The 55,133-nt window shown below is 61.0% G+C and carries 57 protein-coding genes (1 of these 57 running past the window's edge); 32 read left to right on the forward strand and 25 right to left on the reverse strand.

Annotated elements, in window-relative coordinates; all coding sequences use genetic code 11:
- Window positions 1-138 precede the first annotated feature (138 nt).
- Complete coding sequence (locus tag ACYPYQ_RS12080; RefSeq protein WP_459724102.1) at window positions 139-336, forward strand: hypothetical protein; 198 nt, start codon at window positions 139-141, stop codon at window positions 334-336.
- Here ACYPYQ_RS12080 and ACYPYQ_RS12085 read toward each other — a convergent pair whose 3' ends face one another.
- Window positions 337-1,746, reverse strand: a complete 1,410-nt coding sequence (locus ACYPYQ_RS12085; RefSeq protein WP_459724103.1) for a M48 family metalloprotease — start codon at window positions 1,744-1,746, stop codon at window positions 337-339. It lies immediately after the preceding gene.
- A gap of 105 nt (window positions 1,747-1,851) precedes the next feature.
- Between ACYPYQ_RS12085 and ACYPYQ_RS12090 the strand changes: the two genes are divergently transcribed.
- Genes ACYPYQ_RS12090 through ACYPYQ_RS12100 form a run of 3 tightly spaced genes read left to right on the forward strand, consistent with a single transcriptional unit; the run spans window position 1,852 to window position 3,717 of the window.
- Window positions 1,852-3,144, forward strand: coding sequence for a protein kinase domain-containing protein (locus ACYPYQ_RS12090; protein WP_459724104.1), 1,293 nt, complete (start codon window positions 1,852-1,854; stop codon window positions 3,142-3,144).
- Window positions 3,145-3,175: 31 nt separating this feature from the next.
- On the forward strand, window positions 3,176-3,481 hold the full coding sequence (locus ACYPYQ_RS12095) for a rhodanese-like domain-containing protein (protein ID WP_459724105.1): 306 nt from the start codon (window positions 3,176-3,178) through the stop codon (window positions 3,479-3,481).
- Window positions 3,478-3,717: a sulfurtransferase TusA family protein gene (locus ACYPYQ_RS12100; protein WP_459724106.1), complete on the forward strand. Its 240-nt coding sequence runs from the start codon at window positions 3,478-3,480 to the stop codon at window positions 3,715-3,717. The genes ACYPYQ_RS12095 and ACYPYQ_RS12100 overlap by 4 nt, the downstream gene beginning before the upstream one ends.
- Before the next feature lie 4 nt (window positions 3,718-3,721).
- On the opposite strand, the gene ACYPYQ_RS12105 is transcribed toward ACYPYQ_RS12100, so the two are convergent.
- The 5 genes from ACYPYQ_RS12105 to ACYPYQ_RS12125 all read right to left on the reverse strand — a co-directional run bounded on the left by ACYPYQ_RS12105 (window position 3,722) and on the right by ACYPYQ_RS12125 (window position 9,226).
- Window positions 3,722-4,069, reverse strand: coding sequence for a DUF1622 domain-containing protein (locus ACYPYQ_RS12105; RefSeq protein WP_459724107.1), 348 nt, complete (start codon window positions 4,067-4,069; stop codon window positions 3,722-3,724).
- 10 nt (window positions 4,070-4,079) lie between these two features.
- A complete protein-coding gene (locus ACYPYQ_RS12110) occupies window positions 4,080-6,881 on the reverse strand; it encodes a valine--tRNA ligase (RefSeq protein WP_459724109.1) in 2,802 nt (933 codons plus the stop codon).
- 91 nt (window positions 6,882-6,972) lie between these two features.
- On the reverse strand, window positions 6,973-7,320 hold the full coding sequence (locus ACYPYQ_RS12115; protein WP_459724110.1) for a hypothetical protein: 348 nt from the start codon (window positions 7,318-7,320) through the stop codon (window positions 6,973-6,975).
- Entirely contained in the window at window positions 7,317-7,742 is a 426-nt protein-coding gene (locus ACYPYQ_RS12120) for a DNA polymerase III subunit chi (RefSeq protein ID WP_459724111.1), read from the reverse strand. The genes ACYPYQ_RS12115 and ACYPYQ_RS12120 overlap by 4 nt, the downstream gene beginning before the upstream one ends.
- The gene (locus tag ACYPYQ_RS12125; protein WP_459724112.1) at window positions 7,739-9,226 is read right to left on the reverse strand and encodes a leucyl aminopeptidase; all 1,488 of its coding nucleotides are present in this window, start codon (window positions 9,224-9,226) and stop codon (window positions 7,739-7,741) included. The genes ACYPYQ_RS12120 and ACYPYQ_RS12125 overlap by 4 nt, the downstream gene beginning before the upstream one ends.
- Before the next feature lie 18 nt (window positions 9,227-9,244).
- Here ACYPYQ_RS12125 and lptF point away from each other — a divergent pair, with 18 nt between their 5' ends.
- Entirely contained in the window at window positions 9,245-10,405 is a 1,161-nt protein-coding gene (gene lptF, locus ACYPYQ_RS12130; protein WP_459724113.1) for an LPS export ABC transporter permease LptF, read from the forward strand.
- A complete protein-coding gene (gene lptG, locus ACYPYQ_RS12135) occupies window positions 10,402-11,478 on the forward strand; it encodes an LPS export ABC transporter permease LptG (protein ID WP_459724114.1) in 1,077 nt (358 codons plus the stop codon). Before lptF ends, lptG begins: the two co-directional genes overlap by 4 nt.
- Before the next feature lie 6 nt (window positions 11,479-11,484).
- Here the strand turns inward: lptG and ACYPYQ_RS12140 are convergent, their stop codons facing one another.
- Genes ACYPYQ_RS12140 through ACYPYQ_RS12150 form a run of 3 tightly spaced genes read right to left on the reverse strand, consistent with a single transcriptional unit; the run spans window position 11,485 to window position 12,778 of the window.
- Window positions 11,485-11,859 (reverse strand): DUF3106 domain-containing protein, encoded by a 375-nt coding sequence (locus tag ACYPYQ_RS12140; RefSeq protein WP_459724115.1) that lies wholly within the window; start codon window positions 11,857-11,859, stop codon window positions 11,485-11,487.
- A gap of 5 nt (window positions 11,860-11,864) precedes the next feature.
- Window positions 11,865-12,212 carry a DUF3619 family protein gene (locus tag ACYPYQ_RS12145; RefSeq protein ID WP_459724116.1) on the reverse strand — a complete coding sequence of 116 codons (348 nt, stop codon included), beginning with the start codon at window positions 12,210-12,212 and terminating at the stop codon, window positions 11,865-11,867.
- Complete coding sequence (locus tag ACYPYQ_RS12150; RefSeq protein ID WP_459724117.1) at window positions 12,197-12,778, reverse strand: RNA polymerase sigma factor; 582 nt, start codon at window positions 12,776-12,778, stop codon at window positions 12,197-12,199. The genes ACYPYQ_RS12145 and ACYPYQ_RS12150 overlap by 16 nt, the downstream gene beginning before the upstream one ends.
- A 156-nt stretch (window positions 12,779-12,934) precedes the next feature.
- Between ACYPYQ_RS12150 and ilvB the strand changes: the two genes are divergently transcribed.
- The 5 genes from ilvB to pssA all read left to right on the forward strand — a co-directional run bounded on the left by ilvB (window position 12,935) and on the right by pssA (window position 17,660).
- Window positions 12,935-14,641, forward strand: coding sequence for a biosynthetic-type acetolactate synthase large subunit (gene ilvB, locus ACYPYQ_RS12155; RefSeq protein WP_459724118.1), 1,707 nt, complete (start codon window positions 12,935-12,937; stop codon window positions 14,639-14,641).
- A 1-nt stretch (window position 14,642) separates the two neighbouring features.
- Window positions 14,643-15,134, forward strand: a complete 492-nt coding sequence (ilvN, locus tag ACYPYQ_RS12160) for an acetolactate synthase small subunit (protein ID WP_459724119.1) — start codon at window positions 14,643-14,645, stop codon at window positions 15,132-15,134.
- A 35-nt stretch (window positions 15,135-15,169) separates the two neighbouring features.
- Entirely contained in the window at window positions 15,170-16,186 is a 1,017-nt protein-coding gene (gene ilvC, locus ACYPYQ_RS12165) for a ketol-acid reductoisomerase (RefSeq protein ID WP_459724120.1), read from the forward strand.
- Between the two features lie 75 nt (window positions 16,187-16,261).
- On the forward strand, window positions 16,262-16,903 hold the full coding sequence (locus ACYPYQ_RS12170) for a phosphatidylserine decarboxylase (protein ID WP_459724121.1): 642 nt from the start codon (window positions 16,262-16,264) through the stop codon (window positions 16,901-16,903).
- A 31-nt stretch (window positions 16,904-16,934) separates the two neighbouring features.
- Entirely contained in the window at window positions 16,935-17,660 is a 726-nt protein-coding gene (gene pssA, locus ACYPYQ_RS12175) for a CDP-diacylglycerol--serine O-phosphatidyltransferase (RefSeq protein WP_459724122.1), read from the forward strand.
- 68 nt (window positions 17,661-17,728) lie between these two features.
- On the opposite strand, the gene ACYPYQ_RS12180 is transcribed toward pssA, so the two are convergent.
- The 13 genes from ACYPYQ_RS12180 to ACYPYQ_RS12240 form a co-directional block, all read right to left on the reverse strand.
- Entirely contained in the window at window positions 17,729-18,301 is a 573-nt protein-coding gene (locus ACYPYQ_RS12180; protein WP_459724123.1) for a CBS domain-containing protein, read from the reverse strand.
- A gap of 97 nt (window positions 18,302-18,398) precedes the next feature.
- Entirely contained in the window at window positions 18,399-18,932 is a 534-nt protein-coding gene (locus ACYPYQ_RS12185) for a cob(I)yrinic acid a,c-diamide adenosyltransferase (protein WP_459724125.1), read from the reverse strand.
- A complete protein-coding gene (locus ACYPYQ_RS12190) occupies window positions 18,929-19,351 on the reverse strand; it encodes a DUF1841 family protein (protein WP_459724126.1) in 423 nt (140 codons plus the stop codon). The genes ACYPYQ_RS12185 and ACYPYQ_RS12190 overlap by 4 nt, the downstream gene beginning before the upstream one ends.
- On the reverse strand, window positions 19,351-19,983 hold the full coding sequence (nth, locus tag ACYPYQ_RS12195; protein ID WP_459724127.1) for an endonuclease III: 633 nt from the start codon (window positions 19,981-19,983) through the stop codon (window positions 19,351-19,353). Before nth ends, ACYPYQ_RS12190 begins: the two co-directional genes overlap by 1 nt.
- On the reverse strand, window positions 19,980-20,675 hold the full coding sequence (locus ACYPYQ_RS12200) for an electron transport complex subunit E (RefSeq protein ID WP_459724129.1): 696 nt from the start codon (window positions 20,673-20,675) through the stop codon (window positions 19,980-19,982). The genes nth and ACYPYQ_RS12200 overlap by 4 nt, the downstream gene beginning before the upstream one ends.
- Window positions 20,672-21,322, reverse strand: coding sequence for an electron transport complex subunit RsxG (gene rsxG / locus ACYPYQ_RS12205; RefSeq protein WP_459724130.1), 651 nt, complete (start codon window positions 21,320-21,322; stop codon window positions 20,672-20,674). The genes ACYPYQ_RS12200 and rsxG overlap by 4 nt, the downstream gene beginning before the upstream one ends.
- Window positions 21,319-22,350, reverse strand: coding sequence for an RnfABCDGE type electron transport complex subunit D (locus ACYPYQ_RS12210; protein WP_459724131.1), 1,032 nt, complete (start codon window positions 22,348-22,350; stop codon window positions 21,319-21,321). The genes rsxG and ACYPYQ_RS12210 overlap by 4 nt, the downstream gene beginning before the upstream one ends.
- Before the next feature lie 5 nt (window positions 22,351-22,355).
- Window positions 22,356-24,050, reverse strand: a complete 1,695-nt coding sequence (gene rsxC / locus ACYPYQ_RS12215) for an electron transport complex subunit RsxC (RefSeq protein ID WP_459724132.1) — start codon at window positions 24,048-24,050, stop codon at window positions 22,356-22,358.
- A complete protein-coding gene (rsxB, locus tag ACYPYQ_RS12220) occupies window positions 24,047-24,595 on the reverse strand; it encodes an electron transport complex subunit RsxB (RefSeq protein WP_459724133.1) in 549 nt (182 codons plus the stop codon). Before rsxB ends, rsxC begins: the two co-directional genes overlap by 4 nt.
- Window positions 24,592-25,167: an electron transport complex subunit RsxA gene (rsxA, locus tag ACYPYQ_RS12225; protein WP_459724134.1), complete on the reverse strand. Its 576-nt coding sequence runs from the start codon at window positions 25,165-25,167 to the stop codon at window positions 24,592-24,594. The genes rsxB and rsxA overlap by 4 nt, the downstream gene beginning before the upstream one ends.
- Window positions 25,168-25,288: 121 nt before the next feature.
- Window positions 25,289-26,314: a quinone-dependent dihydroorotate dehydrogenase gene (locus tag ACYPYQ_RS12230; RefSeq protein WP_459724135.1), complete on the reverse strand. Its 1,026-nt coding sequence runs from the start codon at window positions 26,312-26,314 to the stop codon at window positions 25,289-25,291.
- Between the two features lie 3 nt (window positions 26,315-26,317).
- Window positions 26,318-27,196, reverse strand: coding sequence for a hypothetical protein (locus ACYPYQ_RS12235; RefSeq protein ID WP_459724136.1), 879 nt, complete (start codon window positions 27,194-27,196; stop codon window positions 26,318-26,320).
- Complete coding sequence (locus ACYPYQ_RS12240) at window positions 27,190-27,930, reverse strand: arginyltransferase (protein ID WP_459724137.1); 741 nt, start codon at window positions 27,928-27,930, stop codon at window positions 27,190-27,192. Before ACYPYQ_RS12240 ends, ACYPYQ_RS12235 begins: the two co-directional genes overlap by 7 nt.
- 137 nt (window positions 27,931-28,067) lie before the next feature.
- On the opposite strand from ACYPYQ_RS12240, the gene ACYPYQ_RS12245 reads away from it, so the two are divergent.
- Window positions 28,068-28,886 (forward strand): GGDEF domain-containing protein, encoded by an 819-nt coding sequence (locus ACYPYQ_RS12245; RefSeq protein ID WP_459724138.1) that lies wholly within the window; start codon window positions 28,068-28,070, stop codon window positions 28,884-28,886.
- 1 nt (window position 28,887) lies between these two features.
- Here ACYPYQ_RS12245 and aat read toward each other — a convergent pair whose 3' ends face one another.
- Entirely contained in the window at window positions 28,888-29,583 is a 696-nt protein-coding gene (gene aat, locus ACYPYQ_RS12250; protein WP_459724139.1) for a leucyl/phenylalanyl-tRNA--protein transferase, read from the reverse strand.
- A gap of 155 nt (window positions 29,584-29,738) precedes the next feature.
- On the opposite strand from aat, the gene ACYPYQ_RS12255 reads away from it, so the two are divergent.
- Window positions 29,739-31,268 (forward strand): hypothetical protein, encoded by a 1,530-nt coding sequence (locus ACYPYQ_RS12255; RefSeq protein ID WP_459724141.1) that lies wholly within the window; start codon window positions 29,739-29,741, stop codon window positions 31,266-31,268.
- Here ACYPYQ_RS12255 and ACYPYQ_RS12260 read toward each other — a convergent pair.
- Together ACYPYQ_RS12260 and yjgA are read right to left on the reverse strand one after the other, a co-directional pair.
- A complete protein-coding gene (locus tag ACYPYQ_RS12260) occupies window positions 31,265-31,960 on the reverse strand; it encodes an alpha/beta hydrolase (protein ID WP_459724142.1) in 696 nt (231 codons plus the stop codon). The two genes, ACYPYQ_RS12255 and ACYPYQ_RS12260, sit on opposite strands and share 4 nt — an antisense overlap.
- The gene (gene yjgA, locus ACYPYQ_RS12265) at window positions 31,957-32,472 is read right to left on the reverse strand and encodes a ribosome biogenesis factor YjgA (RefSeq protein WP_459724144.1); all 516 of its coding nucleotides are present in this window, start codon (window positions 32,470-32,472) and stop codon (window positions 31,957-31,959) included. Before yjgA ends, ACYPYQ_RS12260 begins: the two co-directional genes overlap by 4 nt.
- Window positions 32,473-32,543: 71 nt before the next feature.
- Between yjgA and pmbA the strand changes: the two genes are divergently transcribed.
- The 19 genes from pmbA to ACYPYQ_RS12360 form a co-directional block, all read left to right on the forward strand.
- Window positions 32,544-33,890 carry a metalloprotease PmbA gene (pmbA, locus tag ACYPYQ_RS12270; RefSeq protein ID WP_459724145.1) on the forward strand — a complete coding sequence of 449 codons (1,347 nt, stop codon included), beginning with the start codon at window positions 32,544-32,546 and terminating at the stop codon, window positions 33,888-33,890.
- Between the two features lie 20 nt (window positions 33,891-33,910).
- Window positions 33,911-35,188, forward strand: coding sequence for a FecR family protein (locus tag ACYPYQ_RS12275; RefSeq protein ID WP_459724146.1), 1,278 nt, complete (start codon window positions 33,911-33,913; stop codon window positions 35,186-35,188).
- A gap of 108 nt (window positions 35,189-35,296) precedes the next feature.
- Window positions 35,297-36,544, forward strand: coding sequence for a serine hydroxymethyltransferase (glyA, locus tag ACYPYQ_RS12280; protein WP_459724147.1), 1,248 nt, complete (start codon window positions 35,297-35,299; stop codon window positions 36,542-36,544).
- Between the two features lie 20 nt (window positions 36,545-36,564).
- Window positions 36,565-37,041 carry a transcriptional regulator NrdR gene (gene nrdR / locus ACYPYQ_RS12285; RefSeq protein ID WP_459724148.1) on the forward strand — a complete coding sequence of 159 codons (477 nt, stop codon included), beginning with the start codon at window positions 36,565-36,567 and terminating at the stop codon, window positions 37,039-37,041.
- Window positions 36,998-38,131: a bifunctional diaminohydroxyphosphoribosylaminopyrimidine deaminase/5-amino-6-(5-phosphoribosylamino)uracil reductase RibD gene (gene ribD / locus ACYPYQ_RS12290; protein ID WP_459724149.1), complete on the forward strand. Its 1,134-nt coding sequence runs from the start codon at window positions 36,998-37,000 to the stop codon at window positions 38,129-38,131. Before nrdR ends, ribD begins: the two co-directional genes overlap by 44 nt.
- Window positions 38,124-38,729 (forward strand): riboflavin synthase, encoded by a 606-nt coding sequence (locus ACYPYQ_RS12295; RefSeq protein WP_459724151.1) that lies wholly within the window; start codon window positions 38,124-38,126, stop codon window positions 38,727-38,729. The genes ribD and ACYPYQ_RS12295 overlap by 8 nt, the downstream gene beginning before the upstream one ends.
- Entirely contained in the window at window positions 38,726-39,829 is a 1,104-nt protein-coding gene (ribBA, locus tag ACYPYQ_RS12300; protein ID WP_459724152.1) for a bifunctional 3,4-dihydroxy-2-butanone-4-phosphate synthase/GTP cyclohydrolase II, read from the forward strand. Before ACYPYQ_RS12295 ends, ribBA begins: the two co-directional genes overlap by 4 nt.
- Entirely contained in the window at window positions 39,826-40,278 is a 453-nt protein-coding gene (ribH, locus tag ACYPYQ_RS12305; protein WP_459724153.1) for a 6,7-dimethyl-8-ribityllumazine synthase, read from the forward strand. Before ribBA ends, ribH begins: the two co-directional genes overlap by 4 nt.
- Window positions 40,275-40,721 (forward strand): transcription antitermination factor NusB, encoded by a 447-nt coding sequence (nusB, locus tag ACYPYQ_RS12310; protein WP_459724154.1) that lies wholly within the window; start codon window positions 40,275-40,277, stop codon window positions 40,719-40,721. Before ribH ends, nusB begins: the two co-directional genes overlap by 4 nt.
- Window positions 40,722-40,736: 15 nt before the next feature.
- Window positions 40,737-41,696: a thiamine-phosphate kinase gene (gene thiL / locus ACYPYQ_RS12315; RefSeq protein ID WP_459724155.1), complete on the forward strand. Its 960-nt coding sequence runs from the start codon at window positions 40,737-40,739 to the stop codon at window positions 41,694-41,696.
- Window positions 41,680-42,186 carry a phosphatidylglycerophosphatase A family protein gene (locus tag ACYPYQ_RS12320; protein ID WP_459724156.1) on the forward strand — a complete coding sequence of 169 codons (507 nt, stop codon included), beginning with the start codon at window positions 41,680-41,682 and terminating at the stop codon, window positions 42,184-42,186. Before thiL ends, ACYPYQ_RS12320 begins: the two co-directional genes overlap by 17 nt.
- Entirely contained in the window at window positions 42,183-42,839 is a 657-nt protein-coding gene (locus ACYPYQ_RS12325; RefSeq protein ID WP_459724157.1) for a thermonuclease family protein, read from the forward strand. Before ACYPYQ_RS12320 ends, ACYPYQ_RS12325 begins: the two co-directional genes overlap by 4 nt.
- Window positions 42,836-46,573 carry an ATP-dependent RNA helicase HrpA gene (gene hrpA, locus ACYPYQ_RS12330; RefSeq protein ID WP_459724158.1) on the forward strand — a complete coding sequence of 1,246 codons (3,738 nt, stop codon included), beginning with the start codon at window positions 42,836-42,838 and terminating at the stop codon, window positions 46,571-46,573. Before ACYPYQ_RS12325 ends, hrpA begins: the two co-directional genes overlap by 4 nt.
- A 146-nt stretch (window positions 46,574-46,719) precedes the next feature.
- Window positions 46,720-49,638 (forward strand): class I SAM-dependent DNA methyltransferase, encoded by a 2,919-nt coding sequence (locus tag ACYPYQ_RS12335; protein ID WP_459724159.1) that lies wholly within the window; start codon window positions 46,720-46,722, stop codon window positions 49,636-49,638.
- A gap of 7 nt (window positions 49,639-49,645) precedes the next feature.
- Window positions 49,646-50,305 carry a hypothetical protein gene (locus tag ACYPYQ_RS12340; protein ID WP_459724160.1) on the forward strand — a complete coding sequence of 220 codons (660 nt, stop codon included), beginning with the start codon at window positions 49,646-49,648 and terminating at the stop codon, window positions 50,303-50,305.
- A 172-nt stretch (window positions 50,306-50,477) separates the two neighbouring features.
- Window positions 50,478-50,600 carry a hypothetical protein gene (locus ACYPYQ_RS12345; protein WP_459724161.1) on the forward strand — a complete coding sequence of 41 codons (123 nt, stop codon included), beginning with the start codon at window positions 50,478-50,480 and terminating at the stop codon, window positions 50,598-50,600.
- Between the two features lie 101 nt (window positions 50,601-50,701).
- Window positions 50,702-51,538, forward strand: coding sequence for a nucleotidyltransferase domain-containing protein (locus ACYPYQ_RS12350; protein WP_459724162.1), 837 nt, complete (start codon window positions 50,702-50,704; stop codon window positions 51,536-51,538).
- Between the two features lie 153 nt (window positions 51,539-51,691).
- Window positions 51,692-53,182: a malate dehydrogenase (quinone) gene (gene mqo, locus ACYPYQ_RS12355; protein WP_459724163.1), complete on the forward strand. Its 1,491-nt coding sequence runs from the start codon at window positions 51,692-51,694 to the stop codon at window positions 53,180-53,182.
- Between the two features lie 51 nt (window positions 53,183-53,233).
- Window positions 53,234-55,133, forward strand: the 5' portion of a protein-coding gene (locus ACYPYQ_RS12360; RefSeq protein ID WP_459724164.1) for an NADP-dependent malic enzyme. The gene runs 377 nt beyond the window's last position; the window shows 1,900 of its 2,277 coding nt (coding positions 1-1,900); the start codon lies at window positions 53,234-53,236; the stop codon falls past the right edge of the window.

Genomic DNA, 55,133 nt, shown 5'->3' on the forward strand with positions numbered 1-55,133 from the left:
AGCACCGGCAGAACAAAGATGGAGCAATGCAATCGAGCAGTGAAATAGTTTAAGCTCGCAACCCAAGGGCTTTACTACTGATCGGTGGTAGGGCTACAGGGGGCAGGTCACAATATGCGGATATCACGGCGCACAGAGATGGAGGCGTTCACTCACGTTTTTACGCACTTCAGGCTGGACATCCAGCCGGTGCTGTTGGAGCTGGCTGGCAAGCCTCAGCGAGTCGAGCAGCAAGGATGCGTCTGGCTGGAGCTGAAGGATGCGCTAGGCGCGGCCATCCCCAGTCCGATACGCCAGATCCTGCTCACCCTCCAGGCAGCCCAACGAGCCGATTGATCACTTCTTCCTGCCGAACGATTCCAGGATCTCGCGGTATTGGCGCAACTCGGTTTCGATGGTGGATAGCTGGTAATAATCATTGCCGGCCAGCTTGGCCAGTTCAAGCTGTTCTATCGCACCGCGCAGATTGCCGTGCAGGATCTGAAAGTAGGAAAGAACATGGTGCGCTTCCTGGTGGCGTCCCAGAGCGGTATAGGCCCTTGCCTGCAACTCGTAAAGTGTCGCATCGTTGCCATCACGGTTGATCTGCTCGTCCAGTAAAGTCAAAGCCTCAGAGTAATGCTGCCGCTGCAACAGCAGCAGTGCGTAGTCGTAGATCAAGGCACGGTGCGTCGGGTATTCCTTCAGCGTCGCGCGATAGAACTCGAGCACATCTCCATCTTTCTTGTCTAGTTGGCGGATACGCCCGGCCAAAGTCTCGATGGTGGCATTGCGCGGGGCCTGTTTGTGCAGCACGGCGAATTCCTGGATGGCCCGCTTTTCCTGTCTGTCGCGCAACAGCGCCAGTACCAGCCCATAGCGTTGCGCGACAGGATCGCCGAAACGCTGTGTAACCAATGCGGAATGGAAATAGCTGACGGCTTCGCGCGGCGGCTTCTGCATGGCATTCAAGCGTGCCCGCATCAGATGGAAATCCAGGCTGTCCGCGACCAGTTTGAACGGGATGCTCTGTACACGATTGCCGACATCGGCGACGCGCTCTGTCGTGAGCGGATGGGTGCGCAGATAACTGGGAGTATCCCCCTCGACCAGTTGCGTGGCTTTTTGCAGGCGTTCGAAGAAGCCCGGCATCGCATGCGGATCGAAACCGGATCGTTGCAGCAGGTCGAGACCTATGCGATCGGCTTCCTTCTCGTGTTCGCGTGTGAAGTCTAGCTGACGCTGCATGAGTCCGCCCTGTGCGCCGACGATGCCGGCTTGCGCGGCTTGCGGATTGTCGCGCGCAGCGAGGATGGCGACCGCGATGGCCGCCATCGCAGCCAGCGAGTCGTATTTCCGGCCCGAGATCATGCGTGCCAGATGGTGCTGGGTCACGTGGGAAATCTCGTGGCTCAATACGGAAGCCAGTTCCGATTCGCTCTGCGACAGCATGATCAGCCCGGTGTTCACACCTATGAAACCGCCCGGCATGGCGAAGGCGTTGATGGCCGCGTCGTCGATGACGAAGAATTCAAACGGCTGGCTGGGCTCGCTGCTGTTGGCGACCAGCCGTTTGCCCAGACGGTTCAGGTATTCGGTCACCTCCGGATCGTTCAGATATTGCTCGCTGGCCCTGATCTGGAACATGCTCTGTTCGCCGATCTGTCGTTCCATCTGCGGGGAGATCAGGGTCTGCGATTCGTCGCCCAGATCGGGCAGTCCCTCCGCGAGCAGATTGAAGGAGAGCGACAGCAGAAGCACGGACATGAGGTTTTTCATGGTGGCTATGATAGCACCGGCCAGAACAGGTTCCCGCGCTGGACAGCGAGCCCCCAAGGCCGCAGAATGCGCTTCCATTCGCGCGATATCAGCATGGAATCCTTAGGCAAATACCACATCGTCAAAGAACTCGGGCACGGCGCGACCAGCACCGTGTATCTCGCGCTCGACCCGTTCAATGAACAGCAGGTCGCGCTCAAGGTGTTCAATGCCAATGTGCTCAACAACAGTGCCAGCGGCAAGGCTTTCCGCAAGCTGTTGCTGACCGAGGCCTCGCTCGCCGGCAAGTTGTCCCACCCACATATCGTGAAGATATTCGACGCCATCATGGAAGGCGATACGAATTACATGGTGATGGAATATGTCGAAGGCGAGACGCTGGAGCGATTCGCCGAGGTCGACCACCTGCTTCCGCTGGGCCGCATCGCCGAGATCATCTACAAGTGCTGCAAGGCGCTGGAATATGCCCAGTACCAGGGCGTCATCCACCGCGACATCAAACCGGCCAACATCCTGCTGTGCGGCGAGAGCGACATCAAGATTTCGGATTTCGGCGCAGCCGTGATCGAGAGCCAGCAGACCACCCAGGTGAGCGGCGTGGGATCGCCCGCCTACATGTCCCCGGAGCAGATCAAGGAACAAGCCCTGTCGCACCAGACCGATATCTACTCGCTGGGTGTGACCATGTATCGCTTGTTGACCGGCAAGCTGCCCTTCGATGCGGCCAACAATTACAGCATGATCTATCAGATCATGAACATCGAGCCGCCACCGCCCAGTACCTTCCGCCCCGAAATACCTGCCGCACTGGACGGTATCGTGCTTCGTGCGATGAACAAGGATACAGCCAAACGCTATCGCGCCTGGGACGAGATGGCGCGCGACCTTGTTTCCTTCATCAGCGATAACGTACCGCAACAGGAAGGGATACGTGATACCGAGAAGTTCGATACCGTGCGCGCTTTGCCATTCTTCAAACAGTTCAATGATGTGGAACTGTGGGAAGTGTTGCGGATCAGCGAGTGGCGCAAAGTACCCAAGGGAGAGCAGATCCTGCGCGAGGGTGAGGAAGGCCTGAACTTCTTCATCATCGCCAGCGGTTCTGTGCGCGTGGTGAAGCAGGGGCGATTGCTCAGTCTGCTGCACAAGGGGGACTGTTTCGGCGAGATGGCGCATCTGAGCGAAAACGGTACCAAGCGGAGCACCGATGTGCTGGCCAAGACGGATGTGAAGCTGATCGAGATCGATCCGTCGGTCTTGGCATTGGCGACATCAAACTGTCGCTACCGTTTCGATGAGGCCTTCCTGCGCATCATCGTCAAGCGGTTGTCGGTCGCGAATACGCGCATCGCGCGACTGTTGAGCGACCATGACGAAGGACAATGAATAATCGGAGTGGACGGGAATGAGCGGTTTCATGAATATCACCGTTGCAGAATTGCACGAGTTGATGGGCAAGCCAGATGTGCAACTGGTGGATGTGCGTACCGATGCAGAGATCGCGCGCGGGCGCATCAAAGGTGCGATCTGCATGCCTCTGCATCTGTTGCCCCTGCGTTTGGGCGAACTGGCAGGTGACAAGACGACAGTGTTCTATTGCCAGATGGGTGGACGTTCGGCACAGGCGGCCGCATTCGCTGCAGCACAAGGGGTGACCGGTGCTGCGAATCTGCAAGGCGGCATCCTAGCCTGGGCACAGTCGGGTGGGGAGTTGGTCGCGTGAGTGGAGAGACATTCGACGTGGAGCTGGATGTGCGCAAGCTGGCCTGCCCACTGCCCATTCTGCGCGCAAAGAAAGCCCTGGCGGGCATGGCGGCGGGGCAGGTGCTGAAAGTGGTGGCGACCGATGGTGGTGCGCCCAGGGATTTCGCTGATTTCTGCAGCAAGACCGGCAACGAACTGCTGTCATCGACCGAGCTGGGCGGCGAGTACGTCATTCTGTTGCGTCGTCGCGCCTAGCCGGTCATTCGGCAGCTTTCTTCTCTATCTCCTTGGCCAGGAAGTAGGCCATCACCGTCCGGATCACCACGATACCCCCTAGCAGCAGCAGGGACTCCTGGCTCGGCACGACGATGGTGCCTATGATGTCGCCGGCGAGGAAGAAATCCAGGCCCAGCGCCATCTTCTCACCGATGGCGATACGGATGTCGCGCAGGGAAGTGGCGGGTTCGCGGTTGCGGAGGATGTCACGGCCGCGCTGCAGGAGCAGGAGCAGGCCGTGCAGGCTGCCCCAGGTGACCACGGCCACACCCAGCAACTCGGTGAGTGGCACGATGTAAGCGATGGCACCGACCAGCAGTTCGTGCAGCATGGTGTCCTCCTCAATCGAGTTTTGCTCGCTGGGCTTGCAGTTGCACCAGCGTCGCTTCGAAATCCTCCAGACGTTTCTTCTCCTGTTCCACCACCGCTGCCGGTGCACGCGCCACAAAGCTCTCGTTGCCGAGCTTGGCGTTGGCCTTGGCGATCTCATTGGTGAGGCGTGAAATCTCCTTGTCCAGGCGCTCGCGCTCCGCCGCGACGTCGATCTCCACCTTCAACATCAGCTTGTAGCTGCCGACGATGGAGACAGGTGCATCGCCTTCCGGCAACTCCGCGACCACCTGCACTTCGCTCAACTTTCCGAGGCTGCTGATGTAGGGGGCGAGTGCGTTCAATACGGCCGCATCCCCCGCCGCGATCAACGGCACGCGCGCGGCGGGCGACAGGTTCATCTCGCTGCGCAGGCTGCGGGTGGCGGTGGTCAGTTCCTGCAGCAGCGCGATCTGCGCGCTGGCCGTTGCGTCGATCTTGCCTGCATCCGCCTTGGGATAGGGCTGCAGCATGATGGTGTCGCCATTTGCATTAGCCATCGGCGCGACCGACTGCCACAACTCTTCGGTGATGAACGGGATGATGGGGTGTGCCAGCCGCAGGATGGTCTCCAGCACGCGTACCAGCGTGCGACGGGTGGCGCGTTGTTGTGCTTCGCTGCCGTTCAACTGTACCTTGGCCAGTTCCACATACCAGTCGCAATAGGTGTTCCACACCAGTTCATACACGGCACGTGCCGCCATATCGAAACGGTAATCGGCGAAGTGCGTCGCCATCTCGGCTTCGGCCTTCTGCAATTCGCTGATCATCCATTTGTCGGCGGCGGAGAATTCCAGCGGCAGCGTTTCGTTCAGGCCGACATCCTTGCCTTCGCAGTTCATCAGCACGAAGCGTGTTGCGTTCCACAGCTTGTTGCAGAAGTTGCGATAGCCTTCGCAACGCTGCATGTCGAATTTGATGTCGCGACCGGGGCTGGCGAGCGAGGCGAATGTGAAACGCAATGCGTCGGTACCGAAGGCGGTGATGCCCTGCGGGAATTCCTTGCGCGTGCGTTTCTCGATCTTCTCGGCGTCCTTGGGGTTCATCAGACCGGTGGTGCGTTTCTTGATCAGCGTATCCAGATCGATGCCGTCGATCAGGTCGATCGGGTCGAGCACGTTGCCCTTGGACTTGGACATCTTCTGCCCTTCCGCATCGCGGATCAGGCCGTGCACATACACGTCCTTGAACGGGATCTTGCCGGTGATGTGCTTGGTCATCATCACCATGCGCGCCACCCAGAAGAAGATGATGTCGAAACCGGTGACCAGCACCGACGAGGGCAGATACTGCTGCACGAACGGGTTCTGCGCGTCCTTGTCCGCATCACCACTCCAGTCCAGCGTGGAGAACGGCCACAATGCGGAGGAGAACCAGGTGTCGAGCACGTCGTTGTCGCGGTCGAGCTGCCCTGCGTAACCAGCCTTGTCCGCCAGCTTGCGTGCCTCGGCTTCGTCGCGCGCGACGAACACTTCGCCGTTCACGCCGTACCATGCGGGGATCTGGTGTCCCCACCACAACTGGCGTGAGATGCACCAGTCCTGGATGTTGTTCAGCCACTGGTTGTAGGTGTTCACCCAGTTCTCCGGGTGGAACTTGATCTCGCCCGAGCTCACGCATTCCAGCGCCTGCCCGGTGATGGATTTGCCTTCTTTGCCCGGCTTGCTCATCGCCACGAACCACTGGTCGGTCAGCATCGGCTCGATCACCACGCCGGTGCGGTCGCCGCGCGGCACCTTGAGTTTGTGCTTGTCGGCCTTGATGAACAGACCGGCGGCTTCGAGGTCGGCGCAGATCTGCTTGCGCGCTGCAAAGCGGTCCATGCCGCGATACTGTTTGGGCGCGTTGTCGTTGATCTTCGCATCCAGTGTGAGGACGGAGATCATCTCCAGTTTGTGGCACTGGCCTACGGCATAGTCGTTGAAGTCATGCGCAGGCGTGACTTTCACCACGCCGGTGCCGAATTCCTTGTCCACATATTCGTCGGCGATGACCGGGATGGTGCGCTCGCACAGCGGCAGCGTGACCTGCTTGCCGATGAGATTTTTGTAGCGCTCGTCTTCTGGATGCACCATCACCGCCACGTCGCCCAGCATGGTCTCGGGGCGGGTGGTGGCGACGACGAGATGACCGGAACCATCCGCCAGCGGATACTGGATGTGATACATGAAGCCGTCTTCTTCTTCCTGCACCACTTCGAGGTCGGACACGGCGGTGTGCAGTTTCGGGTCCCAGTTCACCAGGCGCTTGCCACGGTAGATCAAGCCTTCGTTATACAGGCGCACGAAGGTCTCGGTGACGGACCTGGACAGGCCTTCGTCCATGGTGAAGCGCTCGCGCGACCAGTCGGGCGAGGTGCCGAGGCGGCGCATCTGCTTGGTGATGGTGTTGCCGGAATATTCCTTCCACTCCCACACCTTCTCGATGAATTTCTCGCGGCCGAGATCATGGCGCGAGATGCCTTGTGCATCGAGTTGTCGCTCAACCACGATCTGTGTGGCGATACCGGCATGGTCGGAGCCCGGCTGCCATAGCGTGTTGTCCCCGCGCATGCGGTGATAGCGTGTCAGCGCATCCATCAGTGTCTGGTTGAAGCCGTGGCCCATGTGCAGCGTGCCGGTGACATTGGGCGGCGGCAGCAGGATGCAGAAGTTGTCCTGTTTGTTCGAGTCCAAACCTGCCTTGAAGTGGCCGGCGGATTCCCACGCCGGATACCAGCGTGCTTCGATGTCCTTGGGGTCGAAACTTTTTGCGAGTTCTTTGGGTCGAGTCATTGTGGTACGGCTTGATGCCTGTCCTGAGCTGGTCGTGAGGAAGGCGCGATTATATCAAGACGGCGCTGTGACAGCGGTCAGCTTGGCATGGTCATGCGCGGGGAGGGCGCGCCTTGCGGATCAGTTGCGGCAATTCGTCCTTCAGTTCGGCCCAGGTCTGTGCGACAGCCTGGCGTTGGGCTGCTTCCAGGCGCGGCAGCAAACGCTGCATGAACAGTTCTTCCAGATGGGATTCAAGTTGCGGGGGGGGCTCGAACGCATCTTCTTCAGGCAGGGATGGCGCACCGGCGGATGAGTCAGGGGCGAGCGCGAAGGCCGGTGTTTCCATTTCCGGCGCATCCACGATATCTGTCAGCGTGGGCAGGTCATCGCCGCTGACGATCTCGGTCAGCACCGGCAAATCTGGAGGGGAAACCTGTTCGCTGCCCTCGGTTTTCATGTGCGCAGCTTGCCCAGGTCGGTGTGGTTGAGTTCGTAGCCGCGATCGCGGTAGAACTTGAAGCGGCTACGGCCGCGCGCGGCCTCCTCGGTATCGTGTCCCACGATCTCGATGACACGTTCGAAACGGCTGAAGAATGTCGGGCATTCGTCGTGCAAGCTGATCAGCAGTTCGGAGTGGGGGAAATCCTCGTCGCGACCGATGACGACCGGCATCGTGGCTGCCTCGGCATCACCGCTGCGGCAATGCGGCATGAAGGCCGTGGCGGGGTAGTGCCACAACAGACTATCCAGTTTTTCTGCCATACCGTCGTCCGGAACATGCAGCAACACGCGCATGCCGTTCTGCATCGCTTTGTGGCTCAGCTGGCATGCGGTGCGCAGCTTGTCCTGGCTGCCGGTGTAGAAGTCGATTCTGGTCACTTGCGCGCCGTGCGGTCGATCAGATACTGCGTCAGCAACGGCACCGGACGTCCGGTCGCCCCCTTGTCCTTGCCGGACTTGTTGGCGGTGCCGGCGATATCGAGGTGAGCCCAGCGGTAGTCCTTGGTGAAGCGCGCGAGGAAACAGGCCGCAGTGATCGTGCCACCGGCGCGGCCGCCGATGTTGGCCATGTCGGCGAAGTTGCTGTCCAGCAGCGGCTGGTAGTCTTCCCACAGCGGCAGTTGCCATACGCGGTCATGCGACTGCTCTCCCGCCGCGATGAGTTCCTTCGCCAGTCTGTCGTCATTGGCGAACATGCCACTGGCGACGTTGCCCAGTGCGATCACGCAGGCACCGGTGAGCGTAGCGATGTCGATCACGGTGTCAGGTTTGAATTTCGCGGTGTAAGTCAGTGCGTCGCACAGGATGAGCCGGCCTTCGGCATCGGTGTTGAGGATCTCGATGGTCTGGCCGGACATGGAGGTGACGATGTCACCCGGCTTGGTGGCGGTGCTGCCGGGCATGTTCTCGCAAGTCGGGATCACGCCGACCACGTTGATCGGCAGTTCCATCTCGGCGATGGCCTGCAGCGTGCCGAGCACGCTGGCCGCACCGCTCATGTCGTACTTCATCTCATCCATGTCGGCACCCGGCTTGAGCGAGATGCCACCGGTGTCGAAGGTGATGCCCTTACCGACCAGCGCGATCGGTTTCTGCGACTTGGCTGCCCCGTTGTATTCCAGCGTGATCAGCTTGGGGGGCTGTGCGCTGCCGCGCGTGACAGAAAGGAAGGAGCCCATGCCGAGCTTCTCCATGTCTTTCTTTTCCAGTATGGTGGTCTTGATCTTCTTGTGTGCCTTGCCCAGCGCCAGTGCTTTGGCGGCGAGGTAGGTGGGGGTACAGATGTTGCCCGGCAGATTGGCCAGGTCTTTGGTCAGAGCCATGCCGTGCGTGATGGCGGCGGCTTGTGCGACAGCCTTCTTCAGTTCGGCTGCCGGCTTGTCCAGCGTGATGAAGTTCACCTGTTTCAGTGTCGCCGGCTTTGATGGTTTGCTCTTCATGCCGTCGGCCCGGTAAGCACCGGCAGCGGCCGCGAGTACGGCTTGCTTGAGTACCCAGCCCGCATCCTTGCCAGCGCCGTCATCGGTGATGAACAGTGCGGCATCCTTGGCGGATGTAGCGTGCAGCGCTTTGAATGCGGCCCCCAGGATGTCCACACTGCCACGGTTGTCAAGCTCGGAGGGTTTGCCGAGGCCGACCAGCAGGATGCGTTCGGCGGATGTGCCCGCGAGTTTGTGCAGCAACAGCGTGCTGCCGGATTTTCCGCTCATGTCGCCGCGCGCGATGACATCGCTGAGTGCGTGTCCGGTGGCTTTGTCGAGCAGCTGTCCGGCTTTGGATAACTTGCCGCCGTCATACACGCCGACCACCACGCAGCCGCTCTTCAGCTTCTCCGGACTACCCTGTTTTATGCTAAATTCCACGCGCCTCTCCTCAAATAGATGTCTGAATCGATCCTGATGCCGGATTATCCGCAATCACCGCCGCAAAAGTCAAAGCAAGCCCAAGTGCGCCGTGCGCGCGGCATCTTCCATCGCTCTCTTATACGCGAATTCGCCTCTGTCGGCATGCTGGTGTTCGCCATTCTGCTCGGGATCGTGGTGTTCACCCAGTTGATCCGCTTCCTCGGTGAGTCGGTGAGCGGGCTGCTGGCGGTGGACGGTGTGATGGTGATGCTGGGCTTCAGTGCCATCAACTACCTGCCTGTCCTGCTGTCGATCAGTCTGTTCCTTTCCGTGCTGATCACACTGACACGTTGCTATCGCGACAGCGAGATGGTGGTGTGGTTCTCTTCCGGTATCGGCCTGACGCGCTGGATACGGCCGGTACTGGGTTATGCGTTACCCGTGACGACGGTCATCGCGCTGATGAGCCTGGTGCTGTCGCCCTGGGCGCTTTCCAAGGCGGATGAATACAAGCGCCGTCTGGATAGCCGGGACGACGTCTCTGTCGCGTCGCCGGGCGCGTTCCGCGAATCGAAACAGTCCGATCGGGTGTTCTTCCTGGAAGGCGTCGATTCCGAGAACAAGCGGGTAGGCAACATCTTCGTGCGCTCGGTGCAGCACGGCAAGGAAGGCACCATGGTGGCGAAAGAGGGCTATCAGGAGACGGCCGAGAACGGTGATCGCTTCCTGGTGCTGTTGAACGGTACTCGCTACGAGGGGATCCCGGGTCAGGCTGATTTCAGGATCGCCGAGTTCGAGCGCTATGCCATGCGCATCGAGCCGGCCGAACTGGTCAAGGAACAGCCCAATTTGAAAGCCTATTCCACTGTCTATCTGGTGCAACATCCCACGCCGCGCAACCTCTCGGAACTGGAATGGCGCCTCGGCCTGCCGGTCAGTGCATTGATCCTCTCCTTGCTGGCGATACCGCTCAGCTATGTGGATAACCGTTCCGGCCGCTCGCTGAATCTGATCACGGCCATCGTGATCTATATGTTCTACAACAACATGATCAGCGTGACCAACTCCTGGGTGGCACAGCAGAAGCTCGACGCCGTGACCGGGTTCTGGGGGCTTCATCTGTTGATGGCGGCACTATTGATGCTGTTCTTCTATCACCGTTCATCGGTGTTCTCCTGGCGGCGCTGGAAACGATGAGGCTGCTTACACGTTACCTCGCGCGCGAGATCTATTTCAGTGTGGCGCTGGTGTTCGCCGCGCTGCTCATGCTTTTCGCGCTGCTGGACCTGATCAGTCAGCTGAACGAGATGGGGCGCGGAGATTACAGCCTTGGCTACATGCTGATGTACGTAGCGCTGATATTGCCCGGTCATGTCTATGAACTGTTTCCGGTCGCGGTATTGATCGGCACGATCTTTGCGCTGGTGCAGATGGCGGCCAATTCCGAGCTGACCGTGTACCGGGCTTCTGGCGTGTCCCTGAAACAGTTGATCTATGCATTGCTGCGTATCGGTGTGCCGCTGATGCTGTTGTGCCTGCTGTTCGGCGAAGTGATCGCGCCTTACAGCGAGCAGCTGGCCCAGCAGACCAAACTCAAGGCGCAGAAGGCGCAAGTCAACCTGAGGGAATTCCGTTCCGGCGTGTGGGTCAAGGACGAAGGCAGTTTCGTCAATATCCGCAACGTGCTGCCGGACACCTCGCTGTTGAATGTCAGCATCTACCAGTTCGACGAGAACTACAGGCTGGTGAGTGTCACTGCGGCAAAGCGCGCGACATTCGTGAAAGAACGCCTGTGGCAACTGGAAGATATCCAGCGCACGAACTTTTCCGGGCAGAGTGCGACGGCGGAAAGTTTGCCGGATATGGCGTGGCATACCGCGCTCAATCCCAATCTGCTGAACGTGTTGCTGGTGTTGCCGGAGCAGATGTCGGCACTGGATCTCTACCAGTACACGCGCCACCTTTCGGACAACAAGCAAAGCACCGCCCGCTATGACATCGCACTCTGGAACAAGCTGGTATACCCGTTCGCGGTACTGGTGATGATGTTGCTCGCGCTGCCGTTCTCGTCCTACCAGCGACGCGAAGGCGGCATAGGCGGCAAGATATTCGTCGGCGTCGTGCTCGGATTGAGCTTCCATTTTGCCGGCAGGCTGTTTGCCAATCTGGGCGCGCTCAACGAGTGGCCGGCGGCACTGAGTGCCACCGCGATGACCTGGATGTTTTTGGGTTTGGCGCTTGCCATGCTGTGGCGTACCGAGCGCAGGTGATCGCGCTCAGGGTTTGTCGGATTGCGCTTCCTGTTCGCGCACCATCCTCTTGACGGCTTCCCGTTTTTCCTCCGGCACCTTGCTGAAAGCGCTGAACTTTTCGCGGGCGCGGTGGCGCTGCTCCATCGTCAATCCGGCCCAGTCCTTGATCTGCGCGCGCAGACGCTGCTGTTTTTCCGGAGATAGCTTGGGATAGGCGTCGGCCACACCTATGAAACTCTTGTGCTCGCTTTGGGGCAGGTTGTCCCAGGAGTCGGATAGCGGTGCCAATATCTGTTGTTGGGCAGCCGAGAGTTCGGACCATTTTTCGGCGCAGGCGCTGAACGGGAGCGACAGCAGGGCGAGCGCCGACAGCAGCAGGGCGTGTTTGCGTGTCTTCATGCGCTTTAGTCCACGTACATGTGCAATGGCAGGTCATCCGTCAGGATGGCCAAGTCGATGGAAGCATGTTCGTGCAGAGCCGATTGCTTCCATTGCCAGCCGCCGGCCAGCACCGCTGCAAGCAACAGCAACCCCCCTGCCCAGTTAAGGGCGCGATGGTGATGGGAGGCATGCCCGTGATCGGTGACCAGGTGTTGCAGGCGCGACAACAGAGCCGCAGGGGCCCTGGTGCGATGCCGGTTCAGTGCCTGTCGTCGTGCAGCATGCAAACGATCCAGTGTGGCAGGATCGAGTTGCTGGGTCGCACGGTCCAGCAGGGGGGCGAGGTCATCGAGTTTCAGTTTGATTCCCATGACAGGTCTATTCCATTCGCTTTCAAAATGGCGGCCATCGTATGCGTGGCGCGCGAACAATGCGTTTTGACACTCCCCTCGGTGCAGCCCATGGCGGCGGCGGTCTCGGCGGTGTCCAATCGCTCCCAGTAACGCAGTAAAAATGCTTCCCGTTGACGGGCCGGCAACTGTTGCAGTGCCGCTTCGATGACAGCGAGTATCTCCGATTGCTGCAGGGCCGCCTCCGGTGTGGCGGGGGCGCTGGCGTTGTCGTCGTCCTGCAACACGTCCAGCGGCTCGAACTCCTCGTCGTCGTGGCGCGAGACGAAGGATGAGAACAGGCTGAAGTGCGCCGTTCGCACTTTTTGCCGCCTGAAGTGGTCGAGGATGGTGGTTTGCAGGATGCGCTGGAACAGCATCGGGAATTCCGCAGCGGGCTTGTCGCCATAGCGCTCGGAGAGCTTGATCATGGCATCCTGCACGATATCCAGCGCCGCATGATCGTCGCGCACGGCATATGCGGCCTGCTTGAAGGCGCGACGTTCGATGCTGGCAAGGAAATCGGAAAGCTGTTCTCGGCTGGACACGGATCGGGGGGCAAGTTCGTTGTTTGCCGGATGATAGCAAATTCCTGTTGCAGCAAGGGTTTTCGGGCGGCCAGAGCGTGATTGGGGTTGACCAAAAGGCTGCCAGCCTTTATCTTGCGCGGTCTTTCGATAGTAGCCACATATAGGTTTCAGGCCATGGAATTGACCGGTGCAGAGATAACCATCCGCTGTTTGCAGGAGGAAGGGGTCGAGTACGTTTTCGGCTACCCCGGCGGAGCGGTGTTGTTCATTTATGACGAGTTGTTCAAGCAGGAGAAGGTCAAGCACGTGCTGGTGCGCCACGAGCAGGCGGCCGTACATGCGGCGGACGGCTATGCCCGTTCCACCGACAAGGTTGGCGTGGCACTGGTGACCTCCGGCCCCGGTGTGACCAATGCCGTCACCGGTATCGCCACGGCGTATATGGATTCCATCCCGATGGTGGTGATCAGCGGCCAGGTGCCCACCAGTTTCATCGGCGAAGATGCGTTCCAGGAGGTCGATGCGGTCGGCATCACGCGCCCCTGCGTGAAGCACAATTTCCTGGTCAAGGATGTCAAGGATCTGGCCGTCACGCTGAAGAAGGCCTTCTATCTGGCCAAGAGCGGGCGTCCCGGCCCGGTGCTGGTGGATATCCCCAAGGATGTGTCCAACCACAAGACCGTGTTCGAATATCCGTCCTCGGTCAATATCCGTTCCTATCATCCGCAGGAGAAGGGTGATGCCAGCCTGATCAAGCGGGCGGCACAGATGCTGCTCGAAGCCAGGCGCCCCATGGTGTATGCGGGCGGCGGTGTGATCCTGTCCGATGCGGCCAAACAGCTGACCGATTTGGTGCGCCTGATCGACGCACCCTGTACTAACACCCTGATGGGCTTGGGTGGCTACCCGGCCAGCGATAAACAGTTCGTCGGCATGCTGGGCATGCATGGCACCTACGAAGCAAATATGGGCATGCAGAACTGCGATGTGTTGCTGGCCGTCGGTGCGCGCTTCGACGACCGCGTGATCGGCAACGTGGCGCATTTCAATTCCGTGCCGCGCCAGATCATCCACATCGACATCGATCCTGCCTCCATCTCCAAGCGCGTCAAGGTCGACGTGCCGCTGGTTGGCGATGTGGGGAGCGTGCTGACCGATCTGGTCAAGGTGCTGAAGAGCAGCAAGCAGAAACCTGATGCGGCCGCGCACAAGGACTGGTGGAGGCAGATCGACGAATGGCGCAGTGCCAATTCGCTGGGTTACAAGAATTCAAGCGAGCTCATCAAACCGCAGTTCGTGATCGAGACCTTGCACAAGATCACGCGCGGCGACGCTTACATCACTTCCGACGTCGGCCAGCACCAGATGTGGGCCGCGCAATACTACAAATTCGACAAGCCGCGTCGCTGGATCAACTCGGGCGGACTAGGCACCATGGGCTTCGGCTTGCCGGCTGCGATGGGCGTTCAACTGGCGCATCCAGGTGCCCAGGTGGCTTGCGTGACGGGCGAAGGCAGCATCCAGATGAACATTCAGGAACTGTCCACCTGCAAGCAGTTCAACCTGCCGATCAAGATCATCGCCTTGAACAACCGCTATCTGGGCATGGTGCGCCAGTGGCAGGAGTTCTTCCACGGCAACCGTTATTCGCAGTCCTACATGGATGCACTGCCCGACTTCGTCAAAGTGGCGGAGGCATACGGGCACGTCGGCATCCTGGTGGAGAAACCCTCCGATGTGGAAGGCGCACTGAAGGAAGCCTTCGCCCGCAAGGACGAACTGGTGTTCCTCGATTTCCGTACTGATTCCACCGAGAACGTGTACCCGATGGTGCCCGGAGGCAAGGGGTTGTCGGAAGTGATCCTGGCGGAGGACCTGTAACATGCGACATATCATCTCCCTGTTGATGGCGAACGAAGCGGGCGCGCTGTCGCGTGTGTCCGGCCTGTTCTCCGCGCGCGGCTACAACATCGAGTCGCTCACCGTGGCGCCCACCGAGGATCCCACCCTGTCGCGCATGACCATCGTCACCAGCGGCTCCGACGCCATTATCGAGCAGATCAACAAGCAGTTGAACAAGCTGGTGGATGTGGTGTCGGTGATGGACCTCTCGGATGGCGACCACATCGAACGAGAGCTGATGCTGGTCAAGGTGCGTGCCGACGGCGCGGATCGCGAAGAGCTGAAGCGTATGACCGATATCTTCCGCGGGCGCATCATCGACGTGTCGGACAAGACCTACACCATCGAATTGACCGGAGCCGGTTCCAAGCTGGACAAGTTCCTGCTGGCGATCGATCGCGGCCTGATCCTGGAAACGGTGCGCACCGGTGCCTCCGGCATTGGGCGCGGCGAGCGCATCCTGAAGATATAACCCTTTCTTTTACTGATTTTTTCGACGAGGCCAACATGAAAGTTTATTACGACAAAGACGCAGACCTGTCCCTGATCAAGGGCAAGCAAGTGACCATCGTGGGTTACGGTTCGCAGGGCCATGCCCACGCGCAGAACCTGAAGGATTCCGGCGTGAACGTGACCGTCGCGCTGCGCAAGGGCGGGGCATCCTGGGCCAAGGCCGAGAAGGCTGGCCACAAGGTCGCCGAGATCGCCGATGCAGTGAAGGGTGCCGACCTGGTGATGATCCTGCTGCCGGACGAGACCATGCCCGAGGTGTACCACGCCGATATCGCGAAGAACCTGAAGTCCGGCGCTGCGCTGGCTTTCGCCCACGGCTTCAACATCCACTACAACCAGATCGTGCCGCCGGCAGACGTCGACGTCATCATGATCGCCCCGAAGGGCCCCGGCCACACCGTGCGTTCAGAATATCTCAAGGGCGGCGGCGTGCCGACCCTGATCGCCGTGTATCAGGACAAGTCCGGCAAGGCGAAGGACGTGGCACTGTCCTATGCGGCTGCCAACGGCGGTACCAAAGGCGGTGTGATCGAGACCAACTTCCGCGAAGAGACCGAGACCGACCTGTTCGGTGAACAGGCTGTGCTGTGCGGCGGTGCGGTGGAACTGGTGAAGGCCGGTTTCGAGACGCTGACCGAAGCCGGTTACGCTCCGGAAATGGCTTACTTCGAGTGCCTGCACGAACTGAAGCTGATCGTCGATCTGATGTACGAAGGCGGCATCGCCAACATGAACTACTCTATCTCCAACAACGCAGAGTACGGTGAGTATGTCACCGGCCAGCGCGTGATCTCCGATCAGGCGCGTGCCGCGATGAAGGAGTGCCTGACCAACATCCAGAACGGTTCCTACGCCAAGCAGTTCATCCTGGAAGGCCGCACCAACTATCCCGAGATGACAGCACGTCGTCGCCTGAATGCCGAACATCCGATCGAAGTCGTCGGTGGCAAGCTGCGCGCGATGATGCCGTGGATCGGCAAGAACAAGCTGGTCGACCAATCCAAGAACTGATTGCAGTAACAGACAGAAGGTGAAGCAGATGCTTCACCTTCTTTACATCAGCCCGTCATTTTCCGGCAATCCCATATGAGCAATTATCCCCATCCCATCATCGCCCGCGAGGGTTGGCCCTTCCTGGCGATATCGCTGGTAACCGCACTGGCCGTTTCGGCATGGTGCATCACCTGGGCGATCCCGCTCTGGGTCATATTCGTGTTCGTGTTGCAGTTCTTCCGTGATCCGGCCCGCGTCATTCCGCAAGAAGCGGGTGCCGTGCTGTCGCCCGCCGACGGTCGTGTGATCAAGGTCGAACGCGCCACCGATCTGTACGGAGAGCGAGAAGCCATCCTGGTCAGCGTGTTCATGAACGTGTTCAACGTGCATTCCAATCGCAGCCCGGTCGATGGCGTCATCGAAAAGGTGCAATATTTCCCGGGTAAGTTCGTCAACGCCGATCTGGACAAGGCATCGAGCGAGAACGAGCGAAATGCCATCGTGCTGAAGACCCCTGCGGGGCAGACGGTCACCTTCGTGCAAGTGGCGGGTCTGATTGCGCGCCGCATCCTGTGCTACGTCAAAGCGGGTGATGCGCTGACACGCGGCCAGCGTTACGGCTTCATCCGCTTCGGTTCGCGTGTGGATGTCTACCTGCCGCTCGACGCTACCGTCAAGGTCGCCATCGGTGATAAAGTGCGTGCCACTGAAACCATTTTGGCCAAACTGGCCTGACTTGACGACCATGATGAACAATCGCAGCAAAATGAATCTGCGTCGGCGCAGCATCTATCTGTTGCCCAACCTGTTCACTACAGCTGCGCTGTTCGCCGGCTTCTATGCCATCGTGCAGGCCATGAATGGCCGTTACGAGATCGCGGCAGTGTCCATCTTCATCGCTATGGTGCTGGATGGTCTGGATGGGAGGGTCGCCCGTCTCACACATACCCAGAGCGAATTCGGTGCCGAGTACGACAGCTTGTCCGACATGGTGTCGTTCGGCGTCGCGCCATCCATTCTGATGTACGAATGGGCGTTCCGTGATCTGGGCAAGTGGGGCTGGTTCGCCGCCTTCATCTACTGCGCCGGTGCCGCTCTGAGATTGGCTCGCTTCAACACCAACATCGACGTGGTCGACAAGCGCTACTTCCAGGGATTGCCCAGTCCCGCCGCCGCCGCGCTGGTGGCCGGTTTCGTGTGGGTGATGCTGGATAACAAGTTCACTGGTTACGACCTGCGCTGGTACGCCGCCGCCCTGACCGTTTTCGCCGGCCTGTCCATGGTCAGCAACTGCAAGTACTACAGTTTCAAGTCGATCAACATGCGCAAGAGCGTGCCGTTCTTTGTGATCTTCCTTTTCGCACTGTTCTTTATCTTCGTGGCGCAGAACCCGCCGCTGCACCTGTTCCTGCTGTTCTTCGGCTACTGTCTCTCAGGTTATGTGATGAGCCTGATGGACTGGCGCAGGAAGCCCGTCCCGCCGCAGCTGTAAAGTAAACGCCAGCAAACAAAAAAGGCGCATCTCACGATGCGCCTTTTTCTATTGCGGCCAGGTCTTGCTTACTTGGCAGCCTTCTGCCGGCTGAGCTCTGTCAGGCGCAGGATCTTGGCGGATGAGAACAGGCCGCGCAGTTGCGGTTGCTTGCCTTCGCCGACTTCCAGCACCGGCATGTGTGTCTTGCCGGCTTTCTGCATGGCGGTCAGCACATCCTTCACCGTGGCCTTTTCCACATCGTGCATCTCGGCGACCACCCAATCCTTGGTGTGTTCCATGATGTCGCTGACGCGGATATCCTTGTGGGTCACGGCACGGTCGGCAAAACCGACGCTTTGCAGGAATTCCATAGGTTTGGAGCCCATGATGTCGTAGGCGGTGATGGAGCCCAGCAGCTTGTCAGAACCTTTTTCCTTGACGAAGGCGATACGCAGTCCGGCGACCTTCATCTCGTGCAGCGCCTGGTCGATGGTCTCGTCAGGGGTGATCTTGAACATGCCGCGCACATGGAAATCGGTCATCACGGATGTGGCGGGATCTTTCAGGTCGACCTGCCAAGGCTCGTTGTGCGGCTCCAGGATGTCCTGGACGTGGCTGGTGGTCTTCAGCTCTGTTGGCTGCGGCGTGCGATGCGGCATGGAACTCTCTCCTTAGAACAGATGGTTGTTGTCGATACGGGGTTGATTATAGCTGCAAGGCAAGATTCCGTCAGCGCAAAACCCGACGGCCTGACGGTCAGTTACGGTGCCAAAGTTCCTCGGCCCAGCCTGCAGCGCGATTGATCACGCGGCTCAGAATGAACAGCAGGTCTGACAGGCGGTTGAGATAGTGCAAGCCCTGGATCGGGGCCAGATGGTCCCGTGCCAAAGGGGTGTATTCACGTTCGGCTCGGCGCGCGACGCAGCGGGCGACATGGCACAGGGCCGCTGCGCGCGTCCCGCCGGGCAGGATGAATTCCTTGAGTGGCGGCAGATCGGCATTGAAGCGCGCGATGGCAGTATCGAGCCTGAGCAGTTTCGCATCGTCGAATGGTGCGCCGGGTACGGCCAGCACGCCGCCGAGACCGAACAGGTCATGCTGGATAGCCAGCAATTCTTCGCGAACAGCTTGCGGCAAGACCTCGCTCAGCAACAGGCCGAGCTGGCTGTTCAACTCATCAACGCTGCCGATGGCCGCGATGCGCGGGGAGTCCTTGGGCAGGCGTGATCCGTCGGCCAATCCTGTGGTGCCGTCGTCGCCGGTGCGGGTGGTGATCTTGGATAGTCTCATTGCTGCTCCAGGCAGGAAAGATAGACCGCAGCATCCGGCGCGGTCTTGTTGCGCTGCGCCTGCCAGATCATCTCGCCCAGACAATCCATCATCGCGTGCTGCGCCTCGTGTTCGGATTGGTATTTCTGAGTGAGCCGAGCGAACTGCTCGCGGATGCCGTGCGGCTGGCCGATACTGATCTGCTCTTCTATGGTGAGATGCATCATCAGGTGCAGGAATGGGTTCACCACATCGCCATCGGGCGCGAAGTCCTTGTCCTGATTGCGCTCCGGATCGTCGAACAGCGCGTGATATTCGGGGTGCTTGTCGATGAGCTGGGCGGTCAGGTCTTCGAGCGGGGACAGCAGCGCACCGGCGCGGCGTTTGCGCCAGGATTCGAACAGGAACAGCCGTGCTTCATCGCGTGTCGGTTGGAACATCAGAACACCTTTTCCTTGAATTCACACAAATCCCGGATGCAACACTCGCCGCACTTCGGCTTGCGCGCCACGCACACATAGCGCCCGTGCAGGATCAGCCAGTGGTGCGCGTCCTGCATGAATTCTTTCGACACGAACCTCATCAGCTTCTTCTCGACCTCCGCAACATCCTTGCCGGGCGCCAGGCCGATGCGGTTGCTGATGCGGAAGATGTGGGTGTCGACGGCGATGGTGGGCTGGCCGAAGGCAGTGTTGAGGATGACGTTGGCGGTCTTGCGGCCGACGCCGGGCAGGGCTTCCAGCGCTTCGCGTGTCTGCGGCACTTCGCCGCCGTGTTGTTCGAGCAGGATGCGGCACATCTGGATGATGTGTTTGCTCTTGGTCTGGTACAGGCCGATGCGCTGCACATATTCGCGCAGGCCGTCTTCGCCGAGCGCGAGGATCTTTGCAGGGGTATTGGCTACGGGGAACAGTTCGCGCGTGGCGATGTTCACGCTTTTGTCGGTGGCCTGCGCGGAGAGGATCACCGCCACCAGCAATTCGAAAGCGGATTTATGCTCCAGCTCGGTGGTAGGGTGCGGGTTGGCGGCTTGCAGGCGCAGGAATATCTCGCGCCGTTTGGCTGCGTTCATCCCTGTACCGCCTCGGGCAAGGTCTCCGGTGCGGGCTGGCTGGAGATCTTTTTCGACGCGCGCAGGTCGAGCCAGTTCTTGGCGGCGATGATCAGGCCGAGGCCGATGAAGGCACCGGGCGGCAGGATGGCCAGCAGGAAACCGTGATAGTCGGGGATGACCGGGATCACCCAGGCTTTGGCCTGTTCACCGAACAGCAGGTCGATGCCGGACAGCAGCGTGCCTTTGCCCACGATCTCGCGCATGCCGCCCAGTACCGCCAGCACGGCGGTCAGCCCGAGGCCCATCATCATGCCGTCGAAGGCGGAGGGCAGCACCGGGTTCTTGGAGGCGAACGATTCGGCGCGCGCCAGCACGATGCAGTTGGTCACGATCAGCGGCACGAAGATGCCGAGCACGATATACAGCCCGTACAGATAGGCGTTCATCAGGTACTGCACCACGGTCACCAGCACCGCGATGATGAGCACGAACACAGGGATACGGATCTCGTTCGGCACATAGCTGCGCACCGGCGCCACGGTCGCGCTGGAGAGCGTCATCACCAGCGTGGTGGCGAGGCCCAGACTGACGGCGTTGACCAGCGTATTGCTTACCGCCAGTAGCGGGCACAGCCCGAGCAGTTGCACCAGTCCCGGATTCTGTTTCCACAGGCCGTTCCAGGCGATGTCCTTCATTTCGCTGAGCGTCATTTGCGGGCTCCTTTCGCGGGCTGCACATCGGCGATGAACAGCTCGTCGCGATGCGCTTCGAAGTATTGCAGGGCGCGGTTCACCGCCTTGACCACGGCGCGCGGCGTCACGGTGGCACCGGCCATGTAGTCGAACACGCCGCCGTCCTTGCGCACCTTCCACATCCCGTCAGGAAACAGGCTGCGCGAGCGGCCGTCGAAGGTCTTGATCCAGTCGTGCTTGGCGATGTCGATGTAGTCGCCCAGACCGGGCGTCTCGTTGTGGTTCACCACGCGCACCCCGCCCAGCGAGCCGTCCGGATGGATCGCCATGATCAGCGCGATCTTGCCGCTATAGCCGTCCGGTGCGACGGCTTCCAGCACCACGGCGACCGGCTTGCCATCGCGCCGGGCGATATGTGCCTGCGTCGCTTCATCGGTTCCCAGCATCTCATCCGGGGCGACCGTGTGGACGTCCTGCATGATGTCGTTGTCGTAAGAGCTGGGCGGCAACAGTTGCGACACCAGCTTCAGCTTGGCCGCCTCCACCGTGGCAGCGATGGTGTCGCGCGTCAGGTAATAGGTGGCGGACAGGATGGCTGTGCCGATGATGGCGAAGAACACCAGATTGACCGCGGTCTGCAGCGAGGAGCGTGCGATGCGTTTCATCGTTCGTCCCCCTTCTTCTTGCCGAAGATGCGCGGTTGCGTCCAGGCGTCGATCAGCGGCACGCACATGTTCATCAGGATGGTGGCGAAGGCGACACCGTCCGGGAAGCCGCCGTAAGCACGGATGAGGAAGGTCAGCAGACCGGCCCCGAAGCCGAATACGATGCGCCCCTTGGTGGTGGTGGGCGAAGTGACCGGGTCGGTCAGGATGAAGAATGCGCCTATCATGGCCGCGCCCGAGAACCAGTGGAACAGCGGCGGTGCATAGTGCGCGGGATCGACCAGATGGAAGAGACCGGACAGCGCAAATAAGGTGCCGAGGAAGGCCAGCGGCAACTGCCAGGGGATGATGCGCGCGATCAGCAGGTAGAGGCCGCCCAGCGCGAAACCGGCCGCCACCATCTCGCTGCCTTTGCCCGCCAGCCGGCCGTAGATCGGCAGGTCGCGGATGTCGCTCACGGTCAAGCCCAGTTGCAATTGCGTCTTCAGCGTATCCAGCGGCGTCGACATGGTCAGCGCATCCAGTTGCATGCCGGCCGGCAGCACGCCGGAGAAGACATAGCGCAACTGGTCGCCGTAAGAGAGCACGCTGTGTCCCATGCCTTGCGGGCTCAGCCACTGCGTCATCTCCTGCGGGAAGGAGATGATCAGCACGGCATAGCCGATCATCGCCGGATTGAACGGGTTGCTGCCCAGTCCACCGTACAGGTGCTTGGACACGGCGATCGCAAACGTGCTGCCGACCACCGGCAGCCACCAGGGCGCGAGCGGCGGGATGGACAGCGCGATCAATACGCCGGTGAGCAGGGCGCTGTAGTCGGACAGGAAGGGACGTAGCGGGCGCTCGCGCAGTTTGAGCATCGCCGCCTCGGTCGCCAGTGCGGCGGTCACCGCCAGCGCGATGGACATCAGGATGGCCGGGCCGAAGTACCACACATACAGTGCGATACCGGGAAGCAGCGCATACAGCACGCGACGCATGATGCGGTCGACAGTGAGCGGGCGCGTGATGAAAGGTGAATACAGCATGACGGTCAGTTCCCTTGGCTGTTTTTCGGCGGTTCGTCGTCGGCACCGGCATCGGCCGCCAGCTCGTGGATCTTCGCGCGGCGCGCCTCGATGGCCGCTATCTCCGTGCGTTGTTCGGGGGTGAGTGCCTCGGTGTTTTTTGGCGTGACGGCGGCCGCCTGCGCTTTGGCGCGTGCCAGTGCCGCGTCGATGCGCATCTGCTGTGTATCGTCGGCATCCGCGTTCGGGTTGAGCTGGGTCGCGACGACCGGCGTTGCTGCTGCGGCTTTGGCTTCCGCCGCGGCGCGTTCCTTCTGGGCCAGACGCTCGGCTTTCTCCTGCTTCTCGCGCTCGATGCGGAACTGGCGGAACTCGTGCCGCTCGCGCGCCAGATCGGCCGCGCGTTTCTCCAGGTCGCGCGCCCGGATCTCGCTTTTCGCATAACGGTAATACTGCACCAGCGGGATGCTGCTCGGGCAGACATAGGCGCAGGCGCCGCATTCGATGCAATCGAACAGGTCGAACTCCTGTGCTTTGCCGAAGTTGTGCGACTGTGCGAACCAGTACAGATCCTGCGGTTGCAGTTCCACCGGGCAGACCTGTGCGCAGCGCGTGCAGCGGATACAGGGCATGGGGGCAGGCGGCGGCGGGAACAGCGCATCGCTGGCCGCGATCACGCAGTTGCTCGCCTTCACCAGCGGCACGTTCACCGCAGGCAGTTCCACACCCATCATCGGTCCGCCCATGATGTAACGGTTGGTGTCGGGTTTTGCGACACTCAGCGCGACCAGATCGCTGAACGGTGTGCCGATCAGCGCCTCGTAGTTGCGCGGCTGTTCGACGTTGCCGGTTACGGTGACGATGCGCGACACCAGTGGCTCGCCATGCTCGACCGCGCGATGCGCGGCGTAGGCGGTCGCCACGTTGAAACACTGCACGCCGACATCGGTGGGCAACTTTCCCGATGGCACCTCGACGCCGGTCAGCACCTTGATCAGATGCTTGGCGCTACCGCCGGGATACAGGGTCGGCACGGCGACCACCTTGAACGGGTGGCTGCTCTCGTCGACCGCGCGCTGCATCGCGGCGATGGCATGCGGCTTGTTGTCCTCGATGCCGATCAGCACCGTGTCGGTGCCCAGCGCATGACGCAGGATCTCGATACCGCGCACGATGCCTTCCGCACGTTCACGCATCAGCATGTCGTCGCAGGTGATATAGGGTTCGCACTCGGCGCCGTTGATGACCAAGGTATCGACCACGACCGGGTGGTTCAGCTTCATGTCGCTGGGGAAGACCGCGCCACCCAGCCCTACGATGCCGCAACGGCGCAGATGTTTCTGTAATTCATCGGAGGATAGCTGGCGATAGCTCAATGTCTGGCGCACGCCCCATTCATCTTTTCCGTCCGGCACCAATGTCGCACACAGGTCCGGCAAGGCCGAAGGGTGGGCGATCTGTTGCAGTTCGATGGCGGTGATGGTGCCCGAGGTCGGCGCATGGATGGAGCTGGAGATCATCCCCACCGGCTCGCCGATGAGCTGACCTTTCAGCACCCGTTCGCCGACCTGCACCACCGGCTTGGCCGCCTCGCCGGCATGCTGGCGGAACGGCACAACCAGTTGCGCGGGCAGCGGCGCAGTCATGATCGGCGACTGCGTCGATTCGCTCTTGTGTGTGGGCGGATGGATGCCGCCAAAGAAACGGTGCAGCCTGGTCATGAGGTCCGCCTCAATTCGAACACCGGATAACGCCACTTCCAGTTGGTCAACTGCTCTTCGATGGGCACCATGCTGATGCAATCCACCGGGCAGGGCGGCACGCACAGCTCGCAGCCGGTGCATTCCGACGCGATGATGGTATGCATCTGCTTGGCGGCACCGGCGATGGCATCGACCGGGCAGGCCTGGATGCACAGCGTGCAGCCGATGCAGGTCTGTTCGTCGATGAAGGCGACAGCCTTCGGTTTGGGTTGCGCGTTCTCGCCAAAGGGTTTGAATTCCACGCCCAGCAGCTCGGCCAGCTTGTGGATGCCTTCCTCGCCGCCGGGCGGGCACAGATTGATGTCGGCTTCACCCTTGGCTATGGCTTCCGCATAGGGTTTGCAGCCGGGGTAACCGCACTGGCCACACTGCGTCTGCGGCAGCACCGCGTCGATCTTCTCAGCCAGCGGATTGCCCTCGACGCGGAAGCGGATCGAGGCATATCCGAGGATCATGCCCAGCAGCGCCGCGAGGGCGATCATGATCCACAGCGCAGTGATCATTTCACCAGGCCCGAGAAGCCCATGAAGGCGAGACTCATCAATCCTGCGGTGACCATGGCGATGGCCGTGCCGCGGAAGATGCCGGGTACGTCCGCCCCCTCCAGGCGCTCGCGCATGCCGGCGAACAGCACCATCACCAGCGTGAAGCCCACCGCGCCGCCAAAGCCGAACAACAGTGATTCGATGAAGTTGTGCCTCTCCTGCACATTGAGCAGCGGGATACCCAGCACCGCGCAGTTGGTGGTGATCAGCGGCAGATAGATGCCCAGCACCTGATACAGCACCGGGCTGGTCTTCTTCACCACCATCTCGGTGAACTGCACGGTGGCGGCGATCACAACGATGAACGACAGCGTGGTGAGATAAGCGAGGTCGGGCCCCAGCAGATAGTGGTTCACCAGATAGCTGGAGCCGGAGGCGATGGTGAGTACGAACGTGGTGGCCGCGCCCATGCTGAGCGACGTCTCCAGCTTCTTGGAAACGCCCATGAACGGGCACAGCCCGAGTATCTTGACCATCACGATGTTGTTCACGAACACCGTTCCGACCAGAATCAGCAGATAGTCAGTCATTGCAGGGAGCGCGAGGCGCGAAAAAACAGGGGCGGATTATGCGCCGGAACGGGGGGCGCTTCAACCGCAGCCGGGCTATATGGATATAACGGAAACGCAGTCCACACAGGCGAGCGGTGGCTCATTCGGCACGGTGGACGGCCGCCGCGCACTCCGTCACCAGTTCCTGCCCGCGATACACCAACCCGCTATATACCTGCACCAAGGCAGCGCCGGCCTGCATCTTCTCCAGTGCATCCGCACCTTTCAATATGCCACCCACGCCGATGATGGGCAGCGCGCCGCTGAGTTCGGCGGCGAGCTGGCGGATGACGGCGGTGGATTTGTCCTTGACGGGCGCGCCGCTGAGGCCACCTGTCTCGTTGCCGTGCGGTAGGTGTTCCACGCCCTCGCGCGACAGCGTGGTGTTGGTGGCGATGACGCCGTCTATCTTGTGCCGAATGAGCAGTGCGGCGATCTGTTTGATCTGGTCGCTATCGAGGTCAGGGGCGATCTTCACGGCCAGCGGCACGTATTTGCCATGTTGTTGCGCTAGTTTTTCCTGTTCAGCTTTCAGCTGTCCAAGCAGCGCGTCGAGTTCATCGCCGCCCTGCAGTTGGCGCAGGTTCTTGGTGTTGGGCGAGGAGATGTTGATGGCGACGTAGCTGGCATGTTGATACACCTTGCGCAGGCCGATCAGATAATCGTCCGCCGCCTTTTCGATGGGGGTGTCGGCGTTCTTGCCGATGTTGATACCGAGGATGCCTTGATACTTCGCGCGCTTCACGTTCTCGATCAGCGCATCCACGCCGCCGTTGTTGAAGCCCATGCGGTTGATCACGCCCTGCGCTTCGGGGATGCGGAACATGCGCGGTTTGGGATTGCCGGGCTGCGCGCGCGGGGTGACGGTGCCGATCTCGATGAAGCCGAAGCCAAACGCGGCCAGCGCGTCGATCACTTCACCGTTCTTGTCCAGACCGGCGGCGAGGCCGACCGGATTGGGGAAGGTCAGGCCCATCACGGTGCGCGGATCATCCGCCGGACGCTTGAACATCAGCGAGGTGAGGCCGAGACACTGTGCGGTCTTCAGACCGTCGATGGTGGCGTGGTGCGCGGTCTCGGCATCGAGCGCGAACAGGGCGGGGCGGAACAGCTGGAACAGGGACATCACTTAATCTTTCTTGGAAACGACTGGGATGGGGAAGGATTTGCGTTTGAACACCTCGCCGCGCGTCTTGCCGCGCCAGTATTCGGCGATCACGTCGCCCAGTTGCAGGCTGAGCAGACCGAACAGGGCGTAGCCGAGTTGCGCGAAGGCGGCATTGGGCACTTGCACGATCAGCGTGCCGCCGCCGAAACGGAACGCCAGAACGGCGACGTTGCACACGACGATGCCGGACAGCGCGGCACACAGCACGCGCCCCCAGTCGCCGGTCGCCAGTTCGGCGAAGATGTTGCGTTCATGCCACAGGGCCTGCAAGGCGATCAGCAACAATAGCGGTGCGAGCCACATCAACCAGAACAGATACTCCGGCCACGCCGCGCCGCCGAGCAAACCCAGCAGGGCGAGCGGAGCCAGGACATTGACGGTATGGCTGGCCGAAAGCGATGGCATGGCCGGCAGGCGCGCCAGTCGCTGCAACAGGCCGGGCAGACTGGCGAGCAGGGTGCGCAGCCCCAGCACGGTGGGCAGCAGCAAGGCGAACAAGGCGTTCAATATCAGCATGCCGGTGATATCCAGAGCGGCAGGCACCAGCCAGCTTTCCGCATAACGGTTCAGGTAAAGCAGCAGCCATCCGCACACCGTGCCCGCCACGCTCAGGGCCATCAGGTAGCTGCGCTGAAGCTTGAGCAGGGAACGCTGACGGTTGCCGCCGAATTCGACGGCGATGAACAGTGCCAGCACTGCGCCCAGCGATATCAGCAATGGTTGCAGGGATTGCGCCGCCAGTTCGCTGAAGTGCCAAACGACTTCGCTGCCGGACAATAGCGATCCGGCCAAGGGCAGGGCGAGGATCAGCGCTACGAACAGCACCAGACGGGTCAGCATGTACGGTCCTCGTGTTCGAGTCGATGCCAGTGTCCGTCGCGCAGACCTTGCAGCGGTTGGTAGGCGGCTTTGTAGGCCATCTTGCGCGAAGCGGCGATCCAGTAGCCGAGGTAGAGATAAGGTAGTTCCAGTTTGCGGCACAATTCGATCTGCCACAGTACGTTGTAAGTGCCATAGCTGGCTCCGCGCACATCGGGATCGTAGAAGGTGTACACCGCCGACAGGCCGTCCTTAAGCACATCCACGATGCTGACCATGCGCAATACGCCGTTCTCGCGGAACGCCACCAGCATGCTGTCCACATGGCTCTGTAGCAGAAAATTGCGGTACTGCTCGGGATCGTCGTCCGCCATGCTGCCTTCGGCGTGGCGCGCCTGCTGGTAACGCCGGTACAGCTCGAAATACTCCGGCTTGTCTTCCAGCGGAAGCAGCTCGACATGCAGGTCGCCGTGTTTCTTCCAGCTGCGGCGCTGCGAACGCGTGGCGGCGAATACATCCACCTCGACGCGCACCGGCACACACTGGCGGCAGGTGTCGCAACGCGGGCGGTAAGTGAAAGTGCCGCTGCGACGGAAGCCCTGGCGCACCAGCTCGGAATACACCTGCGCGTTGATGAGGAACGAGGGCGTGGCGACCTGCGAGCGCGCCTCCAGCCCCTCCAGATAGCTGCACGGATAGGGCGCAGTCAGATAGAGCTGGATGGAGGAGAGCGGGATGTCGTTGAGCAGACTCATGCGGGATACGGTGTTGGCGCGAGCGGTGTGCAAGTGTACCAATTCCGTGCATGCGACGGTAAGCCCAATTTTGCAGGGGTTTGCAGTGTGCGGACAGAAGAGTAGAGTGCTGACAAAAGAAGAAGAGCGGGGAGCGTATGCAAGACAATAGTCATGAGCCTGCGCAGGCACAGCGACGTTTCTGCATCCTGTGCGTGTGGTTCGGTGCGCTGGCCCATCTGAGCAAAGACTCGCGACGGGTCGCTTGGGCCGGGGTGTTGCTGGTGCCGCTGTTCTGGTTGCTGGATGGTGCCATAGACGTCTATCTGTTCGGTCTGGGCGAAGCTTTCCATCATGGTCTGTTCGAGATGGAGCCGGTTGAGTTGTACATGCGGCTGCTGGTGTCCGTGCTGTTCGTTTTGTTCGGACTGTATGCCGCGATACTGCTCGATCGCGCCGAGCGGGCCGGGCATGCGCTGCGCGAGAGCAATGCGGAACTGGAGAGTCTGAAGTCGGAGCTGGAGCATCTGGTTGAAGCTGACCCGTTGACCGGCACCTACAACCGGCGCAAGTTCCATGATGTGCTGGATCGTGCAGTAGCCAATGCCGAGCGCCACGACCATCGCTTCGCTTTGCTGATGATCGATGTCGACCACTTCAAACTCATCAACGACACACACGGCCATCAGATTGGCGATGAGGTGTTGCGCGGTGTGTGCGAGCGCATCAGCGGGGCCGTGCGCAGCGCGGACCAGTTGTTCCGTGTCGGCGGCGAAGACATCGGGCCGCTCGCCGAGAAACTGCGCAAGGTCGTGGCTGAGCGTCCGTTCCTTGTGGTGGGGAATATCACGGCCAGTATCGGCATCGCACACTTCAGGGAAGGCGACACGCAGGAAAGCATCTACGCCCGCGCCGACGAGGCGATGTATGAAGCCAAGCGCAGGGGGCGTAACTGCGTGGTGTCCAGCGCGGCCTGATTCACCAGTCCGGGCTTTCGAACCGCCACGGCACGTTCGGCACAGGTTCTGCGGTCAGCCGCGCCACATCCGCGACGAACGCCTGACGGGGGATCTCGCGCGCACCGAGGGAGGCTAGGTGCGCTGTGTTCATCTGGCAATCGATCATGCCGAATCCCCATCGCTGCAGTTGCGCACACAGATGTGCCAGCGCGATCTTGGAAGCATCCGCGCGGCGGCTGAACATCGACTCGCCGTAGAACATCCTGCCGATGCTGATGCCGTACAGGCCGCCGACCAGCTCACCATCCATCCAGGTCTCCACCGAATGCGCGCAGCCCAAGCGATACAGTTCGCAGTAGGCGCGCACCATCCCTTCCTGTATCCAGGTGCCGTCCTGTCCGTCGCGCGGCGCGGCGCAGGCGCGCATGACCTGCTCGAAGGCGGTGTCGGTGCGCAGCTGGTACGCGCCACGGCGCAAGGTCTTGCGCAATGATTTCGAAAGTTTGAACTCGCCCGGGAACAGCACCATGCGTGGGTCAGGGCTCCACCACAGGATGGGGTCCCCTTCCCCGAACCAGGGGAAGATGCCGTGCCGGTAGGCATCCAGCAAGCGCGCGGGTGCCAGGTCGCCGCCGGCGGCGAGCAGTCCGTTCGGGTTCTTGAGCGCTTGCGAGACCGGCGGGAACGGGGTGTCATTCTGAAGTAGCAGGATCATGGTTCGAGCATAGAGCAACTTGCCGGATTTGGCACTGGAGGCGGAGGGATAAGGGGGCTATCGCCATATATATAGGCCATTTTTTCTATGTGCAGCAGGTCTGAAATGTGCTTATATTGCCACCTGCAAGGGGAGTGCACACAGGGGAGGCGACGGTGGTTTTGGGGCTATTTGGCAAGAAATCGGATCATCCGCTGGCGGATATGAAGTCCGCGCAGGCGCTGCTGGATGACATTCCCAAGCACGATTCGATCAAGGCGCTGCAGGAACTGGCCGACTGGGTCGAGGCCATCAGCGAGCAGGCGGACGGTTTGAAACTCGACCATCACTGGGCGGTGTTGCGGCTGTACGATCAGGCCGCGCAGGGGCACGTGCGCAAGTTGCTGCACGATTATTTCACCCTGCAGAAACTGTCGCAGTTCCAGGAGAATCGTCTGTGGACGCTGCTGGATGCCTACTACACTCAAAGTGACCGCGCGCACTTCGATGTGCTGCAGCGTTATCGCGACAATGCCAAGGGGGCTTCGGCCCTGAAGCCTGACCTGCCTTTGCTGTGTACGCGCGGCATCGGGGCCATCGGCGGTCTGCTCAAGATGGCTGCTGCACGGTATGCGATGGTCGACCCGGCCTTGTGGCGGCGTCTGGCAGCCTACTATCAGTTGGCTGAGACACAGGGTTTCTCCAGCGAAAACGTCACCGTCTATCCCGGCTGCAATCTGAGCACCAACGAGGCCTTTGCCGTGCTGATGCTGTGGTACGGCTGCAGTGCCGGCAACCTCAATCCTGTGCAGGAGCATATCGCCGAGCGCCTGTTCGCGGCATTGGGCAAGGGGGTGCAGGTGTTCAACGCATACAACGGCACGGCCTTGTTCGTGTTCGACATGGCGCAACCGACACCGCCCATGCGCGCCACGGCGGAAGGCACCATCCATCCCGCCCTGCGCTACATCGTAGCCGACGATATGCGCCAGATGCTGGATAACATGATCAAGACGCTGGATAAGGGCATCCTGCCGGACGGTTTGAATCTGTACGGTGCCAAGTTCGAAGCCGACCTGGTGAAGGATATCGCGGCCAAGCTGATGCAGAGCCTGACGCTGCCACCGCCCACGCGCCGCACGCCGCGCCGCAAGATCAATGTCAGTCTCAAGGTCGCCAACGGTTTCCTCAAGATGCTGGAACACAGTGATGTGGGCTTGAATTTCGGTACTGAGGAGAGCGAGACATGGGAGATCGAGGACATCAGTGCCACCGGCTTCCGCAGCGTGGTGCAATCTTCGCGGGTCGACGGTATCAAGATCGGCTCACTGGTCGGCAGCAAGCCCGAAAGCGTCAGCCACTGGGGGGCAGGTGTGGTGCGCCGTCTGAGCCGCGACCACGACGGGGCATTGCACATCGGGGTCGAAGTGTTGAGTCCGCGCGTGGTCGGCGTGCCCTTGCAGGATCGTGCAGTGAGGGGGCCGGAAGGCGGACAACTCGGCCTCTATCTGAACCGGCCGACAGACACCAGCGGCGAGGCGTGGCTGCTGATGAAGCAGGATACTTTCACGCCGCAGCGCAGTCTGAATATGGAACTGGATGACAAGCAGTACCTGTTGTTGCCGCTGACGCTGGTCGAGCGCGGCGACGACTATGACCTAGCGCGTTACCGCATGATGGAACAGGATTCCGCCAGCGAGGTTTAAGCGGCAACAGTCATGCGCTGGCCGAGCCAGCCGGAGATGTCGTCGATCTCCTCCATGCATACGGAATGCGGCATGTCGTATTCATGCCAGTCCACTACGCAGCCAGCATCCTGCAACAATTTCAGAGAGTGCGTCCCCAGCGCATAGGGTACCACCGGGTCCTGGTGGCCATGCGCCATGAACAACGGGGTGTGCAATCCGGCCTGGCTGGCTTCCGCCTGTAGCGTGTCCGCCAAAGGCAGATAAGTGGACAAGGCCAGTATCCCGCCCAGCCCCGCTCGTCTGCGCAATCCGCATTGCAGCGCGATGGCACCTCCCTGTGAGAATCCCGCGAGAAAAACATTGGTAGCCGGGATGCCGCGCGCAACCTCGCGTTCGATGAACGCGTCGATCGCCTGCTGCGAAGCGCGGATGCCCGTCGCATCCTGCATGGAGGTGTCGTCGGTGCGGTTCCAGCTCGACGCATCGGCGTTGGGGATGTCATACCAGGCCGGCATTACGAAACCGCCGTTGAGCGTGACCGGTATCTGCGGTGCGTGCGGAAAGATATGGCGTACCGCCTGCGGCAGTTGCAAGGCTTCCGCCACCGGTACGAAATCGTCGCCACTCGCCCCCAGGCCGTGCAGCCAGATCATGCTGTAGCGGGGATTGTGACCGCTGTCGAAAGCGATGTGGCGTAACAGGGTACTCATGGTTGAGGGATGATCTCGCGCAACAACTGGAATATCTCGCGGTAGGCTTTGGGCGGCTTGTTCAGCTCTTTTTCTTTGAGCGCGTTGCGGATCAGCGTGCGTAGCCGCTGCACATCCGCTTCCGGATGTTCGCTCAGGAATTCGGTCAGCGCGTCCGGCTCCTCCAGCATGCGGTCGCGCCAGGCTTCCACCTGATGCAGCCACGCCGTGTGCTGGCGAGAATTGCCGCTCCAGATCTCCATCTTGGCCAGGATGGGGGCGGTGTCCACGTCGCGCATCAGTTTTCCGATGTACTGCAGCTGGCGTTTCTGCGCGCCGAACTTGCTGATGCGCTTGTATTCCACCAAGGCCTCGAACAGGCTCTCCGGCAGGTCGAGTTCGCGCCACTTCTCCTTGGAAAGTTCGGTCAGCTCCTTGCCCAGATCGCGCAGGTCGTGCATCTGTTTCTTGATCTTGGTCTTGCTGGGCGGGAGTTCTTCCAGTGACTCGTCGTGGGTGTCGTGCGGTTTCATCGTGGGTGTCGTTCCAGGTCGGTATGTTGTTATGATAGCGCCCCTGCTGCTTGCTCCCGACTGAAAATTTTATGCGCGTCCCCGTAAATTCCGCCCGCCCGTCACTGGATGACCTGCGCCAACTGGCAGCCGATATCGTCGCCTACGCCCGCAAGAAAGGCGCATCGGACTGTGTGGCCGAAGTGTCGGAAGGCGACGGGCACGCCGTCAGTGTGCGCCAAGGCGAGATAGAGACCATCGAGTACAACCGCGACAAAGGGTTGAGCGTGACGGTGTATCTCGGTCAGCGGCGCGGCAATGCCAGCACCTCGGACTTCTCCACGCCGGCGGTACACGACACGGTGGATGCTGCGCTCAATATCGCGCGCTTCACCGCCGAGGACGATTGCGCGGGGCTGCCCGATGTCGACCAACTGGCCTTCGAATATCAGGACCTTGATCTGTGCCATCCGTGGGGCATCGATGTCGATCAGGCGGTAGAGCTGGCGCGCGAATGCGAGCAGGCCGCCTTCACGGCGGACAGGCGCATCGTCAATTCCGAGGGTGCCAGCATCAATGCCAACCAGGGCTGTTTCGTACAGGCCAACAGCCGCGGCTTCAGCGGCGGCTATGCGTCGTCGCGGCACAGCGTGAGCTGCTCGGTGATCGCCGGAAAAGGCGACGGCATGCAGCGCGACTACTGGTACAGCGTGGCGCGCAACGCGGCCGAGATCCTCAAGGTGGAAGAGGTCGGGCGCATCGCCGCCGAACGCACCGTGCGCCGCCTGAAGGCGCGCAGATTGTCCACCATGCAATGTCCGGTGCTGTTCGAGGCGCCGGTGGCCGCCAGCCTGTTCGGCCACTTCGTGCAGGCGGTGAGCGGCGGTGCGCTCTATCGAAAATCATCCTTCCTGCTCGACCATCTGGGCAAGCCGGTGTTCTCCGATATCGTGCGCATCGATGACGTGCCGGACATCGAGCGCGGCCTCGCCAGCAGCCCGTTCGACAACGAGGGGGTGCGCACGCGTCGCCGCACCATCGTCGAAGACGGTGTGCTGAACGGTTATTTTCTGGGCAGCTACAGTGCGCGCAAGCTTGGCATGCAGACCACCGGCAATGCGGGCGGCACGCACAATCTGCTCATCCGTCCTGGGGAGCAGGACTTTGCCGGGCTGCTGCGTACCATGCAACGCGGGCTGGTGGTGACCGAGTTGCTGGGGCATGGCGTCAATCCGGTGACGGGCGATTACTCACGCGGCGCGGCGGGTTTCTGGGTGGAGGACGGCGAGATACGCTACCCGGTGGAAGAGATCACCATCGCGGGTAACCTGAAGGAGATGTATCGCGATATCGTCGCCATCGGCAACGATGTGCTGGTGCAGGGCTCGCGCCAGTGCGGTTCGGTGTTGCTCGGACGCATGTCGGTCGCGGGGCAGTGAACATCATGGAGGGGAGCGCAATGAAGAAGGTTCTGTTGGGCGCATGCGCGCTGTTCTGGCTGCAATTCGCGTGGGCGGAAGCGCCGATGCCGGGGCCGGACGATGTGACCATCGAGGTGCGCAGCGGCGATACGCTGGGCGATCTGGCGCGCGCGCAACTCGATCTGCCCACGCGCTGGCGTGATGTGGCGAACTACAACCTGTTGCCCGATCCGAACCTGATCGAACCCGGCCAGCAATTGCGTATCAAGCGCGTCTGGTTGAAGGCTCGTGCGGGCAGCATGAAAGTCGAGGCGGTGACGGGCGAGGCAACGGCGAATGGCAAAGTGCTGAAAGCGGGGGACACGATCCCCTCCGGTGTGCGTGTGGTGACCGCGCAGGGCGGTGCCTTGCACCTGCGCATGCCCGACACTTCGCTCGTGAACATGCTGGAGCGCAGTGAGATCAAGGTGGAGAGGCTGGAACAGCGTGGCGACGGCGTGCTTGCAGCGTTGTTGCGCCTGGTGACCGGACAGATCGATACGTTCAAGGCCAAGCATGAGGACGGCATGGCCGATCTCGCCGTTGCAGGGAGCAATGCCACCATTGGTATCCGCGGCACGCACTTCCGTGTGCGGCAGGACGGCGTGGTCACGTTCACCGAAGTAGAAGAAGGCTCTGTCTCTTTCGATGCCACCCAGACGCCGCTGGTGCTGGCGCTGAATGCACGCGAAGGTTCGGTGGCCAACGGGCGTGACGCGGCGCAGGTGATCCCGCTGCTGCCCGAGCCGGTCTATCCGGAACTGCCGGCCGTGTTCGACATGCCCTATATCGAATGGACGATGGGGGAATTGCCTGGCGCGCAGCGCTATGTTGGCGAACTGGCGCAGAACGAAGCTTTCTCCGACCGACTGGTCTCGGTGCGCAGCGACGGGAAGGTCGTAAGACTGAACGAACTGCCGAACGGCCGTTACTGGTTGAAACTGCGCGCGGTGGATCGCCACGGTCTGCAGGGCATGGAGGGCAAGGTCAGTTTCGAGGTCAATGTGCCCCCGCGCAAGTTCGCCATGACCAAGGTCTATGTGACCGGCAAGCAACTGCAACTGCGCTGGGTCGGGCGCAAGCAGAGCGTGAGCTATCAGGTGCAGGTCGCGCCGCGCCAGGATTTCCAGCATCTGCTGCTGGACGCGAAGACAGCGGACAACTGGATCGACATGCCGCGCCCGCAGCCCGGCCGCTATTTCCTGCGCGTGCGCCAGATATTCGCCGGCGGGCAGGCAGGTGCCTGGGATGTGCCGATGATGTTCGACGCCCCCTGAGCCGCCGATGCACCCCAGCAGACGCCGCCCTGATGGGCGGCGTTTTGGTTTCCGGGCGTGATAAAATGCGCGCCTTTCTCAAACTCCCTTAATTTTGGAAGGCTATCCATGTTCTCGCGCAAAAACACCCTCGCCGTCGTCGATCCCGATCTGTGGGATGCGATCCAGAAAGAAACCGCCCGTCAGGAAGAGCACATCGAGCTGATCGCGTCGGAAAACTACACCAGCCCGGCGGTGATGGAAGCGCAGGGCAGTCAGCTAACCAACAAGTACGCCGAAGGCTATCCGGCCAAGCGCTATTACGGCGGCTGCGAGTACGTGGACATCGCCGAGCAACTGGCGATCGACCGTGCCAAGGCGCTGTTCGGCGCCGAGTATGCCAACGTGCAGCCGCACTCCGGCTCGCAGGCCAACCAGGGTGTGTATGTCTCGGTGCTCAAGCCCGGCGACACCATCCTCGGCATGAGTCTGGCGCACGGCGGCCACCTGACCCACGGCGCGACGGTGAACATCAGCGGCAAACTGTACAACGCCGTGCAGTACGGCCTGAACGACAAGGAAGAGATCGACTACGACGAAGTGCAGCGCCTGGCCAACGAGCACAAGCCCAAGATGATCGTGGCCGGCGCCTCCGCCTATGCGCTGGTCATCGACTGGAAGCGTTTCCGCCAGATCGCCGATTCCGTCGGCGCCTACCTGTTCGTGGACATGGCGCACTACGCGGGCCTGATCGCGGCCGGTTGCTATCCCAGCCCGGTCGGCATCGCAGACTTCGTCACCACTACCACCCACAAGACGCTGCGCGGTCCGCGCGGTGGCCTGATCCTGGCCAAGGCGGAACACGAGAAGGCGCTGAACTCGGCGATCTTCCCGCAACTGCAGGGTGGCCCGCTGATGCACGTGATCGCCGCGAAGGCGGTGGCGTTCAAGGAAGCCGCGAGCAAGGAATTCAAGGAATACCAGAAGCAGGTGATCGACAACGCGCGCGTGATGGCCAAGGTGCTGACCGAGCGCGGCGTGCGCATCGTGTCCGGCCGCACCGACAGCCATGTGTTCCTGGTCGACCTGCGCGCCAAGCAGCTGACCGGCAAGGCCGCCGAAGAAGCACTGGGCAAGGCGCACATCACCGTCAACAAGAACGCCATCCCCAACGATCCGGAAAAACCGTTCGTCACTTCCGGCATCCGCATCGGTTCGCCGGCGATGACCACGCGCGGCTTCAAGGAACTGGAAGCCGAGAAGCTGGCCAACCTGATCGCCGACGTGCTGGATGCGCCCAACGACGAAGCGGTGATCGCGCGCGTGGCGGGCGAAGTGAAGAAGCTGACTGCGGCTTTTCCGGTCTACGGCGCGTAAACCGGGTAGGCGGGTAAACGATGAAATGCCCGTTCTGCAAACACCCCGAGACGCAGGTCGTCGACACGCGCTTGAGCGAGGAGGGCGACAGCATCCGCCGCCGTCGCCGCTGCCTGTCGTGCGACAAGCGTTTCACCACGCACGAGATGGTGGAGCTGCGCATGCCGCAGGTGGTGAAGCAGAACGGCATGCGTAGCGAGTTCGATGATGAACGCCTGCGTAACAGTTTCACACGGGCCTTGCACAAGCGGCCGGTGCCGACCGATCTGGTGGAAGCTGCGATCGAGCATGTCACGCAGAAGATATTCGCCTTCGGCGAGCGCGAGATCCCGTCGCGCCAGATCGGCGAGCTGGTGATGAAGGAGCTGCTCAAGCTGGACAAGGTGGCCTACATCCGTTTCGCCTCGGTGTACAAGAGTTTCCAGGATGTGGATGACTTCACCGATGCGGTGGATGCCATGCGCAAACCCTCGCAACGTCGGCGCAAGACCGACTGAAGTGATGCAGGCGACCGACAGCCGCTGGATGGCGCGGGCGCTGCAACTGGCGGCGCAGGGGCTGGACACGACCACGCCCAATCCGCGCGTCGGCTGCGTGCTGGTCAAGGGCGACGGGATCGTCGGCGAGGGTTGGCACAGACGCGCCGGCGAGCCGCATGCCGAAGTGCATGCCTTGCGCGCAGCCGGGACTGAAGCGCGCGGCGCAACGGCCTATGTCACGCTCGAACCGTGCAGCCACCACGGGCGTACACCGCCCTGTGCGGATGCACTGATCGCAGCCGGTGTGGTGCGCGTGGTGTGTGCCATGCAGGACCCCAATCCGCAAGTGGCCGGGCAAGGCATCGCCCGTCTGCGTGCAGCCGGTGTCGCAGTCGAAAACGGGTTGATGGAAGCGGCGGCGCGCGAACTGAACATCGGTTTCGTCTCGCGCATGACGCGCGGCACCCCCTGGCTGCGCAGCAAGATCGCGGCCAGTCTGGACGGGCGCACCGCGCTGGCGAACGGTACGAGCCAGTGGATCACCGGTGCGGCGGCAAGACAGGATGTGCAGCATTGGCGGGCGCGTTCCTGTGCGGTGCTGACCGGGATCGGCACGGTACTGGCGGACGATCCGCAGTTGAACGTGCGTATCGATACGGAACGGCAACCGTTGCGCGTGGTGCTGGACAGCACGCTGCGCATGCCGCCAGCGGCGCGCATGTTGCAAAGCGGTAATGTGCTGGTCTGTACCGCGTCACGGGATGTGGGCAAGCGCGCCGCATTGGAACGGCAAGGGGCGGAAGTGTTGCTGCTGGCCGATGCGGCAGGGCGGGTCGATCTGGCAGCCGTGCTGCATGAACTGGCACGACGCGGCATCAATGAAGTGTTGGTGGAGGCTGGACGCGAGTTGAACGGCGCATTGCTGCAGGCAGGACTGGTGGATGAACTGCTGCTGTATCTGGCACCGCAAATGTTGGGCGATGCCGCACGCGGCATGGCGGACCTGGGCGAACTGCTGCGGCTGGAACAACGCGTGGAGCTGGCCTGGCGCGATGTGCGTCGGGTGGGGGAGGATCTACGAATCACAGCGGAGGTGAAACATGTTTAGTGGGATTGTGGCTGACGCCGGCATGATCAAGAAGGTCGCGGATCGCGAAGGCGGCCTGCGCCTGACCGTGGCGACCGAGCTGCTGGGGATGGACGATGTGGCTCTGGGCGACAGTATCGCGGTGAACGGCGTGTGTCTGACCGTGGTCGGGATCGACGGCAACGATTTCACCGTTGATGTCTCGCGCGAGACGCTGGATTGCACCACCGGTCTGGAGCAGCAGGGTGCGCACGTCAATCTGGAAAAAGCGATGCGCCTGTCCGATCGCATCGGTGGCCACCTGGTCAGCGGTCATGTGGACGGCGTGGGCGAGGTGGTGGCGTTCAACGACATCGGCGAGAGCTGGCGTCTGGTGGTGCGCGCGCCGCAGGCGCTGTCCAAATACATCGCGGTGAAAGGCTCGATCACCATCAACGGGGTGAGTCTGACAGTGAACCATGTCTCGGGCCACGAGTTCGAGGTGAACCTGATCCCGCACACGCTGGAAGTGACGACATTGAACGAGCTGGAAAAAGGTAAGCGCGTGAATCTGGAGATCGACCTGATCGCGCGCTATGTGGAACGTATGATGCAGGCAGAGAAAGAACAGAACACATGACAGATGTTGCACCGATCCACGAGATCATCGAAGAGATACGCGCCGGCCGCATGGTCGTGCTGGTGGACGAGGAGGATCGCGAGAACGAGGGCGATCTGGTGTTCGCCGCCGAGTTCGCCACGCCGGAGATGGTCAACTTCATGGCCAAGCACGGGCGCGGCCTGATCTGCCTGACGCTGACGCAGCAGCATTGCAAGCAACTGGATCTGCCGCTGATGGTGCGCGAGAACGGCCTGCCGCTGGCGACCAACTTCACGCTCAGCATCGAAGCGGCGACCGGTGTCACCACCGGCATCTCGGCTGCCGACCGTGCACGCACCATCCTCGCCGCAGCGAACAAGCATGCCAAGCCGGACGACATCGTGCAGCCGGGCCACATCTTCCCGCTGATGGCGCGCGACGGTGGCGTGCTGGTGCGCGCCGGTCACACCGAAGCGGGCTGCGATCTGGCGCAACTGGCCGGACTGACACCGGCATCGGTGATCTGCGAGATTTTGAAGGAAGACGGCGAAATGGCGCGTCTGCCCGACCTGATCCCGTTCGCCAAGCAGCACGGCCTGAAGATCGGCACCATCGCCGACCTGATCGAATACCGTGCGCACAACGAGACGCTGGTGCAGCGCGCGGGCAAACGCACGGTGCAGACCGCCTACGGCGAATTCGAGCTGTATGCCTACACCGACAAGAGCACGCAGCGCACGCATCTGGCGCTGGCCAAGGGCGATATCCAGCCGGAGTTCGAAACGCTGGTGCGCGTGCATGAACCATTGTCGGTGATGGACTTCATGGAGCAGGCCAGCTACGAGAAGAGCACCAGCGTGCACGAGGCGTTGAAGAAGATCAGTCAGGCTTCCAGCGGAGTGCTGGTGCTGATGCACCAGGACGAGACCTCGCAGACGCTGCTGCACCGCGCGCTGGAGAACCATGCCGAGCATCCGGCGAGCAAGTGGGATCCCAAGAGTTACGGCATCGGCGCGCAGATCCTGCGCGACATCGGCGTGGGCAAGATGTGTCTGATCGGCACGGCACGCAAGATGCCGAGCATGGCGGGCTTCGGCCTGGAGATAGTGGGTTATTGTTCTTCCAAGGAAGCGAAATGAGAGAGATAAAAAAGAATCTGGACGGCACCGGGATGCGCATCGGCATCGTGCAGAGCCGCTTCAATGATGTCGTGTGCGACGGTTTGCTGGCGGCCTGTCATGCGCAACTGCTCAAGAGCGGTGTGAAGGACGAGGACATCGTGCTGGCCACCGTGCCGGGCGCGCTGGAGATCCCGCTGGTGCTGTGGCAGATGGCCGAGAGCCACGACTACGACGCACTGATCGCGCTGGGCGCTGTGATCCGCGGAGATACCTTCCATTTCGAGATCGTGTCCAACGAATCCGCGCGCGGCGTGGGCGAGGTGCAACTGGCGACCGGCATCCCCATCGCCAACGCCATCCTCACCACCGACACCGACGAGCAGGCCGAAGTGCGCATGAGCGTGAAAGGTGCGGAAGCCGCACTGGTCGCCATCGAGATGGTCAATCTGGCACGGGAACTGGCATGACGGAAGCGAAGAAAACCGCCGTCAGTCCGCGTCACCGCGCACGCGAACTGGCCTTGCAGGGCATCTACGAATGGAAGATCTCCGGCAGCAGCGCGACGCAGATCGGCCGCAGCACGGGCGACGACAAGAGTCTCGGCCGTTACGACAGCGAGCTGTACCAGCTGCTGCTGCGCGGGGCCATCGCGCAGCATGAGGCGCTGGATGCACAGATCGCCCCCCAGCTCGATCGCGCGCTGGACGAGTTGAGTCCGGTCGAATATTCGGTGCTGTTGCTCGGCGCTTACGAGCTGTTCCATCAGCCGGAAGTGCCCTACCGCGTGGTCATCAACGAAGCCGTCGAGCTGGCCAAGACCTTCGGCGGCAGCGACGGGCACAAGTTCGTCAACGGCGTGCTGGACAAGCTGGCCGCGCAGGCGCGTGCCGTCGAAGTCGCGGCCAAGTAAAAGCGCGCCGCCCTGATGTCGGAATTCGATCTCATCCGGCAGTATTTCACGCGCCCCACCCCGAACACGATCCTGGGTGTGGGCGACGATGCGGCGCTGTTGGCCGTCAGCCCGGGCATGGAGCTGGCAGTGTCCACCGACATGCTGGTCGGCGGCACGCATTTCTATCTCGATACCGATCCCCGGCAGCTGGGCCACAAGACGCTGGCGGTGAACCTGTCCGACCTTGCGGCGATGGGTGCGCAGCCGCGCTGGGCGACGCTGTCGCTGTCGTTGCCGCAGGCGCACGACGACTGGCTGCAGGCATTCAGCGAGGGGTTCTTTGCGCTGGCCAACGCGCACGGCGTCGAATTGGTGGGCGGCGACACCACGCGCGGACCACTCAACCTGTGCGTGACCATCATGGGCGAAGTACCGCAGGGGCAGGCTCTGCGACGTTCCGGCGCGCAGGTCGGCGACGACATCTGGGTGTCGGGTGTGCTGGGCGAGGCCGCGCTGGGGTTGGCGCAGTTGCAGGATCGGGTGCAGCTACCGGAGAGCGAACGCCAGACTTGTCTCGCCGCCTTGCAGCAGCCGCAACCTCGTGTGGCACTGGGGCTGGCGCTACGCGATTTTGCGCACAGTGCCATCGACATATCGGACGGACTGCTGGCCGATCTGAAACACATCCTCGACAGTTCCGGGGTCGCCGCCGAACTCCGCTACGACCGCTTGCCAAAATGCCCTTTTCTCACTGCCTCAGGCGAGGAGATGGCCGTGCTGGCGCAGGATTGCGTGCTCTCCGGCGGCGACGACTACGAACTGTGTTTCACCGCACCACTTGCGCGGCGCGAACAGATCATGGCCTTGGCCGCCCCTTTGCACCTGCCGCTGACACGTGTCGGCAAGATCGTCTCCGGGCAGGGTTGCAAATTGCGCGCTGCAGATGGCAGTGTGATGAAGGTCGAAAAGGAGGGGTATGACCACTTCGCATGAGGTATTGAAGGTCAAGCCGAGCTGGCGCTTCCTGCTCAGCCATCCCGCGCACATGCTTTCATTCGGGCTGGGGCTGGGGCTGGTGCCGCGCTCGCCCGGCACCGCCGGCACCTTGCTCGCCTTCCCGTTCTTCTGGTATCTGTCGCCGCGCCTGTCCGATGCAATGTTCCTGTTCGTGCTGATCTGGATGTTCGCCATCGGCGTGTGGGTGTGCGACATCACCGGCAAGGCGCTGGGCGATGCCGATTACGGCGGTATCGTGTGGGACGAGGTGGTGGCCTTCCTGCTGGTGCTGTTCTTCACGCCGGACGGTCTGATCTGGCAGTTGCTGGCGTTCTCGCTGTTCCGTTTCTTCGATATCGTCAAACCGCAGCCCATCCGCCATTTCGACAGCCACTGGCATGGCGGTCTCGGTGTGATGTTCGACGACCTGCTGGCAGCGGGCTACGCGCTGTTCTGTCTGGCGATCATCAAAAGCATCCTGATATGAGGTGGTGGGGCGTTCTATTGTGTTGCCTGAGCTGGGCGGCACAAGCCGAGACGTTCGATGCGTATGTGATCGCCGTGATCGACGGCGACACCGTGCTGGCGCTGCACGGCCAGCAGAAGATCAAGCTACGTCTGGCGGATATTGACGCGCCCGAAAAAGCGCAGCCGTTTGGCCGTCAATCACGCGACTATCTGAAGTCCCGCGTACACAAAAAGGTGGTGCAGGTGGAGCGTCGCGCCACCGACCAGTACGGGCGCAGCATCGCCACGCTCACACTTGACGGGATCAATCTGAATCAGGAACAAGTGCGTCAGGGCATGGCCTGGGAATATTCCTTCCATCACACAGACAAGGTGTTCATCGCATTGCAACACGAAGCGCAGCAGGCAAAGCGTGGCTTGTGGGCGCAAACCAGTCCGCAGGAACCTTGGGAGTGGCGCAAGCAACATCCTGCCTACTACCGGCAGCATGCGACAGCGCAGCCCCCGGCGGTCTTCGAGCCCTATGATCTGGCCTGCGGCAAGAAGCGACGCTGTGCGCAGATGCGTGCCTGTGACGAAGCGCACTTCTACCTGACACGTTGCGGCGAGACATCACTGGATGCGGACGGTGACGGCATCCCGTGTCCGAAGTTGTGTGTGGAGCAGCCATGAAACCACTGTCCGCCATCGCCCAGCGCCGCCTCGCGCGCATCCAGCAGCTCACCGCCATCGAATATCCGGCCGACCTGCCGGTGGTGGCGCGGCGCGAGGAACTGGCGCAGGCCATCGAAAAACATCAGGTCATCATCGTGTGCGGCGAGACCGGCTCCGGCAAGACCACGCAGTTGCCCAAGTTATGTTTGAGCATCGGGCGCGGTGTGCAGGGCGTCATCGGCCACACGCAACCCAGAAGAGTGGCGGCACGTTCTGTGGCGGCGCGCATCGCGCAGGAACTGAAGAGCGAACTCGGCGGACTGGTCGGTTACAAGGTGCGCTTCAACGATCAGGTATCACCGGATTCCGCAATCAAGCTGATGACCGACGGCATCCTGCTGGCCGAGATCCACAGCGACCCGCTGCTCAAACATTACGACACGCTGATCATCGATGAAGCGCATGAGCGTTCTCTGAACATCGACTTCCTGCTTGGTTACTTCAAGCAACTGTTGCCAAGACGGCCAGACCTCAAGCTCATTATCACCTCGGCCACGCTGGATGCTGAGCGTTTCTCCAGACATTTCTCGGGTGCGCCGGTGTTGCAGGTCTCCGGCCGCACCTACCCGGTCGAGATACGCTACCGTCCACCGCAGCAGGATGAAGAGGGCGAGATGCAGGATGTGCCGCAGGCGATCTGTTCCGCACTCGATGAACTTTCCATCGGCGGCCTGCGCGGCGACGTGCTGGTGTTCCTGCCCGGCGAGCGCGAGATACGCGAAGCGGCCGAGGCCTTGCGCAAGCACCAGCACAAAGGCATCGAGATCTTGCCGCTGTTCTCGCGCCTGTCCACGGCCGAGCAGGATCGCGTGTTCAAGGTCGGCAACCAGCGCCGCGTGGTGCTGGCCACCAACGTGGCAGAGACCTCGCTCACCGTGCCCAACATCGGCTACGTGATCGACACCGGCGTGGCGCGCATCAACCGTTACAGCATCCGCCAGAAGGTGGAGCAGTTGCATATCGAGAAGATCGCCCGCTCGGCCGCCAACCAGCGTGCCGGCCGATGCGGTCGTGTGATGAGCGGCATCTGCATCCGCCTGTATGACGAAGAAGAGTTCGCGCAACGACCCGAGTTCTCCGACCCGGAGATATTCCGCGTTTCATTGGCGACCGTGATCCTGCGCATGAGCGCGCTGGGGCTGGGCGATGTGGCGGAGTTCCCCTTCATCGAACCGCCCGGTTCGCGCGCCATCACCGACGGTTACCAGTTGTTGCATGAACTGAACGCCATCGACGAGCAACGGCAGTTGACCAAGCTCGGCCACGAACTGGCCAGACTGCCGCTCGATCCCAAGATCGCGCGCCTGCTGCTGGCGGGCAAGCAATACCAGTGTCTGACCGAGATCGTCATCATCGCCAGTGCCTTGTCGCTGCAGGACCCACGCGACCGGCCGGCGGAACGGCGCGAGGCGGCCGATGCGGCGCACCAGCGCTTCAACGACGAGCGCTCGGATTTCCTCGCCTATCTCAAGTTGTGGGACTGGTTCAAGAAGGGCGTGCAGCACAAGAAGAGCAACAAGTCTTGGGCGAACGAATGTCGCAGTCATTTCCTGTCGCCGCTGCGCCTGCGTGAATGGCACGAGCTGCACCAGCAACTGCATGCGCAGATGGCAGAGATGAACATGCGCTTCAACGAGCAGCCCGCCAGCTACGAGCAGATCCACAAGGCGCTGCTCACCGGCCTGATCGGAAACGTCGGCACGCGCGCGGTGAACGAGCCGCACTACCTGGGAGCGCGCGAGACGAAGTTCTTCATCGCGCCCAACTCGGTGCTGGCGAAGAAGGGTGCGAAGTGGGTGCTGGCGGCGGAGCTGATGGAGACCACGCGCCTGTATGCGCGCTGCGTGGCACGTATCGAACCGGAATGGCTGGAGGAGGTCGGCGCGCATCTGCTGAAGCGCAGCTACTTCGATCCACACTGGGAGAAAAAAGCTGCACAGGTGGCGGCGTGGGAACGCAGCACACTGTTCGGCCTGCTCATCAACCCCAAGAAGCGCGTGCACTACGGCCCGATGAACCCGGAAGAGTCGCGCGCCGTGTTCATCCGCACTGCGCTGGTGGAAGGCGAGTTCAACACGCAGGCGCCGTTCTTTGTGCACAACCAGAAGCTCATCGCCGACATCGAGGCGCTGGAACACAAATCTCGCCGCCCCGACGTGCTGGTGGACGACGAGCTCATCTATGCCTTCTATGATGCGCGGATCCCGGCCGGCATGCACAACGGGGCGGATTTCGAGAAGTGGCGCAAGGAAGCCGAGCGCGAGCATCCTAAATTGCTGTTCCTGAAAAAGGACGACCTGATGCGGCACGAGGCGGCCGGCATCACCACCGAGCAATTCCCGCCGCAGTTGCAGATGAACAACGTCAGCTACGCGCTGGCCTACAACTTCGCTCCGGGCAAGAACGACGACGGCGTCACGCTGACCGTGCCGCAGGCGCTCATCAATCAGGTGCAACCCGCGCGCTGCGAATGGCTGGTGCCGGGCATCCTGGCGGAGAAGGTGGCGCAACTGGTGAAATCCCTGCCGCAGCGATTGCGCCGCCATTGCGTGCCGGTACCGGAGTTCGCCGCCTCATTCTGCGCAGAGGTGAAGTCGTCCGACACGCCGCTGCTGCAGGCCATCGCCAGATACTTGCGGGAACAGAAGCAGGTCGATGTTCCGCTGGATGCCTTCCGGCTGGAGCAACTGCCGCCCCACCTGCTGATGAACTTCCGCGTGATCGACGAACACGGGAGGCAGTTGGGCATGGGGCGCAATTTCATGCAGCTGCGCGGTGAGTGGGCTCCCAAGACGGCGCAGATCGCCAGCGCGCCGGTGAAGCAGGCGCAGGCCGTGGTTGCTACCAGCAAGGAGCGCTACACGGCATGGACTTTCGGCGACTTCGCCGAGACCTCAAAAGTCCCCCGCGCCGGCCAACAGGTAACGGTGTTCAATGCATTACATGACGAAGGCGATGCGGTGACGCTGCAAGCCTTCGATACTGCAGACGAAGCGCAGGCTGTGCATCGCGCCGGTCTGCGCCGCCTGTTCATGCTGGCGCTTAAGGAGCAGGTGAAGTTCCTCGAGAAGAACCTGCCCGACCTGCAGAAGATGGCGATGTTGTTCCTGCCCTTCGGTAGCCAGCAGGAATTACAGCAACAGATACTCAGCGTCACCTTCGACCGCTGCTGCCTGAACGACCCGCTGCCGGACAGCGAAAAGTCATTCAATGCACGCTGCAAGGATGCCAAGTCGCGCCTCAATCTGGTCGGTCAGGAGATCGCGCGGCTGGTTGGCACGGTGCTGACCGAACATCAGGCAGTGCAAAAAGCATTGCCTGGCTTCAAGGCGCATGGTCAGGCCACGCAGGACATCCGCCAGCAACTCGACGGCTTGCTCGGCAAAGACTGGATCGCCCGCACGCCCTATGAGCGCATGCAACACATGCCGCGCTACCTGAAAGCCATCAACGTGCGGCTGGAAAAGCTGCGCAGCAACCCGCCACGCGACGCCACCAATCTCGCCCAGTTGTTGCCGCTGCAGCAGCAATGGCAGCGCCGCCTGCAGGCGCAGCAAGGCACGCGCGACGAGCGACTGGAAGACTTCGGCTGGATGATGCAGGAACTGCGCGTGTCGCTGTTCGCACAGGAGCTGAAGACGCCGGTGATCGTGTCGGCCAAGCGGCTGCAGAAGATACTCGAAAGTCTCTGATCGGTTTTACTCCCTCTCCAAACGGGGGAGGGGTGGGAGAAAGGGAAAACTGAAACGTAGCCGGAGACGAATATCTATATATTCTGCGTGCTTGTTCAGTGCGATGTTTTCCAGCAAGATTCGGCAACTTTACCCGGAAGCGAACAATGACCCCGCGCGAATTCATAGCGAAGTGGCAAGGCAGCACACTCAACGAACGACAGAGTTATCAGGCGCATTTCGCCGACTTGTGCGCGCTGGTTGGTGCCGAGACACCCACCCCAGCCAGTGCGGATAACTACTGTTACGAACGCGGTGTCAGCAAGACCGGCAGCAAGCATGGCTGGGCGGACGTGTGGAAGCGCGGCCACTTCGCCATCGAATACAAAGCGCCGGACCGCAATCTCGATGCCGCGCTCAAGCAACTGATGACTTACGCGCTGGCGCTGGACAATCCGCCGCTGCTGGTGGTGTGTGACACGCAGATCATCCAGATACACACCCACTTCACCAACGCGCCCAGCGAAGTGCACACCATCGCGCTGCAGGACATCAGCGAACCCGCCAACCTCGACAAGCTGCGCTGGCTGTTCACCGACCCCGACAAGTTCCACCCCAAGCGCACCATCTCGCAGATCACCGAAGAAGCGGCGGGCAAGTTCTCCGACCTCGCGCAATCTCTGAATGCGCGCGGTCATGCACCGCAGGCCGTGGCGCACTTCCTCAACCAATGCCTGTTCTGCCTGTTCGCCGAAGACGCTGGCCTGCTGCCCGGCAAGCTGTTCGAGCGCCTGCTCGACAAGAGCCAAACCGACCCGGCCAAACTCTCCAGCCGCTTCGAAGAACTGTTCCGCGCCATGCGTAAAGGTGGCGACTTCGCGCTGGAAGACATCGCATATTTCAACGGTGGACTGTTCGAGCAGGTCGAAGCGCTGCCGTTGGAAGCACAGGAGATACAGACCCTGATCGAAGCCTCGCGCCTCGACTGGAGCGGTATCGAGCCTTCCATCTTCGGCACGCTGTTCGAGCGCGGCCTTGACCCGAAGAAACGCAGCCAGCTCGGCGCGCATTACACCGACCAGCGCTCCATCCTGCGCATCATCGATCCCGTCATCGTCGAACCGCTCACGCAGGAATGGAATGCGGCTAAGGTGCAGATAGAAAAGCATCTCGCCAAAAGCAAGAAGCACAACGACAAAGCAGAGCGCGAAGCGCAGGCTGTTTTCTACACCTATCTGGAACGGCTCAAGAACTTCAAGGTGCTCGACCCTGCCTGCGGCAGCGGCAACTTTCTCTACCTCGCCCTGCGCGCGCTGAAAGACCTGGAACACAAAGCCAACCTCGAAGCCGAACAACTCGGCCTGCATCGTCAGGTCAGCATCGAAGTCTCGCCCGCCAACATCCATGGCATCGAACTCAACGTGTATGCCGCCGAACTTGCGCGCGTCACCGTGTGGATCGGCGAGATACAGTGGATGCTCAAGAACGGCTACCCCATCCGCCGCGATCCCATCCTGCAACCTCTCAACCATATCGAGAACCGCGACGCGCTGATGGAGATGGCGATGCCGCTGGATGCGCCGCCTTCGCCGGATGCTGTGATCGAAGCCGGTTGGCCTACTGTCGATGCCATCGTCGGCAACCCGCCCTTCCTGGGTGGTTCAAAGATGCGCGGCGAACTGGGCAATCAATACACCGACAGCCTACGCAAGCTCTACGAAGGCCGTGTGCCGGGTGGGGCAGACCTTGTCACCTACTGGTTCGAGAAAGCGCGGGCGCAAATCGAAGCCGGCAAGTGCCAGCGAGCTGGATTGGTCACAACAAATTCGATACGAGGTGGTGCGAATCGCAAGGTGTTGGATAGGGTCCTGGAAACGGCACAGATATTCGATGCTTGGGGCGACGAAGAATGGATCAATGAAGGAGCAGCGGTGCGAGTCTCGCTCGTGTGCTTTGAAAACAAGAAATCAAGGTATTGTTTGCGTTTGAATGGACGGGATGTAAACATCATTCACGCTGATTTGACAGGTGTAATCGAATGGACTGTAAACAGCTCCGTTAATAGTCCTTTTAGAGAGTTTGTCGGTAACTACAACGATTTAACTCGGGCTAAATCACTACAGGAAAATATGGGTGTCTGCTTCATGGGAGCTTCGAAGAAAGCCCCATTTGATATTGACGGCGAGCTTGCGCGGCAATGGCTAAGGTTGCCAAACCCGAACGGCAAACCGAACAGCGAGGTCGTGCGGCCGCTGTGCAACGCAATGAATATAACTCGTCGGCCATCGGATACATGGATCGTGGATTTCGGTACGAAAATGAGCGAGCAAGACGCTGCGTTGTTTGAAGCGCCATTTGCTTATGTAGTTGAGCACGTCAAACCGGTTAGTGAAAATAATCGAGATCGAGTGGTAGCACGTAACTGGTGGCGACACGCACGGCCACGAGTGGAGATGCGTACCGCTCTTGAGCCACTTAAGCGTTTTATTGCTACCCCTGCAGTTTCTAAACATCGACTTTTCGTATTTTTGGATTCAGCTGTATTGCCAGATCAGGCAACTTTAGCCATCGCTCGTGCTGACGAAGTGACATTCGGTGTCCTTCATTCTCGGATGCATGAACTGTGGGCATTGCGTATGTGTACTTGGATGGGAGTAGGGAACGATCCTCGCTATACCCCAACCACTACCTTTGAGACATTCCCATTTCCTGAAGGCTTGACACCCAATCTCGCTCCATCCGATTACGCAAATGCCGCTGTTGCCGACATCGTCCTCGCTGTACAGAAGCTGAACGAACTCCGTAACAACTGGCTCAACCCGCCCGAATGGAAAGACTGGGTGTGCACACCCGAGGAAGAGAAAGCCGGTTTCCCCGCGCGCCCCGTCGCCAAGCCCGGCCACGAGGCCGACCTCAAGAAACGCACCCTCACCAACCTCTACAACGCCCGCCCCGCCTGGCTGGACAACGCGCACAAGACGCTGGACGCCGCAGTCGCCAAGGCCTACGGCTGGAACGACTACACGGCGGAGATGGCTGATGAGGAGATTTTGCGGCGGTTGCTGGCGTTGAATCTGCAGCGTTAGGTGCCGCATGTCAGTAAAGCAGAGCATTGCGAGGTTTATCAAGAAAGCTATTTGGTTTTTTCCTGCTAGACGTTTTCGAAAGAATACGGCTAAAGCGATTGCTCATATCGAGGAAATCCTCCCGGTTATTGAAAGGCAGTGGTATCAGGCCAATGAACTTGAACTTGCGAAATACTTAACGCTTTACAACTCGATGTCATTTCTACTATTACTTCACTATGATTTGGCGGTGTTGGCATATGACCATGCAGCCGAAGCGGATGAGCGGAAGCAAAATTTATATGCACGTCAGCTTTGCTTACTTATGCACGAAGCGCTGGACGATATACCAAAGGTGTTTGGTGGCTCATTTCGTAATGTGGCAGCTTCTTTGCCTAATGGCGATGATTACCTTCAGAGGATTTCTGAAGTGTTGAAAATATTGAGCTGCATTCGGAAAGAAAATCACACTCAGATTGCTGAGATTAGGAATTTCGTTGCAGCTCATCGAGATCATGATTCACTGAGGCAACTTGAAATCATGCGAAAGATTGACAGCCTATGGCTTATGGCAGTCTCGGGGCAATTTATTGAGTTTTTAGGAAAGATGGCGAATGCAATTACGCCACTATTGCTGGAAATGGGTAAGCCAGCAGTTATCATAAAACACATTGCCAACAGAGGTTGATTGTCAGAGCGCCGGTTGTTTTCAGGTTTTCTATACGGCGCAATGCGCTTCGCATATTGACGCCCTACAAGGGCCACCTTACGCGGATTGAGATTAAGACATAATCCGGCCTGTTTTTGTCCTGATGAAATGCGGAGACTTTCACCACTCCAATAATTGATGAGGTGGTGTGATGTTGATGATGAACGAGTGGTTCTACAGGGCGCTGGAACTGCTGACTTACAACCCGGTATTGCAGTTGCTGGTTGCGGGTGTTTTGCTGATTTATTTTGTTAGGGCAGTGCGCTGGTGGTAGGGCGCATTAAGCGCGTAATGCGCCGGATGTTTTCAGCCATACGGCGCAATGCGCTTCGCTTATTGACGCCCTACAGTGGAGGCGTTCCATTTGGAGGGGTTATGGAATCTGCGATACAGCAAGCATTGGACGGTATCGAATCCGATCATAACGTCCGCATCCTTTACGCCTGCGAATCCGGCAGTCGCGGCTGGGGCTTCGCTTCGGCGGATAGCGATTGGGATGTGCGCTTCATCTACTGCCATCCGCGCGACTGGTATCTGTCGGTGGAGGAGGGACGCGATGTGATCGAGTTGCCCATCGATGATCTGCTGGATGTGAACGGCTGGGATTTGCGCAAGGCGCTGCGTTTGATGAAGAAGTCGAACCCGGTGCTGCTGGAGTGGCTGTCTTCGCCCATTGTGTATCGGGAGGATGAGGCATCTGTTTCCGCGTTGCGCGCACTGGCTCGCGATTTCTACCAGCCGACAGCCTGCCTGCATCACTATCTGCACATGGCGAAGGGCAACTTCCGCGAATATCTGCAAGGTGAGACGGTGTGGCTGAAGAAGTATTTTTATGTGCTGCGACCGGTGCTGGCTTGTTTGTGGATCGAGCGCGGCCTGGGAGTGGTGCCTATGGTGTTCGATGAGCTGGTCGAAGGTGTGGTGGATGAAGCTGAGTTGAAGGCTGCCATTGCGCATTTGATCGAACTGAAAAGGTCGGCAGCAGAACTTGAAAACGGGCCGCGCATGCCTGCCGTCCACGAATTTCTGGTGCGGGAGATCGCACGGCTGGAGTCAGTGGCCTCAGCGATGCCGAAACGGCCTGTTTCTGCAGACTTGCTCGATGAGATGAATCGTTGTTTCAGGCGTGTGCTGATGGATACGATGGACGCAGGCGATATCGAGTTCGATCCGCCAAGGTCGCGTGATCTGGCGCGTCCGGCTTATTTTTGAAATATTGCGGGGCTGCCTAGCCTCTCACACCGGCCCTCTCCTGTAGCAAGAGCGGGGCGTGCTTTCCCTTGTGCTGCAAGTATAGTCAGAGTGATGTTCGTAGTGCTGAACGGGTAGAATGTGCGCCGGGTAACGGTGCTGGAAAGTCTGAAGATGTCGAACAAGAAAGTGGATGTGTTGCTGGTCGGGGCGGGGGTGATGAGCGCAACGCTGGGCAAGTTGCTGGCGCAGCTCGATCCTTCGCTCAAGATCATGATGGTGGAGCGCTTGTCCAAGGTGGCGAACGAGAGTTCGCACGGACTGAACAACGCGGGCACCGGGCACGCCGGCTATTGCGAGCTGAACTACACGCCGCAGCAGGCGGACGGCAGCGTCAGCATCAGGCGCGCGCTGGAGATCAATGCGGCATACGAGGTGTCGTTGCAGTTCTGGTCTTATCTGGTCGACCAGGGTTTGTTGCCGACGCCGGAGAAGTTCATCAATCCCGTGTATCACCAGAGTTTCGTGCGCGGCAAGGCGGATGTCGAATTCCTGCGCAAGCGCTATGCAGCGCTGCACACGCACCACTTGTTCGAGGAGATGGAGTTCAGCGACGATCCGGCGGTGCTGCGCGAGTGGATGCCGCTGGTGATGCAGGGGCGCGACGACAAGGAGCCGGTGGCGGCGACGCAGGTGAAGCATGGAACCGATGTGGATTTCGGCTTCCTCACGCGCAAGCTGGTGAAGGCGCTGCTCAAGCTGCCCAACTTCGAGCTGAAGCTGAACAACACCATCACCGGTCTCAAGCAGCAAGACGACGGGCGCTGGCATGTGCGCGTGAAGGATACGCACGACGACAAGACGCGCACCATCGAGGCGGGTTTCGTGTTCCTTGGCGCGGGCGGCGGCGCGCTACCGCTGTTGCAGAAATCCGGCATCCCCGAGGCCAGGGGCTACGGCGGTTTCCCGGTCAGCGGCCAGTGGCTGATCTGCCACGATCCGAAGATCGTGCGCCAGCATACGACCAAGGTGTACGGCAAGGCGGCGGTGGGCGCGCCGCCGATGTCGGTGCCGCATCTGGATGCGCGCATCCTGGGCGGTGAATCGGTGTTGCTGTTCGGGCCGTTCGCCAGCATCACCACCAAGTTCCTCAAGGAAGGTTCGATCTTTGACCTGTTCGGTTCGCTCAAGTCGGGCAACTTCAAACCCATGCTGTCGGTGGCGCGCGACAACCTGCCGCTGATGCGCTACCTGATCGGCGAGGCGATGAAGTCGCACAAAGACCGTGTCGGAGCGCTACGCGATTTCTTCGGTAATGCGCGCGAGAACGGCTGGGAGCTGGCCTCGGCCGGGCAGCGCGTGCAGATCATCAAGGATTGCGACAAGAAGGGCGGCAGGCTGGAGTTCGGCACCGAGATCGTGACGGCCAAGGACGGCACGCTGGCCACCTTGTTGGGGGCTTCGCCCGGTGCCTCGACCTCGGTGCAGGCCATGATCGAAGTGATCGAGCGTTGTTTCAAAGCGCGCATGAAGAGCGCAGAATGGCAATGCAAGATGCGCGAGATGATCCCGTCCTATGGTGTTTCGCTGGATGACGATGTGCCGCTGCTGCATGCAGTGCGCAAGCGCACGCTGGAGACTTTGCGGCTGGAGCGCATGGGTTAGTACGGCGGGGGCGGGACGCCCCCGGTGAGGTGCCTGAATAGCGAGGTCAGTATGGATGAGCAGATACGCGAAGCCGCATTGAAATACCATCGCCAGTCTCCGGCGGGCAAGATCACCGTGCAAGCCAGCAAGCCCTTGCATACGGCGCGCGATCTGGCGCTGGCCTATTCGCCCGGTGTGGCGGCGGCCTGCGAAGAGATCGTGCGCGACCCCGCAGAAGTACGCAACCTCACCGCACGCGGCAATCTGGTCGCCGTCATCAGCAACGGCACGGCGGTGCTGGGGTTGGGCAACATCGGCCCGCTGGCATCCAAGCCGGTGATGGAAGGCAAGGGAGTGCTGTTCAAGAAGTTCGCCGGTATCGATGTGTTCGACATCGAGATCGCCGAGAACGACCCGGACAAGCTGGTCGACATCATCGCCGCGCTGGAACCCACCTTCGGCGGCATCAATCTGGAAGACATCAAGGCGCCCGAGTGTTTCTACATCGAGCGCAAGTTGCGCGAGCGCATGCACATCCCGGTATTCCACGACGACCAGCACGGCACGGCCATCATCGTCGGCGCAGCGCTGCTGAACGGCCTGGCGGTGGTGGGCAAGAAGATCGAGGAGGTGAAGCTGGTGGCGAGCGGCGCGGGTGCGGCGGCGCTGGCCTGTCTGGACATGCTGGTCAGCCTGGGCGTGAAGATGGAGAACATCATCGTCACCGATATCAAGGGCGTGGTGTATCAGGGGCGCATCGAGGAGATGGACGACAACAAGGCACGTTATGCGCGCGACATCCCGCAGCGCAAACTGGCCGAAGTCATCGCCGGGGCGGATGTGTTCCTCGGGCTGTCGGCGGGGGGTGTGCTCAAGCCGGAGATGGTCAAACAGATGGCGGACAAGCCGCTGATCTTCGCGCTGGCGAACCCGCGCCCTGAGATATTGCCTGAGCAAGCGCTTGAGGCAAGGCCTGACGCCATCCTGGCGACCGGACGTTCCGACTATCCGAACCAGGTCAACAACGTGCTGTGCTTCCCTTACATCTTTCGCGGTGCGCTGGATGTGGGTGCGACGGCCATCAACGAGGCGATGAAACTCGCCGCCGTGCATGCCATCGCCGAACTGGCACGGGCCGAGCAGTCGGACGAGGTGGCGGCGGTGTACGGCGACGAGAGTCTGAGTTTCGGCGAGCACTACCTGATCCCCAAGCCGTTCGATCCGCGCCTGATCTACAAGGTAGCACCGGCGGTGGCACAGGCCGCGATGGAAAGCGGCGTGGCGACGCGCCCCATCGCGGATATGCGCGCCTATATCGAACATCTGTCGGGGTTCGTCTATCACTCGACCCTGTTGATGAAGCCGGTGTTCGATCTGGCGAAGAAGACCAGGCATCGCCTGGCATATGCCGAAGGCGAGGACGAGCGCGTGCTGCATGCGGTGCAGACCGTGGTGGACGAGGGGCTGGCACAGCCGATACTGGTCGGCAGGCCGGACGTGATCGCCGCGCGCATCGAGCGGCTGGGGTTGCGCATCCGCGCCGGACAGGATTTCGAGCTGGTCGATCCGAACGACGATCCGCGCTACCGCGAATACTGGACGGAATACCACCGTCTGCGCGCGCGCGACGGTGTGACGCCCGAGGTCGCCAAGCGCGAGATGCACCGGCGCAGCACGCTGATCGCCGCCATGCTGGTGCATATGGGGGCGGCGGATGCCATGCTGTGCGGCACGGTGGACCAGCCGCTCTACCATCTGCGTTTCATCGACGAGGTGATCGGCCATCGCCCCGGCAGCAGCGTGTATGGCGCGATGAACATCCTGCTGTTGCCCAAGCACACGCTGTTCATCTGCGATACGCACGTGAACCTGGATCCGACCGCCGAGCAACTGGCGGAGTTGACCATGCTGGCGGCGGAAGAGGTGAGTTACTTCGGACTGACGCCCAGGGTGGCGCTGCTTTCGCATT

The organism is Sideroxyarcus sp. TK5 (assembly GCF_054601595.1).

What these genes read in the sequence shown, in the direction of transcription:
- nusB (WP_459724154.1), top strand. Translation starts at nt 40,275, where the DNA reads ATGACGGAAGCGAAGAAAACCGCCGTCAGTCCGCGTCACCGCGCACGC.
- ACYPYQ_RS12260 (WP_459724142.1), bottom strand. Translation starts at nt 31,960, where the DNA reads ATGAGTACCCTGTTACGCCACATCGCTTTCGACAGCGGTCACAATCCC.
- ACYPYQ_RS12095 (WP_459724105.1), top strand. Translation starts at nt 3,176, where the DNA reads ATGAATATCACCGTTGCAGAATTGCACGAGTTGATGGGCAAGCCAGAT.
- ilvB (WP_459724118.1), top strand. Translation starts at nt 12,935, where the DNA reads ATGGAATTGACCGGTGCAGAGATAACCATCCGCTGTTTGCAGGAGGAA.
- lptF (WP_459724113.1), top strand. Translation starts at nt 9,245, where the DNA reads ATGTCTGAATCGATCCTGATGCCGGATTATCCGCAATCACCGCCGCAA.
- ACYPYQ_RS12090 (WP_459724104.1), top strand. Translation starts at nt 1,852, where the DNA reads ATGGAATCCTTAGGCAAATACCACATCGTCAAAGAACTCGGGCACGGC.
- ACYPYQ_RS12110 (WP_459724109.1), bottom strand. Translation starts at nt 6,881, where the DNA reads ATGACTCGACCCAAAGAACTCGCAAAAAGTTTCGACCCCAAGGACATC.
- thiL (WP_459724155.1), top strand. Translation starts at nt 40,737, where the DNA reads ATGTCGGAATTCGATCTCATCCGGCAGTATTTCACGCGCCCCACCCCG.
- mqo (WP_459724163.1), top strand. Translation starts at nt 51,692, where the DNA reads ATGTCGAACAAGAAAGTGGATGTGTTGCTGGTCGGGGCGGGGGTGATG.
- ACYPYQ_RS12350 (WP_459724162.1), top strand. Translation starts at nt 50,702, where the DNA reads ATGGAATCTGCGATACAGCAAGCATTGGACGGTATCGAATCCGATCAT.
- ACYPYQ_RS12340 (WP_459724160.1), top strand. Translation starts at nt 49,646, where the DNA reads ATGTCAGTAAAGCAGAGCATTGCGAGGTTTATCAAGAAAGCTATTTGG.
- ACYPYQ_RS12115 (WP_459724110.1), bottom strand. Translation starts at nt 7,320, where the DNA reads ATGAAAACCGAGGGCAGCGAACAGGTTTCCCCTCCAGATTTGCCGGTG.
- yjgA (WP_459724144.1), bottom strand. Translation starts at nt 32,472, where the DNA reads ATGAAACCGCACGACACCCACGACGAGTCACTGGAAGAACTCCCGCCC.
- ACYPYQ_RS12275 (WP_459724146.1), top strand. Translation starts at nt 33,911, where the DNA reads ATGAAGAAGGTTCTGTTGGGCGCATGCGCGCTGTTCTGGCTGCAATTC.
- ACYPYQ_RS12170 (WP_459724121.1), top strand. Translation starts at nt 16,262, where the DNA reads ATGAGCAATTATCCCCATCCCATCATCGCCCGCGAGGGTTGGCCCTTC.
- rsxC (WP_459724132.1), bottom strand. Translation starts at nt 24,050, where the DNA reads ATGACCAGGCTGCACCGTTTCTTTGGCGGCATCCATCCGCCCACACAC.
- ACYPYQ_RS12085 (WP_459724103.1), bottom strand. Translation starts at nt 1,746, where the DNA reads ATGTCCGTGCTTCTGCTGTCGCTCTCCTTCAATCTGCTCGCGGAGGGA.
- rsxA (WP_459724134.1), bottom strand. Translation starts at nt 25,167, where the DNA reads ATGACTGACTATCTGCTGATTCTGGTCGGAACGGTGTTCGTGAACAAC.
- ACYPYQ_RS12325 (WP_459724157.1), top strand. Translation starts at nt 42,183, where the DNA reads ATGAGGTGGTGGGGCGTTCTATTGTGTTGCCTGAGCTGGGCGGCACAA.
- lptG (WP_459724114.1), top strand. Translation starts at nt 10,402, where the DNA reads ATGAGGCTGCTTACACGTTACCTCGCGCGCGAGATCTATTTCAGTGTG.
- ACYPYQ_RS12235 (WP_459724136.1), bottom strand. Translation starts at nt 27,196, where the DNA reads ATGCTGACCCGTCTGGTGCTGTTCGTAGCGCTGATCCTCGCCCTGCCC.
- ACYPYQ_RS12080 (WP_459724102.1), top strand. Translation starts at nt 139, where the DNA reads ATGGAGGCGTTCACTCACGTTTTTACGCACTTCAGGCTGGACATCCAG.
- ACYPYQ_RS12295 (WP_459724151.1), top strand. Translation starts at nt 38,124, where the DNA reads ATGTTTAGTGGGATTGTGGCTGACGCCGGCATGATCAAGAAGGTCGCG.
- ACYPYQ_RS12190 (WP_459724126.1), bottom strand. Translation starts at nt 19,351, where the DNA reads ATGTTCCAACCGACACGCGATGAAGCACGGCTGTTCCTGTTCGAATCC.
- ACYPYQ_RS12245 (WP_459724138.1), top strand. Translation starts at nt 28,068, where the DNA reads ATGCAAGACAATAGTCATGAGCCTGCGCAGGCACAGCGACGTTTCTGC.
- pmbA (WP_459724145.1), top strand. Translation starts at nt 32,544, where the DNA reads ATGCGCGTCCCCGTAAATTCCGCCCGCCCGTCACTGGATGACCTGCGC.
- ACYPYQ_RS12320 (WP_459724156.1), top strand. Translation starts at nt 41,680, where the DNA reads ATGACCACTTCGCATGAGGTATTGAAGGTCAAGCCGAGCTGGCGCTTC.
- rsxB (WP_459724133.1), bottom strand. Translation starts at nt 24,595, where the DNA reads ATGATCACTGCGCTGTGGATCATGATCGCCCTCGCGGCGCTGCTGGGC.
- ACYPYQ_RS12240 (WP_459724137.1), bottom strand. Translation starts at nt 27,930, where the DNA reads ATGAGTCTGCTCAACGACATCCCGCTCTCCTCCATCCAGCTCTATCTG.
- ACYPYQ_RS12210 (WP_459724131.1), bottom strand. Translation starts at nt 22,350, where the DNA reads ATGCTGTATTCACCTTTCATCACGCGCCCGCTCACTGTCGACCGCATC.
- glyA (WP_459724147.1), top strand. Translation starts at nt 35,297, where the DNA reads ATGTTCTCGCGCAAAAACACCCTCGCCGTCGTCGATCCCGATCTGTGG.
- rsxG (WP_459724130.1), bottom strand. Translation starts at nt 21,322, where the DNA reads ATGAAACGCATCGCACGCTCCTCGCTGCAGACCGCGGTCAATCTGGTG.
- ACYPYQ_RS12200 (WP_459724129.1), bottom strand. Translation starts at nt 20,675, where the DNA reads ATGACGCTCAGCGAAATGAAGGACATCGCCTGGAACGGCCTGTGGAAA.
- aat (WP_459724139.1), bottom strand. Translation starts at nt 29,583, where the DNA reads ATGATCCTGCTACTTCAGAATGACACCCCGTTCCCGCCGGTCTCGCAA.
- pssA (WP_459724122.1), top strand. Translation starts at nt 16,935, where the DNA reads ATGAATCTGCGTCGGCGCAGCATCTATCTGTTGCCCAACCTGTTCACT.
- ACYPYQ_RS12140 (WP_459724115.1), bottom strand. Translation starts at nt 11,859, where the DNA reads ATGAAGACACGCAAACACGCCCTGCTGCTGTCGGCGCTCGCCCTGCTG.
- nth (WP_459724127.1), bottom strand. Translation starts at nt 19,983, where the DNA reads ATGAACGCAGCCAAACGGCGCGAGATATTCCTGCGCCTGCAAGCCGCC.
- ilvC (WP_459724120.1), top strand. Translation starts at nt 15,170, where the DNA reads ATGAAAGTTTATTACGACAAAGACGCAGACCTGTCCCTGATCAAGGGC.
- ACYPYQ_RS12345 (WP_459724161.1), top strand. Translation starts at nt 50,478, where the DNA reads ATGTTGATGATGAACGAGTGGTTCTACAGGGCGCTGGAACTGCTGACT.
- ACYPYQ_RS12335 (WP_459724159.1), top strand. Translation starts at nt 46,720, where the DNA reads ATGACCCCGCGCGAATTCATAGCGAAGTGGCAAGGCAGCACACTCAAC.
- nrdR (WP_459724148.1), top strand. Translation starts at nt 36,565, where the DNA reads ATGAAATGCCCGTTCTGCAAACACCCCGAGACGCAGGTCGTCGACACG.
- ribBA (WP_459724152.1), top strand. Translation starts at nt 38,726, where the DNA reads ATGACAGATGTTGCACCGATCCACGAGATCATCGAAGAGATACGCGCC.
- ACYPYQ_RS12105 (WP_459724107.1), bottom strand. Translation starts at nt 4,069, where the DNA reads ATGCTGCACGAACTGCTGGTCGGTGCCATCGCTTACATCGTGCCACTC.
- ribH (WP_459724153.1), top strand. Translation starts at nt 39,826, where the DNA reads ATGAGAGAGATAAAAAAGAATCTGGACGGCACCGGGATGCGCATCGGC.
- ACYPYQ_RS12180 (WP_459724123.1), bottom strand. Translation starts at nt 18,301, where the DNA reads ATGCCGCATCGCACGCCGCAGCCAACAGAGCTGAAGACCACCAGCCAC.
- hrpA (WP_459724158.1), top strand. Translation starts at nt 42,836, where the DNA reads ATGAAACCACTGTCCGCCATCGCCCAGCGCCGCCTCGCGCGCATCCAG.
- ilvN (WP_459724119.1), top strand. Translation starts at nt 14,643, where the DNA reads ATGCGACATATCATCTCCCTGTTGATGGCGAACGAAGCGGGCGCGCTG.
- ACYPYQ_RS12185 (WP_459724125.1), bottom strand. Translation starts at nt 18,932, where the DNA reads ATGAGACTATCCAAGATCACCACCCGCACCGGCGACGACGGCACCACA.
- ACYPYQ_RS12145 (WP_459724116.1), bottom strand. Translation starts at nt 12,212, where the DNA reads ATGGGAATCAAACTGAAACTCGATGACCTCGCCCCCCTGCTGGACCGT.
- ribD (WP_459724149.1), top strand. Translation starts at nt 36,998, where the DNA reads ATGCCATGCGCAAACCCTCGCAACGTCGGCGCAAGACCGACTGAAGTG.
- ACYPYQ_RS12230 (WP_459724135.1), bottom strand. Translation starts at nt 26,314, where the DNA reads ATGTCCCTGTTCCAGCTGTTCCGCCCCGCCCTGTTCGCGCTCGATGCC.